The 48590-nt window shown below is 73.0% G+C and carries 24 protein-coding genes and 1 pseudogene; 15 read left to right on the top strand and 10 right to left on the bottom strand.

The window, feature by feature from the left end; genetic code table 11:
• The 3 genes and pseudogenes from ACFV2X_RS45995 to ACFV2X_RS45985 all read left to right on the top strand — a co-directional run.
• Positions 1-3688 (top strand): annotated as a pseudogene (locus ACFV2X_RS45995) (hypothetical protein); the annotation flags it as partial.
• Complete coding sequence (locus tag ACFV2X_RS45990; RefSeq protein WP_385628028.1) at positions 3685-6498, top strand: right-handed parallel beta-helix repeat-containing protein; 2814 nt, start codon at positions 3685-3687, stop codon at positions 6496-6498. The pseudogene ACFV2X_RS45995 and the gene ACFV2X_RS45990, both read left to right, overlap by 4 nt.
• A 50-nt stretch (positions 6499-6548) precedes the next feature.
• Positions 6549-7646 (top strand): adhesin, encoded by a 1098-nt coding sequence (locus ACFV2X_RS45985; protein WP_385628025.1) that lies wholly within the window; start codon positions 6549-6551, stop codon positions 7644-7646.
• Between the two features lie 124 nt (positions 7647-7770).
• Here ACFV2X_RS45985 and fusA read toward each other — a convergent pair whose 3' ends face one another.
• From fusA to ACFV2X_RS45960, 5 genes are all read right to left on the bottom strand, one after another.
• On the bottom strand, positions 7771-9903 hold the full coding sequence (gene fusA, locus ACFV2X_RS45980; protein ID WP_385628023.1) for an elongation factor G: 2133 nt from the start codon (positions 9901-9903) through the stop codon (positions 7771-7773).
• A gap of 358 nt (positions 9904-10261) precedes the next feature.
• Positions 10262-11398 carry a glycine amidinotransferase gene (locus tag ACFV2X_RS45975; protein WP_385628022.1) on the bottom strand — a complete coding sequence of 379 codons (1137 nt, stop codon included), beginning with the start codon at positions 11396-11398 and terminating at the stop codon, positions 10262-10264.
• Between the two features lie 34 nt (positions 11399-11432).
• Positions 11433-17792, bottom strand: coding sequence for an amino acid adenylation domain-containing protein (locus ACFV2X_RS45970; RefSeq protein WP_385628020.1), 6360 nt, complete (start codon positions 17790-17792; stop codon positions 11433-11435).
• Between the two features lie 129 nt (positions 17793-17921).
• The gene (locus ACFV2X_RS45965; protein ID WP_385628017.1) at positions 17922-18881 is read right to left on the bottom strand and encodes a TauD/TfdA family dioxygenase; all 960 of its coding nucleotides are present in this window, start codon (positions 18879-18881) and stop codon (positions 17922-17924) included.
• A gap of 64 nt (positions 18882-18945) precedes the next feature.
• Complete coding sequence (locus tag ACFV2X_RS45960) at positions 18946-19731, bottom strand: thioesterase II family protein (protein WP_385628016.1); 786 nt, start codon at positions 19729-19731, stop codon at positions 18946-18948.
• A 239-nt stretch (positions 19732-19970) separates the two neighbouring features.
• Between ACFV2X_RS45960 and ACFV2X_RS45955 the strand changes: the two genes are divergently transcribed.
• Positions 19971-20987 (top strand): ferritin-like domain-containing protein, encoded by a 1017-nt coding sequence (locus ACFV2X_RS45955; RefSeq protein WP_385628014.1) that lies wholly within the window; start codon positions 19971-19973, stop codon positions 20985-20987.
• Positions 20988-21075: 88 nt separating this feature from the next.
• Here ACFV2X_RS45955 and ACFV2X_RS45950 read toward each other — a convergent pair whose 3' ends face one another.
• On the bottom strand, positions 21076-22725 hold the full coding sequence (locus tag ACFV2X_RS45950; protein ID WP_385628011.1) for an AMP-binding protein: 1650 nt from the start codon (positions 22723-22725) through the stop codon (positions 21076-21078).
• A gap of 304 nt (positions 22726-23029) precedes the next feature.
• Between ACFV2X_RS45950 and ACFV2X_RS45945 the strand changes: the two genes are divergently transcribed.
• The 6 genes from ACFV2X_RS45945 (at position 23030) to ACFV2X_RS45920 (ending at position 38306) form a co-directional block, all read left to right on the top strand.
• Positions 23030-26263, top strand: coding sequence for an amino acid adenylation domain-containing protein (locus tag ACFV2X_RS45945; protein ID WP_385628009.1), 3234 nt, complete (start codon positions 23030-23032; stop codon positions 26261-26263).
• On the top strand, positions 26260-32784 hold the full coding sequence (locus tag ACFV2X_RS45940) for an amino acid adenylation domain-containing protein (RefSeq protein ID WP_385628006.1): 6525 nt from the start codon (positions 26260-26262) through the stop codon (positions 32782-32784). Before ACFV2X_RS45945 ends, ACFV2X_RS45940 begins: the two co-directional genes overlap by 4 nt.
• 173 nt (positions 32785-32957) lie before the next feature.
• A complete protein-coding gene (gene gntD, locus ACFV2X_RS45935) occupies positions 32958-34037 on the top strand; it encodes a guanitoxin biosynthesis L-enduracididine beta-hydroxylase GntD (protein ID WP_385628003.1) in 1080 nt (359 codons plus the stop codon).
• Entirely contained in the window at positions 34024-34860 is an 837-nt protein-coding gene (locus tag ACFV2X_RS45930) for an SDR family NAD(P)-dependent oxidoreductase (protein ID WP_385628001.1), read from the top strand. Before gntD ends, ACFV2X_RS45930 begins: the two co-directional genes overlap by 14 nt.
• 69 nt (positions 34861-34929) lie before the next feature.
• Positions 34930-36561, top strand: coding sequence for a cytochrome P450 (locus ACFV2X_RS45925; RefSeq protein WP_385627999.1), 1632 nt, complete (start codon positions 34930-34932; stop codon positions 36559-36561).
• A complete protein-coding gene (locus tag ACFV2X_RS45920) occupies positions 36558-38306 on the top strand; it encodes an acyl-CoA dehydrogenase family protein (protein ID WP_385627997.1) in 1749 nt (582 codons plus the stop codon). The genes ACFV2X_RS45925 and ACFV2X_RS45920 overlap by 4 nt, the downstream gene beginning before the upstream one ends.
• Positions 38307-38324: 18 nt before the next feature.
• Here ACFV2X_RS45920 and ACFV2X_RS45915 read toward each other — a convergent pair whose 3' ends face one another.
• A complete protein-coding gene (locus ACFV2X_RS45915; protein ID WP_385627994.1) occupies positions 38325-39674 on the bottom strand; it encodes a helix-turn-helix domain-containing protein in 1350 nt (449 codons plus the stop codon).
• A 423-nt stretch (positions 39675-40097) separates the two neighbouring features.
• Between ACFV2X_RS45915 and ACFV2X_RS45910 the strand changes: the two genes are divergently transcribed.
• From ACFV2X_RS45910 to ACFV2X_RS45895, 4 genes are read left to right on the top strand one after another with little or no spacing between them, the layout of a single operon-like run.
• Positions 40098-41498 carry an MFS transporter gene (locus tag ACFV2X_RS45910; RefSeq protein WP_385627993.1) on the top strand — a complete coding sequence of 467 codons (1401 nt, stop codon included), beginning with the start codon at positions 40098-40100 and terminating at the stop codon, positions 41496-41498.
• 30 nt (positions 41499-41528) lie between these two features.
• Entirely contained in the window at positions 41529-42557 is a 1029-nt protein-coding gene (locus tag ACFV2X_RS45905) for a 3-oxoacyl-ACP synthase III family protein (protein ID WP_385627991.1), read from the top strand.
• Between the two features lie 30 nt (positions 42558-42587).
• Positions 42588-42887, top strand: coding sequence for an acyl carrier protein (locus tag ACFV2X_RS45900; RefSeq protein ID WP_385627989.1), 300 nt, complete (start codon positions 42588-42590; stop codon positions 42885-42887).
• Complete coding sequence (locus ACFV2X_RS45895; RefSeq protein ID WP_385627986.1) at positions 42884-44401, top strand: AMP-binding protein; 1518 nt, start codon at positions 42884-42886, stop codon at positions 44399-44401. The genes ACFV2X_RS45900 and ACFV2X_RS45895 overlap by 4 nt, the downstream gene beginning before the upstream one ends.
• Here ACFV2X_RS45895 and ACFV2X_RS45890 read toward each other — a convergent pair.
• Genes ACFV2X_RS45890 through ACFV2X_RS45880 form a run of 3 tightly spaced genes read right to left on the bottom strand, consistent with a single transcriptional unit; the run spans position 44373 to position 47971 of the window.
• Positions 44373-45326, bottom strand: a complete 954-nt coding sequence (locus ACFV2X_RS45890; RefSeq protein ID WP_385627983.1) for an HAAS signaling domain-containing protein — start codon at positions 45324-45326, stop codon at positions 44373-44375. The two genes, ACFV2X_RS45895 and ACFV2X_RS45890, sit on opposite strands and share 29 nt — an antisense overlap.
• Positions 45323-45661: a PadR family transcriptional regulator gene (locus ACFV2X_RS45885; RefSeq protein ID WP_043488197.1), complete on the bottom strand. Its 339-nt coding sequence runs from the start codon at positions 45659-45661 to the stop codon at positions 45323-45325. Before ACFV2X_RS45885 ends, ACFV2X_RS45890 begins: the two co-directional genes overlap by 4 nt.
• Before the next feature lie 33 nt (positions 45662-45694).
• On the bottom strand, positions 45695-47971 hold the full coding sequence (locus ACFV2X_RS45880; RefSeq protein ID WP_385627982.1) for a DUF4118 domain-containing protein: 2277 nt from the start codon (positions 47969-47971) through the stop codon (positions 45695-45697).
• A gap of 400 nt (positions 47972-48371) precedes the next feature.
• On the opposite strand from ACFV2X_RS45880, the gene ACFV2X_RS45875 reads away from it, so the two are divergent.
• Complete coding sequence (locus ACFV2X_RS45875; protein ID WP_385627979.1) at positions 48372-48554, top strand: hypothetical protein; 183 nt, start codon at positions 48372-48374, stop codon at positions 48552-48554.
• Positions 48555-48590: the final 36 nt, after the last annotated feature.

Below are 48590 nucleotides of genomic sequence, written 5' to 3'. Positions count from 1 at the left end.
CGGTACGGGCGTCGGCGCGGCCGTGCCGCCGCCGGGCGGCGTCGTCCGCGCCCCGGAGCCGCTGTCCGCCGCGGCGGCGCATGACCTGGCCATGGACCTGCTGCGCGGCGAGCGCGCCGCGCCACCGCCGCCCTATTCGGCGTCTGCGTCTTCTGCGTCTTCGGCGGGCGGCATCGGCGCGCGGTCGGTGCCGTCGGCCGGCGGAGTGTCCGCGCGCGGTCCGCTCGACGCCGCCGGGAGCGGGGGCGCCAAGGGAGCGGGCGACGCGCTCGACCTCGTCGCGCACCCCGGCCGCCCGCCCGAGACCGCCGCACCGCACACCGAGCTCGCCAAGACGGGCGAGACGGCCGTGCAGCCGCCCCCGCCGTACCGGGAGGCGACGGCCGATATGCCGCCGCCGTACGCCTCGCCGCCCCCGGGCAAGGGCCGGTTCGGCGGGCTGTCCCCCATGGCCGCGATCAACCAGCGAATCCGGGAGACCCACCAGCTCATCATGGGCGGCACCAGCGGCTCCGAGGCCGCCACGCGGCTCAACGCATGGGCGTCGTACGAGCGTGCCCTGTCCGATCTCGGCAAGGCCGAGCGGCAGGTGGAGCTGACCACGCCCCCGCCGGGGCAGAGCGGCTCCCGGGGGCCGTCCGCCGCCCAGCTGGACGCGCTGGACAAGCTCGGCGCGGTCCGCGCGCGCGTCGACGCGGCCGAGTCCCGGCTGGACGGTCTTGGCATCGATCCGCGCGGCACGCGCCGGCAAATGCAGGCCATCACCGTCCAGATGTTCCACGAGCGGGGCGGACTGCCGGGCGGCTCCCGGCACTCGCCCTCCCCGTCCGACACCTCCATGGCCGACACACCGCCGCCGTCCCCGGAGACCCAGACCGCCGACGACGCCTACGACGGCATGGACGATGTCATGGACGACATCTCCGACGCCACGGACCCGGGCACCCCACGCGGCACCGCGCCGGACCAGACCCCCGAGCCGGGCGCGATGGACGTGGACCCGCCCCCGGCCGGCCAGGTGGTCACCGCGCCGACCGGCGGCTCCCACGTCTGGCCCCCGCCCGGCACCGTGCCGGGCGGTGCCACCCCGGCGCACGCCATGGTGAACGACGCCTTCATGCAGCTGACGAACGGCGGCCACGCGGGAATGACGGGCGCGGACTATATGACCTGGGTCCGCGCCATCGAGACCCAGCCGCGCGAGCTCGGCTTCGTGGTCACTGCGATCGTCCGGTTCGACCAGCTCGGCGACGGCCTTCAGGGCTTCCTGAACGGCCTCACCCACCGACTCAACGGCTTCGACGGCCGGATCGGTGTGGTGATCGGGGTCAACGGCTCCCACGCCCAACTGCCCTTGATTCGCCAGGCCATCGCGGACGCCCTCGGCCAGACCACCTTCGGACATCCGCTGGCCCTGGTGGCCACGCCGCTCGGCCCGTACCCGGCCGGCCACTTCATCTACGGCACGGCGCGCAACCTCACCCTCGACAGCCAGGCCACCCGCCACATGGTCCGCTCGATGATGGCCGACAATCTGCATCCGTACCACGCGATCATGGACTTCGACAACTACCCCCACCTGGTCCCCGGCGGCCAACACGTCTTCGAGTACTGGCAGGGCGCGCTGAAGGTCGTGGAGGACGGACACGAGGTGGGCAACCCGCTGCGGCCGCTGATGATGGCGGGCGGCTACCGGGCGCCCGAGCTCCCGCCCGTCGGCAGCGCCGACCGGCTGATCGACGACACCCGGGCCAGGCTCGAGAACCTGACGCTGAAGGAGCGGAAGAACCCCAGGCCCCCGCTGGAGGAGATGCGACTGGAGTTCATCCGCCGGATCGAGCAGGACATGCGGATCCGCGACCGGCTCCGCGGCCTCCACCCGCAGCTGGCGTACGGCCCCGAACCGAACCTCTTCGTGGACGCCGCCGCGACCCTGCTCACCGACGATCTGATCCGGGTGCGGTTCGGTCTCGGCGGCGCCGAGTTCGGCGAGCTGAGCGAACGGCTCAACCGGCTGAACGCCTGGGAGCTCGACCAGTCGCTGCGCATCCCCTCGGGGAACATCGGGCAGCGGGCGCTCGATGAGCTGCGCACCCTGCGCGAGATGCACGCCGCGAACAACACCCTGCCGCACCGGGGCGTGCCGTATCTGACCAGGTTCCGGGAGGCGTCCACCGAGACCGACCTGTCCCGGCTGATGAAGACCTGGTACGACGAGGGCAAGCTGCCGCAGGACCACGCCGGACTCAAGAACCCCCTCGACCGGCTGTTCAGCCGCGACGAGCTCGGCGCGGGCCAGAACAGCCAGGCCGCCCGCGAGGGCATCGAGCTGAAGCCGGTTCGCGACTCCTTCAAACAGACCATCAGGGAAGGCAATTGGAACGACCCCCTGTGGCCGGTCCACCACCCGCCCGGTGAACTGCCCAGCTCCCGGCTCGCCGCCGACCTGTCGGCGGCGCTGGACGACAGCCTGGGCATCGTGGGCAAGAACCGGGTGGGCCTCGCGGTGTCCGCCCGGGTGCCCGGCGACGGGCAGCGGCTGTTCGCGGGCATCGACCCCGAGCAGATGCGGCTTGCCGCGCAGTCCCTCGCGCTCAGCCACGAGGAGGGCTATCTCGCCCGCCACCTGGCCTATTTCAACCGTGAACACCTGGCGCGCGGACAGCTGCCCACGGCGCCCGGCACCTTCTTCCACGCCCTTCAGCAGGCGGCCCAGGCTTCCGGGGACCTCTCGTTGCACCCGCTCCAGATGATGCGCAATTTGGTCGGGCGCGCCTTCCAGGACCTGCGCCAGGGCGGCGCCAACTCGCTCGGCCGGATGCTGGACCAGCTCAACGGCGCCGGCATCGACATCGAGAGGTTCTTCCCACGGCTGGTGAACGGCAGGCTGCACCCGCCGACGGCCGACTTCGCGACGTTCCGCGCCGCAGGAGGCGCCCTCGCCCACGACCCGGCCCGGGGCGTCCTGCTGACCCAGTACGCGGCGGCGCTCGGCCGGGACATCCGGGTCACCGCCGGGGACGGGACCACCTTCACGGTCGAGGCCATCGGGGTCGCGGCCAGAAACCGCCGACCGACCCTCGAACTCACCTGGCGCTCCGGCCCCGACGGCGGCGGCTGGTCGGCGCACGTCCCCGACCAGCCACCCCCGAAGCGCGGGGGCGGCCGGCGCGGTGCCGGGGGCGGACAGGACGGCGGGAACGCACCCACCCCGAAGGGCAAGCGCCCGCGCGGCGCGGACGGGTCCGTCGACGCACCCGGACCGTCCAAGCGCCCCCGACCGACCCAGGACGGCTCCACCGACCCCGCGCCCACGGGCAAGGGGAAGGGCAAGGGCAAGGCACGGGCCACCCGCGCCCCCGCGCAGCCCGCCCCGCCCGTTCCGCAGCTCCCGCAACTTCCGCAGCTCCCGCCGCCCGTGGACCCGGCCGTGCTGACCGCCGCCCACCAGGCCGTCGGGGCTGCCCAGACGGCGCTGCGCCGGGCGACCGAGTGGCGCCAGACCGTCGAGGCGCGCCCCGGCCGGGCGGCCGGGGGAAGTTCCGGGCCGAGCGAGCTCGAACGCGCCCTCGCCGCGGAGCAAGAGGCCTTGGCCAGGCTCCAGGAGGCCCGGAGCAACCTGGACCGGCTTCAGCACCCAGGCCCCGGAAACCCCCGGCCGCCCGGCTCGTTCGGAGGTAGCGCATGACGTCCATCGGCCTCGACGCCCCGGTGCGCCTGGTCTCGGCGCATGGGCACCAGCCCTACGGGACCATCGCCGCGGCGCTGCGGGACGCGGCGGACGGCGACGAGATCCGTATCGCCCCCGGCCGTTACGAGGAGACCGTGCGCATCGCCGGCCAGGTGACGCTGGTGGCGGCGGACCCGGACGGTGGCGACACGCCCGCGCCCGAAGGCCCGTCGCCGGGCGCCGCCGTGACGCTCGTCGCACCCGCGCCCGGCCGGCCCGCCCTGGAGGTGCTGCCCGGCGCTCGGCCGACGCTGCGCGGGGTGACCGTGCGCGGCGCGGCCGCGGACCAGCCCGCCGCCCTGCTCGCGGGCGGCGCCACCCACTGGACGGGCGGCGGGGTGCGGTACGGGCGGCTGGAGGTGCGCGGCGACGCCGCGCTGCGGATGGCCGACGCCGTGCTGTCCGGGGCCGCGCTGGCCGGGGTGCTGCTCCGTACCACCGGCGCCGTCCACCTCACCGGCTGTCTGCTGGCGGACATCGACGGCACGGGTCTTGTGGTCGGCGGCACCACCCGCGTGGAGCTGGTGCACACCGAGATCCGGGGCGCGGCGGGCTCGGGCATACGGGTGCGCGAGGACGCCCGCGCGGTGTTGCGCGGGTGCCTGGTCGACCGCCCGGACCGCAGCGGACTGCTCACCGAGGACCGGGCCGCGGCGCTGCTGACGGACTGCCGGATCCGGGACACCGGGGGTGAGGCGGTCCGCGCGCTGGGCAGTTCACCGCTGCCGGAGCCCGAAACCCTCGCAACCCCCGACTCCGCCGACTCCCCCGACTCCGCCGACGCCACCGGCGGGGTTGTGCTGCGCGGCTGCGAGCTGACCGGCCCGGCGGCCGACGCGATCGGTGTCACCGGCCCCGCGCAGCTCCAGGTCACCGCGTCCGTGCTGCGCGACTGCGCGGGCTCCGGCGTGGCGGCGGGCGACGGCGCCCGGGTGCGGCTGGCCGCCGTCGCGGTCGTACGCACCGGGGCCACGGCGCTGGTCGCCCACGGCTCCGCCGCGCTGACCGCGCGCGAGGTGACCGTACGGGACTCGGCCGCCAACGGGCTGCTGGCCACCGGCACCGCGGCCGTCGACCTCACCGACAGCGAGCTGACCGGCTGCCGCTACAGCGCGGTCCACCTCGGCGAGCGGACAACGACCGCGCTCACCCGGGTGCGGGCGGGCGCCACCCCCGAACACGGGGTGCACGCCGTCGACGAGGCCACCGTGACGCTGACCGACGCCCGCCTCGCCGACTGCGGCATGTCGGGCCTCGACCTGGCAGACGCCGCGCGCGCCGAGGCGTCCGGGCTCGCCGTGACCCGCTGCCTCGCGGGCGTCACGGCCGGGGCGGACGGCGCGCTGCGGCTCACCGACTGCGAGGTGACCGACGCCGAGCGGGCCGGAATCACCCTCGGCCGCGGCGATGCCGAGGTGTCCGGCGGCCGGATCCTGCGGCCGGGCACCGCGGGTCTGGTGTTCACCACGGGCGCCACCCCGCGCGTCACCGACACCGAGATCCGCGAGGCCACCGGCTCAGGACTGGTCGTGGCGGGCGAGGCCGCGCCACGCGTGACCGGCGTACGGATCGTCAGGCCAGGTAAGAACGGCCTGATCCTGGACGGGGGCGCCACCGGGGTCTTCGAAGACCTGGACATCGTCCGGCCCGGCTTCCCGGCGGTGCACCTGGCCGACCGGGCGGCGCCCACGCTGCGCCGGATCCGGGTCCGGGACGCCGCGGAGGACCTGAGCGCCGAGCCCGGGGCCCGGCCGGAGGTGGTGGACTGCGTCTCGATCCGGGTGAAGTCCGCGCGATGGCCCGCGCCGGAGACCCCCGGGGGCGCACCGGGGCCGAAGCCGGCGGGGCCCGGAGCCGGGCAGGCATCCGGGGCCGGGCAGACATCCGGGGCCGAGGGGGCCTCCAGGTCCGAAGGGTCGGCGGAGTCTCCCGCCTCGGAGGAGACCCTGGAGGAGCTGCTGGGCGAACTCGACCGGCTGGTGGGCCTCGCCCGGGTCAAGCAGGACGTCGCGTCGCTGGTCAAGCTGATGCGTACGGTCCAGCGCCGGGAGAGCGCCGGGCTCGCGGCCCCGCCGCTGAGCCGCCATCTGGTGTTCGCGGGCAACCCGGGCACCGGCAAGACCACCGTCGCCCGGCTGTACGGCCGGATCCTGGCCGCCGTGGGGCTGCTGGAGCGCGGCCATCTGGTGGAGGCCGACCGGTCCTCGCTGGTGGGCGAGTACGTCGGCCACACCGGTCCCAAGACCCAGCGGGTGTTCCAGGAGGCCATGGGCGGGGTGCTGTTCATCGACGAGGCGTACTCGCTGGCCCCCGCCCAGGGCGGGGGCGGCAACGACTTCGCGCAGGAGGCCATCGCCACCCTGGTCAAGCTGATGGAGGACCACCGGGACTCGGTGGTGGTCATCGTGGCGGGCTATCCGAACGAGATGGAGCACTTCATCGACTCCAACCCCGGTCTGTCCTCCCGGTTCAACCGCACGCTGATGTTCGAGGACTACGACACCGAGGAGCTGCTGCGCATCGTGGAGCGGCACGCCACCTCGCACCAGTACGATCTGACCGACGCCGCCCGCGCCTCCCTCACCGGCTACTTCGAACTCCTGCCCAGGGACGGCCGGTTCGGCAACGGCCGCTCCGCCCGGCAGGTGTTCCAGGCCATGACGGAGCGGCAGGCATACCGGGTGTCGGAGATCGAAACCCCCTCGGAGAGCGAGCTGATGACGCTCTCGGAACTCGATGTGCCCGAGCTGCCGGAGCCACCGCGGTGACCGCGGCAACACCCCGATCGACGAACAACAGCTCTCAGAAGGAGGCCGCGGTGTCCGAGCCGAGCGGCGAGGAACAGGGCAACACACAGGGCAGGGAGCGGACGGCACAGCGCGGGTTCGCGGACACCTTCGCCCGACGGACCCGGGTGCCGCTGCGCGGTCTGGCGCCGGGCCGCCGGGTGTGGTCCACGGTGGTCGGGCTGCCGGTGACCGCCGGTCTCGCGGTCGGCGCGGTGGTGCTGGTCTCCACGGGCGTGTCCCAGCTGCGATTCGAAGGCGATGACAACACCGCCAGCGCCAAGGCCGTCGCCGCGCAGCACAAGGCCGCGGACAAGGCCAAGGGCACCTCCTCCTCCCAGAAGCCGGACGGCGGGGCCAAGGACGGCGGCGAGGCACCCTCCACCGGCGACAAGGGCGCCCCGGGCGGGACCAACGGCGGTGGCGGCTCCGGCGGTGGCAGTGGCAGCGGCGGCGGAAGCGGCAGTGGCGGCGGCGGTGGTGGCGGCAACGACACGGGGGCGCCGTCCTCCGCCGGGGGCGCCGGTTCCGGCGGGTCGAAGAGTGGCGGCGCCGACACCCCGGCCACGAGCGGCGGCGGCGGCGGAGCGCCCAAATCGGCGGGCAGCAAGGTGATCTACACCGACTACGCCGGGCCGAGCTGCCCGACCCCGCCGAAGGGCGGCTACTACGAGCAGAACCGCTTCACCGACGGCGACGGCGGCTGGTACTCCCTCGGCGGTGGCGGCTATGTGGGCCACGGCTGCAACGGCGTGTTCGCCTCCGTGCCGATGTCCGGCGACCCGGCCAAGGACGCCAACAGCCGGGTGATGTGGTGGTGGGAGCCGGGCACCTCGGCCAAGAGCTGCCAGCTGTCGGTGTACGTCCCCAAGGGCCCCAACGACCGCGATGTCGCCGGCCACCCCACCACGTACCACGTCCTCACCGACCCGTTCGACCGGACCACGAAGTACGACTCCTTCACCATCAACCAGGCCGGCCACCGCGCCCAGTGGGTGAACGCGGGCAGTTTCGCGGTGAAGCAGGGCAAGATCGGCATCAAGCTGCTCGACCGCGGTGACGACTGGTCGGCCGGCTGGAACCTGGCCCATCACGCCGCCGCCCAGATGAAGGTCACCTGCCGGACCTGACCCCGGCTTCAGCCGCCACGCGGCGCCTGCTCGGCCATCGCCTCACTCTCCCCCGGGCCCGCGCTGCGGGGGCGCGGGCCCGGGGCTGGACGGCCCCGCCATCAGGGGCGGGGCCGCCGACGGGCTACCGGGTCGGTGTCCCGGCGGTCGCCGCGTCCGGCGCCGGGGCGTAACCCGCGGGCCGGGTGGTGAAGGTGCCCCGGCCCTGGGTCCGGCTGCGCAGCCGGGTCGCGTAGCCGAACAGCTCGGCCAGCGGCACGGTCGCCGTGATGACCGCCGTGCCCGTCCGCGCGACCGTGCCCGAGACCCGGCCGCGCCGCGCCGCCAGATCGCCGAGCACCGCGCCCACCGCGTCCTCCGGCACCGTGGCCGTGACCTCGGCCACCGGCTCCAGGAGCACCATCGCACCCGCGCGCAGCGCCGCTTGCAGCGCGAGCCGCCCGGCCGTACGGAACGCCATCTCCGAGGAGTCCTTGGAATGCGTGGCCCCGTCGGTCAGGGTGACCCGTACGCCGGTCACCGGGTGGCCGCCGAGTGGCCCCTCGGCCAGGGCGTCCCGGCAGCCGGCCTCGACCGCCCGGACGTACTCCTGCGGCACCCGCCCGCCGACGACGGTCGAGCGGAAGGCGAAGGCCGTGCCCCCGGCGGCCGGTGCGGTGTCGGGCGCGACCTCCAGCGGTTCCGTGTCGAGCACGACATGGGCGAACTGCCCGGCGCCGCCGTCCTGTTTGACATGCCGGTACACCAGCCCGGACACCCCGCGGACGACGGTCTCCCGGTAGGCCACCCGCGGCCGTCCGACGGCCACGTCAAGACCCTGGGCGCGGCGTAGCTTCTCCACCGCCACCTCCAGATGGAGCTCGCCCATCCCCGACAGCACCGTCTGCCCGGTCTCGGAGTCGGTCCTGACCGTGAGCGAGGGATCCTCCTCCGCCAGCCGCGCCAGCGCCGTGGCCAGCCGGTCGGCGTCGGCGCGCCCACGGGCCTCGACCGCCACCGAGACCACCGGGTCGGCGACCGTGGGCGGTTCGAGGAGCAGCGGTGCCGACGGCGCGCACAGCGTGGCCCCGGCGCGGGCGGCCTTCGGCCCGACCACCGCGACGATGTCCCCGGCCACCGCCCGGTCCACCTCCGAGTGCCGGTCGGCCTGGACCCGCAGGATGCGGCCGACCCGCTCGGTGCGTCGCGCGCCCACGTCCAACACCGCCTCTCCCTTGTCGACCGTCCCCGAATACACCCGCAGATACGTCAGCCGCCCGGTGGCGGTCGCCGTCACCTTGAACACCAGCGCCGCGAACGGCCCCTTGGGGTCGGCGGCCCGCTCCTCCACCGCCTCGCCCCGGGTGCCGCGCACCGCCGGTACGTCCAGTGGCGAGGGCAGATACGCCACGGCGGCGTCCAGCAGCGGCTCGATACCGCGGTTGCGGTAGGCCGAACCGCACAGCACCACCACGCCCTCGCCGCCGCGGGTCAGCTCACGCAGCGCGGCGGTCAGGGTCGGTGTGGAGACGGCCGAGTCCGCGCAGAACTCCTCCAGCGCGCCCGGGTGGAGCTCCGCCACCGCCTCCTCCAACAGCCGCCGCCGCCGCAGCGCCTCCTCCCGCAGGGCGTCGGGCACCGGGCCCTCCTCGTACGTGTCCTCGCCCGTGCCGTGGCCGTCGGGCCACACCAGAGCGCGCATCCGCAGCAGATCCACCACCCCGGTGAAACCGTCCTCCGTGCCGATCGGCAACTGGACGACCAGCGGCGCCGGATGCAGCCGCTCCCGGATCGACCCGACCGCCGTGTCCAGATCGGCACCGGCGCGGTCCATCTTGTTCACGAAGGCGATCCGCGGCACGCCGTGCCGGTCGCACTGCCGCCACACCGACTCGCTCTGCGGTTCGACACCCGCGACGGCGTCGAACACCGCGATCGCCCCGTCGAGCACCCGAAGCGAGCGTTCCACCTCGTCCGAGAAGTCGACGTGGCCGGGGGTGTCGATGAGATTGATCCGGTGGCCGTCCCAGCCGCAGCTCACCGCGGCCGCGAAGATGGTGATGCCACGGTCGCGCTCCTGGGAGTCGAAGTCGGTGACGGTGGTGCCGTCGTGGACCTCGCCACGCTTGTGGGTGGTCCCGGTGAGGTACAGGATCCGCTCGGTGACGGTGGTCTTGCCCGCGTCCACATGGGCGAGGATGCCCAGGTTGCGGACCGCGGCAAGCGGGTGAGCAAGCGCGGTGGCGAGATGGTGGTGGCGGTTGAAGTCGGTACGCACGGCCCAGGGCCTTTCAGGTGATCCAGAAAAGGGCGGCGCGATTCCCGGACGACATGGCCTGTGGTCAGGCCAGGCGGAACTCCCAGGGAGCCGTCATACGTTCGTCACGGGCATCCGGAGCCGGCCGCGCAGCCGGCACCGGGCGCCCGAAGACACCAGGATCACCTCGTACCGTGACGGGAAGACGACAACAGGGGTACCAGCGGTGCGGTCACACACGGCCGACTCCCCTCATGCGTCACGGTGCGCGCCCTCATGCGGTGGTGGCGCGCGGTTCGTGGCGAGTGTAGGGAATGCGGTGCGGGCGGGGCACCCGGTTTTTCGTGCCTCGTGTTCCAGCCCGTGTTCCAGCCCTGGGTCAGACCAGGGGCTCGTAGCGGAGGGCGGGGAAGTAGTCCTCGCAGGTGCCCTCGCGGCGCACATCCCAGGTGGCGCAGTGCAGCGAACCCCCGTACTCGAAAACGTGGCGGAACGGCACGGTGAACACCTCGAAGTCGAGCTTGGCGAGCAGGTCCTGGAGCGGCTTCTCCCGCTCCTCGCAGATCACCTTGGTCGGCGACATGCTGAGCACGTTCATCGAAAGCCACTTGGAGGACTGGCAGTACTTGGGCATCTCGTCATTGCCCAGGACGGGTTGCGGGGCGTCGACCAGCTCCCAGTCGTTCGCGAGGAACATCTTCTCCTCGCCTTCGCGCAGCGGCCGCTCGGGGTTGGTGAGGACCAGGCCCGGCCGCAGTGGCACAAAGGTGCAGTCGATGTGCGAGGGGAAGAAGTCCAGCGGGAAGTGGACCGTGTGGACCCGGAAGCCACGCGGCTCCAGATGCCGCCTCAGCCAGCGGATGCCCGCCCGGTTGGTGGTCATCGACTCCTGGACCAGGATGTCGCGCCCCAGCCGGCTCATATCGGCGGCGTCGAAGACCACCTCGTCCTGGCCCACGCAGAACTCGAAGGAATGCATCCGGGCATGCCGCTGCTCCAGCGGCCACTCCCAGAACTCCTCGCGGTACATCCCGTCGCGCATCGACGGCTTGGGCGCGGTCGTCCACTCGACGCGCTGATCGGCGTTCCAGTACTCGTACACCAGCTTGCGGTAGGGCTCGTACTCGAAGTACCGGGCCCGGCGCGACATGGTGGCCTCGATGATCTCGTTGCCCATCGTGATCATCACATCGCGCGGGCAGACCGCGCAGTACTGGTTCTCGACCTCGAAGCCGGGGGTGCGGACAGGGGCCGAGAAGTCATGCGGCTCCGGGCGGCGCACCGTGATGCCCTGGGACTCCAACAGGGCCGCCAGACCGGCCAGTTCCTCGTTGGCCCGCTCGATGGCCTCCTGGGATTTCGGTCCGGTGGGGAACGGTGTGCCGGGGGAGTCGCGTATCGCGGGGCGGCTGCCCGGCTCCGTCGGCTCGAAGCAGGCGTTGTCGGCGGAGCCGACGACGATCTCCTGGAGCGGGTCCCATTCGTTCCATGAATTGACGACCGCCGAATATCGCATATGCGGGTCCACCTGCCTGTTCCGTAAGACGTGGTCAGAGTGCGTCGCCGAGGGACCGCGCGGTGCGGCAGCGGAACACGGTCGCGACATCGACGGTCCGACCCAGCTCCGCTTCGATCCGGCCCGCCAGGCGCAGCGCGGTCAGCGAGTCGCAGCCGAGGGTGAACACATCGTCGTCCGCCCCGACGGGCCCGTGTCCCAGCACCTCGGCGATCAGCTCGCACAGCCGCCGCACCGCGGGTTCGACGGCCGGTGTGGTGACATCGGTGACATCAGAAACATCGGTGAGTAGGTGTCCGGTCGGGGCCGTCAGGGCCGCCGGCAGGTCAGTCAGGAGTTCCCGCAGCCGCGCCACCACCTGTCGGCCGTCCTCGCCGTCGAACAGGTCGGGGCGGTAGCTGACCTCGAGGAGCAGCCGCCGGCCGGGCGCGACCATCAGCTTGAGGGGGTAGTGGTAGGCGTCGTGCCCGGCCACATCCGTCAGCCGCAGACCGTCCTCCGGGCTGGGCAGGGCCTCGGCGGTCGGGAAGTTCTCGAAGACGACGCAGGTGTCGAACAGGGTGCCGAGGCCCGCCGCCCGCTGGATGTCCGTCAGGGCGAGATGGTGGTACGGGAGGAGTTCGGCGTGCTCGTCCTGCAGCCGCGTCAGCAGCTCGGCCACCGGCTCGGCCGCGTCCAGGCGCACCCGTACCGGCACGGTGTTGACGAAGAGCCCCACCATCTCCTCGACCTTGGGGAGCTCGGCCACTCTCCCCGAGACCGTGGCCCCGAAGACGATGTCCCGGTGTCCGGTCCGGCGGTGCAGACACAGCGCCCACGCGGCGCGCAGCAGCGTGTTGAGCGTGACACCGGCTCGGCGCGACGCGTCGAGCAGCGCGGCGGTGTCCGGTTCGGACAGCTCGACGGCGATGCGCTCCGGCAGGACGCGGATCCGCGCGGTGTCCTGGTCCGGGCAGACCAGGGTGGGGCCCGCCAGGCCCGCCAGCGCGCCGCTCCAGGCGGCGTGCGCCTCTTCGCGGTCCTGCGCCGCCAGCCACCGCAGATAGTCGGGGTAGTGTCCGGGGGTCGGCAGACCGGTGTCCTCGCCGTGGTCGAAGAGCGCGAGCAGATCGCGCAGCAGCAGCGAGGTGGTCCAGCCGTCCACCAGCAGATGGTGCATGCTCAGGGCCAGCGTCTGCCGGTCCTCGGCGAGCGTGATCAGGGTGCAGCGGGCCAGCGGCGGTCGGGCCACATCGAAGCGTTGCCGCCGGTCGGCATCGAGCAGCGCCTCCAGTCGCACGTCCCGCTCCCGCGCGTCGAGGCCGGTCAGGTCGTGGGTGTACCAGTCCATCCGGACCTGTTCCGGGATGACCTGCACCGGTTCCCCCGACCGCCGCTGGAGAAAGGCCGCGCGCAGCATCGGGTGGCGGCACAGCAGCGCGTCGCATGCGCTACGGAACCGCTCGGCGTCGAGCCCGCCCCCCACCTCCAGGGTGATCTGCACGTTGTAGACGTCCAGGTCCCCGCTGTCGTACCGGGCGTGGAAGAGCAGCCCCTCCTGCGTCGGGGTGAGCGGCAGCAACTCGGCGACCGGCATGCCGATCCGGGCGCCGAGCCGGGCCGGCTCCCCCTCGTCCCGCTCCCCGGCGTCCTCGACGGGTTGTGCGCGCACGGGCGCGGGCTCGGGGGCCTCCGCGCTCGTTCCGTACGCCACCAGGGCGCGCAGCGCGGCGAACCAGAGCCGGGCCAGCTCACCGACGTCGCCCTCGGTCAGCAGACGAGGGGCCCACAGCCAGTGGGCGGCCAGTCGTGGCCCCGCCGGGCCGTCCCCGACCGCCGCGTTCACCTCGACGACATGCGCCATCGGCATCCGCGGATCGGCTCCGCTCGGCAACGCGTCCGACTCGGGCGCCACACTCCAGTCCTCGTCGGCGGAACCGTCCCGTCGGCCCAGGTAGTTGAAGCCGAGCTGCGGTGCCGGGTAGGCCGCCAGTTCGTCGGCCGTGTCCCGGTTCAGATGGCGCAGCAGGCCGAAGCCGATGCCGCGCCGGGGGATCTCCCGGACCTGGTCCGTGACCCGGCGTACGGCCTCGCCGAGGCGCGCCGGCGCGGGATCGCCGTCCGGGTCCCACTCGCCGAACCCGGCGTCGAGCCGCACCGGATAGAGGGAGGTGAGCCAGCCGACGGTGCCCGACAGATCGATGTCCTCGCCGATGGGTTCACGGCCGTGCCCCTCCACATCCACCAGCACCCCGGTGTCGGCGCCGGGGCGCCGCCAGGCGGCGACGGCGAGCGCCAGGCCGGTGAGCAGCACCTCCCTGGTGTCGCTGGACAGGGCGGCCGGCACGGTGGTGAGCAGCGGCGCGGTCAGATCCTCGGGGAGGGTGAGGGTGAGTTCACCGGCCGTGGCGTGGATGTCCCGGGACGGCGAGAGCCGGGCGTCGGTGAGCGTGATCCCGCCCGTGCGCAGGATCCGCCGCCACAGGGGGAGTTCGTCCAGCACGGTGGGCGTCTTCGCCGCGGCGTACAGCCGGTGGCTCCACTCCCGCAGCGGGACGGGCACCGGGTCCGCCACCGGGGCGGCGGCCGCCGTACGACCCGTACGGCTCCGCCAGGCGGTGTACAGATCGGTCAGCAGGATGTGCCACGAGACCGCGTCGACGGCCAGGTGATGGACGGTGACGAGCAGCCGTCCCGGCCGGTTCGCGCCGCCGTCGAACCAGGTGGCGCGCAGCATCACGCCGTCGCGCGGGGCGAGGGCGTCGGCGTCCTCACCGGCGCAGTCCGAGATCCGGCGGCGGAGGTCGCCCGAGGCCAGCCCGGAGACATCGACCCGCCGGACCGCCGCGCGCAGCCCGCGCGGGTCCACCGGGGCCGGCGCGAGGGAGCCGTCGTCGCGCAGGCGGGCGCGTAGCGCCTGGTGCCGCTCCACCACGGCTCGTACGGCGGTGGCCAGCCGGTCCGTGCCGAGCCCTGGCGCCACCCGCAGCAGCGTCGACTGGTGGAAGGCATCGATCGCGCCACCGTGTTCCAGCAGCCACCGCGTGATCGGCGTGGCGGGGACGATGGCGGCCGCCTCGTCGGGGGCGGGGGAGCCGGTTGTCGGAGCCGGGGTGGGCCGCGCCTCCTGCCGCATGAACGCGGCCAGGGCGTCGGCCGTGCGGTGGGTGAAGACCTGTTTGGGGGTGAACCGCAGCCCCGCCTCGCGCGCCCGCGCCACCAGTTGGATCACGGTGATGGAATCGCCGCCGAGGGAGAAGAAGTCATCCGTGGCCCCGACCTTGTCCGCGCCAAGGACCTGCGCGAAGAGCCCGATGAGCGTGGCCACGGCGTCTTGCTCCGACTCTGCCCTCGGCTCAGCCTCCGGATCCGGTCGGGTCTCCCCGGTCTCCCCGGTCTCCTGCCGTGGTGGTGTTGTCGGCTCCGCCGGATCCGGCTCGGGCAGCGCCGCCCGGTCGACCTTGCCGTTGGGGCTCAGCGGCAGCGCGGGCAGGGTGACGAAGGCCGAGGGGAGCATGTACGCGGGCAGCTTGGCCGCGATCCGTTCGGCCAGCGTGGCCAGTTCGGCATCGCGTCCGGGCGCCGCCACGACGTACGCCACCAGGCGCGGCGCACCGGGGCGGTCCTCCCGCACCGCCGCGGCCACCTGGGCGACGGCGGGGTCGCTGCCGACCACGGCCTCGATCTCGCCCAGTTCGATCCGGTAGCCACGGACCTTGACCTGGTCGTCGGCCCGGCCGCCGTAGACCACGGTGCCGTCGGGCCGCCACCAGGCGATGTCTCCGGTCCGGTACATCCGGCCGCCGGGCGCGCCGAAGGGGTCGGCGACGAAGCGGCCCGCGGTGAGCCCCGGCCGCCCGACATAGCCGCGGGCCAGCACCTCGCCACCGATGTACAGCTCGCCGGGGACGCCCGCCGGGACCGGGCGCAGCCACGGGTCCAGGACATGGATCCGGGCGCCGGGGACGGGACGGCCGATCGGCACCGCACCCCGCGGCAGCGGGTCCCCGGGCTCCAGGCGGTGTTCCACACAACCCACGGTCGCCTCGGTGGGGCCGTACTCGTTCACGACCGTCACGTGTGGGTGGCGGGCCCGCCACGCGGCCAGCGCCTCCCCGGTCAACTGCTCGCCGCCGATGACGAGTTCGCCGCTCGGCGAGTACCACGCGTCGGAGGCGACCAGCACCGGCAGATGGCTGGGCGTGGCCTTGACGAACGCGGGCCCGTCGCCCTCGGCCCCGGGCGGGGCGTCGAAGTCGTCCAGATCGACCACGCGCACCAGACCGCCCGAGGTCAGCGGGCCGAAGATACCGGTGACGGTGAGGTCGAAGGACGGCGGCGAGTGCACCAGCGCCTGTGTGGCCAGGCCCGGGTAGGCGGCGCGGGCGAAGGCCAGGTAGTTGTCGACCGTACGGTGTTCCACCGCCACCCCCTTGGGGCGGCCGGTCGACCCCGAGGTGTAGATGACGTACGCGCAGTCGGCGGGGCGGATCGGCGCACCGCGTTCGGCGTCGTCCACCCCGTGTCCCGGCAGCTCCGCCAGCTCAGCCCGCACGGCGGGGTCGCCGAGCGGGACCGCCTGGACAGGGCCTGGCGCCGGGTGGCCGGTGTCCGCGCAGACGACGGCGGACGGGGCGGCGTCGGCGAGCATGAAGGACACGCGCTCCGGCGGATATCCGGGGTCGACCGGCAGATATCCGGCCCCCGCCTTCAGGGCCCCCAGCAGCGTCACGATCAGATCGACACCGCGCGGCAGCGCCACGGCGACGAGGTCTCCCGGCCGTACGCCGCGCCGCAGCAGGAGCCGGGCCAGCCGGTTGGCGGCCTCGTCGAGCTGCCGGTAGCTGAGGGTGTTCGCCCCTTCGGCCACGGCCGGGGCGTCGGGGGTGCGGCTCACCTGGGCCTCGAAGCGCTGGGGGAGCGTCGCCCGATCGCGACCGTACGCCTCGGGCGACGGCGCCTCCGAGCGGTGGGCCCACGCGCCCAGCACCTGCTCGCGCTCCCGGTCGGTCAGCAGCGGAAGGTGTGCCACGGGGGTGGTGGGGGAGTGGACGAAGGCGTCCAGCAGCAGCCGCAGCCGGGTGCGGATCAGCTCCAGGCGGGCGTCGTCGAACAGACACCGGCGGTAGCTGATGTGCAGGCTCAGCCGGGGGCCGGGGATGGCGACCACGCTCAGCGGGTAGTGGGTCGCGCCGGTGATCTCCTGCTGACCACCGGCCTGGGCGTCCGTCCCGTCCGGCGCATCGGGGGAGTCTTCGGCGAGCGGGGCGATTCGCAGGCCCGGCACGGTGTCCCGCACGGAAGCCCAGTCGAAGGGCGCGTCGCCGAAGCCGGTCGAGGTGTCGTACAGCGTGTCAAGACCGGACAGCCGGCGCACCTCGGTCAGCCCGAGGTGCTGATGCGGAGCCAGCGCGAACTGCTCGTCCTGGACCCGGGCGAACAGGTCGGCCATCGGCTCCGCCGGGTCGATCCGCACCCGGACCGGGAGCGCGTTCATCAGCAGGCCCACCACCGAGTCGGCGCCGGGCAGCTGCGGCGGGCGGCCGTGCACGGTCTGGCCGAACACCACGTCGTCCCGGCCGGTCAGCAGGGACAGCAGCAGCGACCAGACGCCCTGCACCACCGTGTTGAGGGTCAGCCCGTGTTTCCGGGCGGTCGCCGTCAGCGCCTCGGTGGCGTCCTCGGGAAGCGTGACGAGGGTCAGGCCGGGCATCTCCCCGTCGCCCGCCACGGGCGCGCCGGCGGCGACGAGGGTCGGCTCGGACAGCCCCTGGAGGGCCGATCGCCACGCCTCCTCGGCAGCCGGACGGTCCTGCCGGGAGAGCCACCGCAGGAAGTCGGAGAACGGCGTGACCGGCCGAAGCCCCGCCTCGCCCGCGCCGTCGTCTCCCCCCGCCGCCTCCGTTTTCCGGTGGTAGAAGGTGAACAGATCCTCCAGCACCAGCGGCAGTGACCAGCCGTCGAGCAGGATGTGATGGTACGTCAGGACGAGCACGTACTGGCTCTCGGCCAGCCGGACGAGCGCGAACCGCATCAGCGGCGGGGCCGTCATGTCGAAGCGGCGCGACCGCTCCTCCTCGAGGAAGGCCAGCAGCTTCTTCCGGCGTACGGACTCGGGGTCCGCGGAGAGGTCGAGCTCGGTCCACGGTGTCCGTACGGTCCGCCGGATCAGCTGCACCGCCTGCCCGTTCCCCCGCTGGCGGAAACCGGCGCGCAGCACGGCGTGGCGGGCGAGGGTGGCGGCACAGGCCGCGCGCAGCGCCTTCGCCGAGACGTCTCCGAGCAGTTCGAGGGGGGCCTGGATGGTGTAGACGTCCGCAGCCTCGGAGTCGTACAGAGCGTGGAAGAGCATGCCCTCCTGGAGCGGAGTGAGGGGCAGCACGGACTCGATCGGCGACTTGGACACTTCGTTCACGCGACGATGGTGTCGCGCGGCCGATCCGCGGGCCAGGCAGCCGACCGGCAGCTTCCCTGCCCGCCGACGGCCCAGCGGGCGGGCGGCGTTGCCGGTGCGCAGCTCGGCCGCGCAGCTCAGCGGCGCGACTCAGCGGCGCAGGGCGGGCTGTGCCAGGTCGGCCCTGCTGATCAGGTCGGACATGGACACCAGCACCCGGCGCTCCCCGGTGAACGCCTCCCGGCCGTGCGACCAGCGCATGTTGTCGATCACCAGCAGGTCGTGGCGGTGCCAGTCGAAGCGCTGCGCACGGCGCTCGAAGGCCGTACGGACCGCGGCGACCATCTCGTCCGGGATCGGGGTCCCGTCGCCGAACAACACGTCGTTGGGCAGCCCGCCCTCACCGAACAGCGCCACCAGATCCCCTCGCAACCCCTGCGGCAGCGAGGACTGGTGGAACAGCACCAGGTGGTTGAACCACACCCGGCGCCCGGTGCGGGGGTGCGCGACGGTCGCGGGCGCCCGGCGCACCGTACGCAGCCGGTCGTCCTCCAGCCACTCCCACTCCAGGCCGCCCGCCGCGCAGAACCGGGCCACCTCGGCGCGGCTGTCGGTCTGGAACGCCTCGCGCCAGTCGAGGCCGACCCCGCTGCCGTAGTTGCGCACATAGCGCAGCCCTCGCGCCTCCACGGCCCGCACCACCTCGTCCGGGATGTCCTCCAGCACCCGCGCCACATCCGTGATCGGGGTGGCGCCGCCGGTGGCCGCCGGGGTGGCGCAGAAGAAGGCCAGCCGGCCCGGCCAGGCACCGGCGTACGACGACTCGCAGTGCTGTGGGATCACCTCGCGCGCCGGGTACTCGGTGGAGGTGAAGACACCGCCGCCCACCTCGCTGCGCGGCGTGGAGCGCTCGGTGTACTCCAGTGGCTTGAACTCGAGCCCGTCCAGGGCCTGTTGGAAATCCTCGACGTTCTCGGCGCCGGCCCCGCGGATCAGCACGGCCCCGGCCCCGGCGACGGCCTCGTCGATCGCCGTGACCTGCCGGTGCACAAAGGACCCCAGCCGCTCGCCGTCCGCCTCCAACACGATGATGCCGGTCAGCTCGTCCACGCGTCACAACTCCCTGGGAAGGGGCCCGGTGTCGGTGCCCCGGTATCGGTGAGAACACCACCGGTCAGCCGAGCACCGCCGTGACGGCGTCGAGCACGGCCGGAGCACCGGTGAAGAGGTAGTCGTGCCCGCCGGACAGCAGCTGGAGGGTGAACCCGGCCGAGGCACACAACCGCCACCGCTCCAGCTCGGCCCTGCCCACCAGCGGGTCCTGGGCGCCGCCGAAAACGTGCAGCGGGCAGCCCACCGGCACCGGCCCGGGGCTGCGGTACGCCTCGGTGAGCGCGAGGTCGCGCCGTACCGTGCGCAGCGCGTACCGCAGATACGACGGATACTCCCGGAGATCGGGCGGGAAACCGCCGAACCCCTCCAGCCAGGCGAGCAGTTGTCGGTCGTCCCGGTCCGAGATCCGCTTCGGCACCGCGGTGTGCGGCGCCCGGGACGCGGAGACCAGCAGCGCGCGGGGCGCGGGCAGACCACGCCGGACGGCGCGGACGGCGATCTCGTAGCCCAGGAGCGCGCCGAAGCTGTGGCCGAAGAGCGCGTACGACAGGTCGAACTCGCCCGCGATGCCGTCGAGCACCGCGTCGGCCAGCTCCTCCAGGGTGTCCGGTACGGGCTCCCCGGCGCGCACACCACGGCCGGGGAGCTCCACCGTGGCCAGCTCGATGCCGTGGGGCGGGGTGAGCCGCCAGGGGGCGAACGACCCGGCGCTGCCGCCCGCCTGGGGCAGGCAGAACAGCCGCAGCCGGGGGCTGGGCGCGGTCACCCGGCCGACGATCCACGGAGTGTCCACGCCACGCGGTGGGCCGGCGGGGTGGGAGGGTGGCACGGCGGCATGGGTTCGCATCCCGCTCCTTTCGTCGCCCGGCGCTCCTCGGGGCGGTGGCCCTCGCGGCCCGGGGCGGTGGCCCCGGTGGCTCGGGGTCGCTTGGGCCATCGTGGCCCGGTGGCGGCGCCCGGACCAGGCACGGGGACCGGCAACCGGTCTGCCGCGAAGTTGCCCCCGGGCCTGCCTGGCCGGTGGCGGCCGACCCGGTGAGGATCGTGGCGACCGTCCGCCCTTGTTTCCGAGGGGATCGCACTCCCATGACTGCTCCTCCTGACGAGGCAGCCGACTCGCCCTTCTTCGTCCTGGACGCCGTGACGGCGGATCTGATGAAGGTCGAATCCCTCACCCAGGCGTGCCTGAACTGGGACTACGGCAAGCGCGACAGCCGAGTGTGGCGCCTGTACGAGAAGAACAAGGCCGGGCAGTGGAACGCCGCCACCGATATCGACTGGGACCACGACGTCCGGTTCGGGGCCGAGCTGACGGAGGAGAACGGGGCGCGGCTCGCCGGCTTCGTGGTCGGCGAGGGCAGCCCGGTGCCACGCGAACTGCTCACCCAGTTCCGCTGGGAGTACCAGGCATGGATGTGCAGCCAGTTCCTGCACGGCGAGCAGGGCGCGCTGGTGACCACGGCCCGGCTGGTGGAGACCGTGCCCGACATGGACGCCAAGACGTACGCGGCCTCCCAGGTCGCCGACGAGGCGCGGCACGTCGAGGCATTCGCGCGCTACATGGACGAGAAGCTGGGCACCGTCTACCCGGTCAACCCCGGGCTCGGCACACTGCTCCACGATGTGCTCTCGGAGTCCCGGTGGGACATCGTCTACCTCGGTATGCAGGTCGTCATGGAGGGCCTGGCGATCACCGGGCTGCGGCTCGCGAGCAGCGGCTTCGGCGATCCGCTGATCCGGCAGATCACCAAGATGGTGGCGAGTGACGAGGCCCGCCACATCGCGTTCGGCGTCACCTCCCTCACCGGCATGTACGAGCAGGCCACCTCGGCCGAAATGCGCGAGCGCGAGGACTTCCTGCTGGAGTCCATCCGGCTGATGTCCCGCCGCTTCATGCTCCGCGAGGTGTGGGAGCGGATGGAGCTCGACGTGGCCAAGGGGCTGCACTTCGCCCGCACCAACCCGATGATGGCCACCTACCGGCAGCTGCTGTTCCAGCAGGTGATCCATGTGCTAAGGCAGCTGGGCCTGTTGTCGGAGCGGGTGAAGGGGCTGCTGCTCGCGGAGAACCTGGTACGCCCGGAGGCGATGACGAGCCGCTGACCGTGGCCCCGGCTATCGCCCGCGGCCCCGACCCCGGCCACTGCCCGGCGCGCACCAGCGCGCCGGGCAGTCGTATGTCCGGGCCGGGTCAGTCCGCGGTCAGCGGCTGGGTGGCCGCCTCGTACGTGCCGGAGCACACCGCCTGCCAGATGACGCGGCGCCGGGGCTTGCCGCTGGAGGTGACCGCGATCCCGCCCTGGGGCACCTCGACGGACAGCAACGCGGCGTCGCCGAGCCATTCGGACAACACCTCATGGGCGATCCGCCGCCACTCCGGCCGCACCCCCGCGAACACGACCACCCCGGTGGGCGTGGCATCGCGGACCCCGAGGAGGACGGCGACCCGGCGCTCGGGGACGCCGCGCTGATGCAGCAGGGTCTCCAGGCTCTCCGCGAACACCATCTTCCCGCTGACCTTGAGCCCGTCGCCCAGCCGGCCGATCACGAACAGCTGCCCGTCGCGCAGGAACCCCGCGTCTCCGGTGCGCAGCCCCTCCTCGCCGAGGCTGGTCCCGGAGGCGGAGCCGGTGTCGCCGAGATATCCGCTCGCGATCGATACCCCGTTGACCACGATCTCGCCGACCCGCCCGTCGGGGAGCCGTCCCCCGTCCTCGGACACGATCGTCACCGTACGGCCCGGCAGCGGCCGGCCGCAGCCGACCACCGCCGTCCCGGCCAGGGACGAGGCGTCGCCACTGCCCTCGTCAGGTTGCCCCGTCGTCCAGCCCTCGCCAGGGGGCAGACCGGTCACCGCGAGGGTGGCCTCCGCGCTTCCGTACGCCGGGACCAGCGCGCCGCGGTCGAGGCCGTACGGGCCCAGCAGCGCGTGGAAGTCGCTCAGCACCCGCGGGTCGACCCGCTCCGCGCCGATGATCACGGCCCGGAGCGCATCGAAGCGCAGACCCTCCAGATCGGCGGGCCTGACGCGGCGCAGGATGTACGACAGGCCGAAGTTGGGCATGGCCGTCATGACGATGCGCCGCTCGCTGAGGCAGCGCAGATAGCGCAGTGGCGAGCGGATGAAGTCATCGGGCTGGAGCATCCACCCGTCGAAACCGGTGACGACGACGTTCAGCAGAAAGCCGACCAGGCCCATGTCGTGGTGGACCGGCAGCCAGCTGGCCGCGGGGCGGTGCGGGGCGCACCCCAGCCAGGTGCCCATCCCGCCGATGTTGGTGCGCAGCGCCTCCGCTGAGATCCGTACCCCGCGCGAGAAACCGCTCGACCCCGAGGTGAACTGGAGCAGCGCGGTCTCGGGAGGTGGCAGTGGCCGCTCCAGCGGCTCGGTGTCCGCGATGAGTTGGCCGAACGCCACCGGTTCGCCGATGCCCAGGTCGGCGGCGATCTTACGCAGCCGCTCCAGCGACTCGTCGTCGCAGACGACGGCCGCGGGGCGCACGGTCCGCAGCAGATGGGCGGCGTGCACCTCGTACTCGTCGGCCCGCTGGTAGGCGAACGGCGGGGCGATGGCGCACGGTGTCGCACCGGCGGCCAGAGCGCCGAAGAACCCGGCGACGAAGCCCGGGCTCGAGCGCTGCACCAGCGCCACCACCTCGCCACGCCCGACCCCGCCCGCCCGCAGCGCGGCGGCGGTGGTGAGCACCAGTCGGCCCAGGTCGCGGTAGGACCAGAAGTCCCAGCCGTCGTCGTGGTTCGCGTAGTACAGGCCGTGCTCGGTGGACGCCTCGTCCAGCCAGTCGAGCAGGCCCCGGTCCGGGTTTCCCAACGTCCCCGTCACGTCCCGTCCTTTCAGGAGTGCACGGGCCACGCCCGTACATCCTTCGGGGCGCGACCGCATGCCCGGCTGTCGCACAGCATCGCCACGAGGCCACGCGGCCACCAGGCAACCGGCCGGTAACTCGGCCGGGCCCGGGCGGCATTTCGACCAGCAACCGCGATTGCCGGTCGATTGCCTGGAAAGCGGCCGCGCCACCGATGCAGCATCGACCGAGATTGCGAGCCCTTGGTGAGTCCGGCAGTCCGGCAGTCCGGCAGTCCGGCGGAGCGGTCCGTCGAGCGCAGGAGAGAGCGGTTACGACCCGATGACTTCACGCGACACCGAGCTGCTTCCGCTCACCGCCGCCCAGCGGGGCGTGTTCCACGCCCAGCGCCTCCAGCCCGACAACCCGGCCTACAACACGGTGGCCGCCATGGAGCTCCGGGGGCCGGTGGACGGGGAGCTGCTGCGGCGGGCGATCCGCCGGGCGGAGGGGGAGAGCGGCAGCTGGGACGTCGAGCTGGTGGAGCGGCCGGACGGGCTGTACCAGCGGCCGGTCGGGCCCGGATGCTCGACGTGGCGGGAGACCGACCTCAGTGGCGAACCGGATCCGCTCGCCACGGCCCACGCGCTGATCGACTCCGACCGCGCCACCCCGCGCGACCTGTTCCAGGACGCGCTGTCCGGCCATGTCCTCATGCGGATCGGCCCCGACCACCACGTCTGGTACCAGCGCAGCCACCACATCCTGTCCGACGCCTTCGGCTCCGTACTGCACTCGCGCCGGATCGCGGCCCACTACGAGGCCCTGGCCGGCGGGGCGGAGCCGGCGGGCGAGCCGCTGGGCCGCCTGGAGGAGCTGCTGGCGGAGGAGGCGGACTACCGCGCGTCGGACGACTACGCCACGGACCAGGAGTACTGGAACGGGCTCTACGCCGAGCGGCCCGAGGCCGTGTCGCTCGCGCCGGGGGTGCCGACCGGCGCCGCGGGGCGCGCGCTGTCGGTGACGACGGCGCTGTCGGCGGCCGAACTGCGGGCGCTGGGGGCCGCGGGGCGGGACGCCCGCGCCCCGTGGACGGTGGCGATGCTGGCCGCGGTCGCCGCCTATCTGCAGGGCATGACCGGGGCCCGGGACCTCACCGTCGGCGTCCCGGTCACCTCGCGCGTCGGCACCCGGTCGCGCAACGTGCCCGGCATGCTGTCGAACACTCTCCCGCTGCGGCTCACCGCCAGCCCGGCGGCGGGCCGGACCGCGCTGGTCCGGCAGGTCGCGCGGCGGCTCGGCGAACTCCTCACCCACCAGCGTTACCCGTACGACGAACTCCGCCGCGACCTGCGGCTCCTGGGCACCGACGAGCAGCTTTTCGGCGTGCTGGTGAACATCGTGCCGACGGGCTCCGAGACCGCGTTCACCGGGCTCGAGGCCCGCCTCACCGCGCTGTCCGGCGGTCCGGTCACCGACCTCAACATCACCTGTCACCCCGGGCCCGACGGGCAGGGCGCGCGCGTCGAGTTCGAGGCCAACCCCGACCGGTACACCGCGGCCGGACTGGCCGCGCACCAGGCCCGGTTCACCGAATTCCTCGCCCGGTTCCTCGCCGCCCCGCCGGACCTCCCGCTCGCCCGCGTGGACGTCCTGACGGCCGCCGAGCGCGCCCAGGCGCTGGCCGTCGGCCGGCCGCCGGGGCCGGCGCGGGACATCGCGCCACGGACCTTCCCGGAGCTGTTCGAGGAGCAGGTCCGCCGGACACCGGACGCACCCGCGGTGCTCACCCCCGAGGGCGCCCTCGGCTACGCCGAGCTGAACTCCCGCGCCAACCGCCTCGCCAGGGCCCTGGTCGCACGCGGCGCCGGCCCCGAGCGCCTGGTGGCCGTCGCCCTGCCACGCGGTATCGCGGCGCTGACGGCCGTGATCGCGGTGATGAAGGCGGGCGCCGCGTACCTCCCCGTCGACCTCGGCTATCCGCGGGCGCGGATCACCGCCATGCTCGACGACACCGAGCCGCTGCTCCTGCTGACCACCTCGGCGGCCGACGACACCACAACAGCCCCCAACGTGCCGCGGCTGTACCTGGACGAGGGCCCCGGCGGCCAGTCGGCAGGACCACCGGACACCGACGCCGACCTCGACGCCGACACCGACCTCGACGACCGCGACCGCCGGGCTCCGCTGCGGCCGGGCCACCCGGCGTATGTCATCTACACCTCCGGTTCGACCGGCCGTCCCAAAGGCGTCCTCGTCACCCATACGGGCCTGGCCGCCCTGCTGCGCCACCAACAGAACCAACTCCGACTGACCCCCGACACCCGGGTGCTGCAGTTCGCGTCGCCGAGCTTCGACGCCTCGGTGTGGGAGCTGTGCGTCGCGCTGCTCACCGGCGCCGCCGCGGTGGTCGCCCCGCCCGAACGGCTGGTGCCCGGGCCGCCGCTGGCCGCGCTCGTGGCCGAGCTGGGGGTCGACTGTCTGCTGCTCGCCCCCTCGGCGCTCTCCGCCATGCCACCGGACAGCCTGCCCCGGGGCATCAACCTGGTCGTCGGCGCCGAGGCATGCTCGCCGGAGCTGGTCGCCCGCTGGTCCCCGGGGCGGCACATGGTCAACGCGTACGGCCCCACCGAGGCGACCGTCATCGCCACCCAGACCGGGGCGTTGTCCGGCCGTACCGTCCCGCCCATGGGGCACTCGGTCCCCGGCGGCCGGATCCGGCTGCTCGACTCCGCGCTACGGCCGGTGCCACCCGGTGTCGCGGGCGAGGTGTATCTGAGCGGCGACGGGCTCGCCCGCGGCTACCTCGGCCGCCCCAAGGTCACCGCCGAGCGGTTCGTCGCCGACCCGTTCGGCCGGCCCGGCGCGCGGATGTACCGGACCGGCGACCTGGCCCGGTGGACGGTGGACGGCGAACTGGCTTACCTCGGCCGCGCCGACAGTCAGGTCAAACTGCGCGGCCATCGCATCGAGCCGGGCGAGGTCGAGGCCGTCCTCGCACAGGCGCCCGGGGTCGGCGCGTCCGTCGCGGTCGTCCGCGAGGACCGGCCGGGGATCCGGCACCTGGTCGCGTACGCCGTCGCCGCCGCGGACACCGACCCCGGCGAGTTGCGCGAGTTCGTGGCGCGCCGGCTGCCGGCGTATATGGTCCCGGCCGTCGTGGTGGTGGTCGACACCCTGCCGCTCACGCCGAACGGCAAGCTGGACCATGCGGCGCTGCCCGCCCCGCGGTTCCAGGCCACGAGCGCGTACCGTGCCCCGACGGGCGAGCGGGAGCGGGTGCTGCACGAGGTGTTCACCGATGTGCTCGGCGGGGAGCGGATCGGCGTGGACGACAGCTTCTTCGACCTCGGCGGCGACTCGGTCGTCGCCATGCAGCTCGCGGCCCGCGCCCATGCGGCGGGGCTCGCCGTCACCAGCAACGACGTCTTCCGCCACAAGACCATCGCCCGGCTCGCCGAAGTGGCCCAGGACACCGTCCCCGAACCCGGGACACCGCGGGACGCCGGGCGCCTGCTGCACCTCGACGCGGAAGAACTCGACGAGCTCGAAGCCCAGTGGGAGACAACACGGTGAAACAGACATCCCTGGAAGCGGTGCTGCCGCTCTCGCCGTTGCAGCAGGGCATCCTCTTCCACGCCCTCTTCGACGAAGGGGAGACCGCTCACTTCGGCGAAAGGGACACCGAGCGAGGGCCCGCCGGGCCGGTTGACTTCTACACCGTGCAGACCCCCCTGGAGCTGGTCGGGCCGCTCGACACCGAGGCGCTGCGCCGCTCCTGCCTCGCCCTGCCGGCCCGCCACGCCAGCCTGCGCGCCGGGTTTCTGCGGCGCCGCTCGGGCGAGGCCGTCCAGGCCATCGCCCGCGCGGTCGAGCCACCGTGGGAGGAGGCCGACCTCTCCGGCCACGGCGCCGAGGAGTGCCGGGCGCGGCTCGCCCGGCTGCTGGCCGAGGACCGCGCCCGGCGCTTCGAGATGACGAAGCCACCGCTGCTGCGCTTCACCCTGGTGCGGCTGGCATCCGACCGCCATGTCCTCGTGCTCACCAACCACCACATCCTGCTGGACGGCTGGTCGCTGCCCCTGGTCCTCGCCGACCTGTTCCGTATCTACCGGGACGGCGGCACCGCCGAACGGCTGGAGGCCGCCCCGTCATTCGGCGAATACCTCGGCTGGCTCTCCGAACAGGACCACGCCGAGGCCGAGCGCGCCTGGCAGACCGCGCTGTCCGGGCTCGACGGCGCGACGCTGGTGGGCGGCGGAGCGGGCACCGGCACCTCCGACCGCGGCCAGCAGCGCGTCGTCGCGGAGCTGCCCGAGGCCGATACGGCACGGCTCACGGACGTGGCCCGCTCGCGCGACCTCACCACCAACACCATGGTCCAGGGCGCGTGGGCGCTGCTGCTGACGGCGCTCACCGGGCGGCGGGACGTCGTCCACGGCAACACCGTCGCCGGGCGCCCGCCCCAGCTCCCGGGCAGCGAGCGCATGGTGGGCCTGATGATGAACACGGTGCCCGCCCGGGTACGGGTCGACCCGGCCGAGCCCGTGGCGGACCTGCTGGCCCGTATCCAGCGCGAGCAGGCGGCCCTGACCAGACATGAGTACCTGGGCCTCGCCGATATCCAGCGCGCCGTCGGCGCCACCGAACTCTTCGACACCACCGTCGCCTTCGAGAACGTCCCCGTCGACGAAGCCGTCCAGGGGTCCTCGGTGGCGGGGCTCACCGTCACCCTGCTGCGGGACGCCGTCGAGGACGCCTTCGAGGGCACCCACTATCCGCTGAGCCTGGCCGTCCACCCCGGCGCCCGGCTCCGCTTCGAACTCAACTACCGCGAGGACGTCTTCAACGGCGAGGCGGCGGCCGAGGTGCTGCGACGCCTGTGCGCCCTGATCCGGGACATCGCCGACCGGCCCGAGGCTCCGGCCGGGCGGCTGCCGCGGTGCTCCGACGCCGAGCGACGGCGGATCCTGGGCGCGGCGAGCGGCCGGACGGTGGCCTACCCGGACCAGACCCTGCCCGAGCTGTTCGAGGCGCAGGCCCGTGCGACCCCGTACGCGGTCGCCGTCACCGACGCCACCTCCAGCCTGACCTTCGAGAGGCTGGACGCCGACGCCACCCGGCTCGCCCGGCTGCTCGTGGCCCACGGCGCCGGCCCGGACCGCCTCGTGGGCGTCGCGCTGCCCCGTACCGCGGCCGCCGTGACGGCGATCTGGGCGGTGTGGAAGTCGGGGGCCGGATATCTGCCGCTCGACACCGAACACCCCCCGGAGCGGATCGCGGCGATCTGCGCCGAGGCCGGACCGGCCCTCGTGCTGGCCACCGCCGAGACCGCGCACGCCGTACCTGAAGGCGTGGCGACGCTGCGGGTCGACGAGGCCGCGCCGCCCGAAGCCACGGACCTGGACACCGCTGGGAGCTTCGGTGCGCCGCTGCCCGGCCACCTGGCGTATGTGATCTACACCTCCGGCTCCACCGGACGGCCCAAGGGGGTCGCCGTCGAGCACCGCAACCTGGCCAATATGTTCCACAGCCACCGGGCGAACTTCTTCGACCCGGAGCGGACACGGGCGGGCGGCCGGCCGCTGCGGGCGGCGCTCACCAACTCCCTCGGCTTCGACGCCTCCTTCAGCCAGCTGCTGTGGATGGTCGCCGGACATGAACTGCACATCGTCGACGACACCGTGCGCAAGGACGCCCTGGCGCTGGTCGACCGTGCCGTGGCGGCGGAGGTCGACGTCCTCGACACCACGCCGTCCGTCGCCCGCCAGATGCTGGCCGCCGGCATGTTCCAGGCGTCGGGGGAGCGGCACCGGGTGAGTGTTCTGGCGCTCGGTGGCGAGGAGGTCGCGGACGACCTCTGGGCCGAACTGCACGCGGTGCCGGGCCTGTCGGTCCACAACCTCTACGGCCCCGCCGAGTGCACCGTCGACGCGATGCTCTGGCACGGCGAGGGTCGGCCCGCCATCGGCCACCCCGCCGACAACGCCCGGGTGTATGTGCTCGACCCGTTCCTGCGGCCGGTGCCGGACGGGGCGGTCGGCGAGCTGTACATCGCCGGTGCCGGGGTCTCCCGGGGCTACCTGGGACGCCCGGGTCCGACGGCGGAGCGTTTCGTGGCCGATGTGTTCGGCCCGCCGGGCGCCCGGATGTATCGCACCGGTGACCTGGGGCGCCGCGCTCCGGACGGGGCCGTGGAGTACTGCGGACGAGCGGACTCCCAGGTCAAGATACGCGGCCACCGCGTGGAACTGGGCGAGATCGAAGCCGCGCTGGCGGCGGAGCCCTCGGTGGCGCGGGCGGTGGCGGCGGTGTCCACCGATCCGTCGGGTGTGCGGCGCGTCGTGGGTTACGTAAGCCCCTCGCCCGGTGCCCGGCCCGACCCCGTCTCGCTGCGCGACGCGGTGGCGCGCCGGCTGCCGGCGTATATGGTCCCGGCGGTCGTGATGGTGGTCGACGCCGTGCCGCTCACGCCGAACGGCAAGGTGGACCGGGCGGCGCTGCCCGCGCCGAGCTTCCAGGCCACGGGCGAGTACCGCGCCCCCTCCACCGAGCGGGAGCGGGCGCTGCACGAGGTGTTCGCCGATGTGCTCGGCCGCCCCCGGATCGGCGTGGACGACAGCTTCTTCGACCTCGGCGGCGACTCCATCATCGCCATGCAGCTGGCGGCCCGCGCCCACCGGGCCCAACTGGCCATCACCACCAAGGACATCTTCCTCCACCCGACCATCGCCCGGCTCGCCGAAGTGGCCCAGGACACCGGCGTACGGGACGAACCGCGAGGTCAGGACCGTGCGCCCGCGGGCCCGCTGGTCACCCTCTCCGACGCCGAGCGGGCGGAACTCGCCCAGGACGGGCGGCGGATCGCCGAGGTACTGCCGCTGACGCCACTCCAGCAGGGCATGCACTTCCACGCGGTGCTCGCCGCCGACGGCGTCGACGTGTACACGGCCCAGGCCCCCGTACGGCTGACCGGCCCGCTGATGCCCGGCGCGCTGCGCGAGGCCGTCGGGGCAGCCGTCGCCCGCCACAGCGCCCTGCGGGTCTCCTTCACCCTGCTGAGCTCCGGCCGTCTGGTCCAGGTGGTGCACGAGGAGATGAGCGTGCCCTGGCGGGAGGCCGACCTCTCGGGGCTCGCCGAGAACGAGCGCCGCCACCGCCTCGCCGAGCTGATCGACGAGGACCGGCTGCGCCGTTTCGACCTCGCCGAGCCGCCACTGTTGCGGGCCACCCTGGTCCGGCTCGCGGCCGACGACCACCTGCTGCTGGTGTCGTACCACCACGGGCTGCTGGACGGATGGTCGCTGCCGCTCTTCTTCCGCGACCTGTTCGCCCTCTACGCGGGCGGGGCCGCCGCGGCGGCCCCGCCGCCCGTGCAGTTCGCCGACTTCCTGCGCTGGCTCGCCGCCCAGGACGCGGAGCTGGCGGCGCGGGCCTGGGGCGAGGAACTGGCCGGCCTGGACGAGCCGACCCTCGTCGCCCCCGACGCCGAGGCCGCCTCCGCCACCGTGCCCCATCTGGTGACCGAACTCCTCGACCCCGAGCGGACCACCGCGCTGGCCACCGCGGCACGGCGCGCGGGCCTGACCCTCAACACCGTGGTCCAGGGCGCCTGGGCGGTGTCGCTCGGCCAGCTGCTGGGTCGCGACGACATCGTGTTCGGCGCGACCTGCGCCGGACGCCCGCCGGAGCTGCCGGGCTCCGAGGACATCGTCGGCCTGCTCATGAACACCGTGGCGGTCCGGGTGCGGCTCGACCCGGCACGGCCACTCGTCCAGCTCCTGGCCGACCTCCAGCGCCGACAGGCCGAGCTGGGCCCGTACCAGCACCTGGGCCTCGCCGAACTGCAGCGGACCCTGGGCCTCGGGGAACTCTTCGACACCGTCGTCGGGTTCGAGAACACCCCCGTCGACGGCGAAGCCGTCCAGAAGCACATCCCCGGCCTGCGGATCTCCGTCGACGACCGGCCCGTGCCCGGCGCCACCCACTATCCGCTCAGCCTGGTCGTGGTGCCGGACAAGCGCCTGAGCCTCGAACTCAGCTACCGCGCCGACCTGTTCACCGCCGAGGCATCCCAGGCCCTGCTGACCCGGGTGGGCAAGGTCCTCGACGCCTTCGTGGCCGACCCGGCGGCGCCGCTGGGCCGTATCGACCTGCTCACGGCGGGGGAGCACAAGCGGTTCCGCGCCGCCGCCGACGGCCCGTCGCACCCCGTCGCGCGGACGTTCCCCGAGCTCTTCGAGGAGCGGGTACGGGCCCGGCCCGAGGCCGTCGCGGTGTACGAAGGGCCAGTGGCCGTCAGCTACGCCGATCTCAACGCGCGGGCCAACCGGCTGGCCCGGGCGCTGGTGGCCCAGGGCATCGGCCCCGAGGACACCGTCGCGGTCGCCATCCCCAAGTCGGTCCGTTCCGTGCTCGCCGTCGTCGCCGTACTCAAGGCGGGTGCCGCCTATCTGCCGCTGGACCTCGGATACCCGCCGGAGCGGCTGCGCCAGGTCGTCGCCGATGCTCGGCCCGCCCTCGTCCTGACCACCGCCGAGGCAGCCGGGCCGATGGCAGAGGCGGGCGCCGGGCGGACCCTGTGCCTGGACGGTACGGACGCGCAACTGTGCGGTATCGACGAGGAGTTGACCGGTGGGCTGTCGGGCGAGGACCTGACCGACGCCGACCGCGTGGCGCCACTGCGGCCTGAGAACACCGCGTATCTCATCTACACCTCCGGGTCGACCGGCCGCCCCAAGGGTGTACTGGTGCCCCACCGCGGCCTCGCCGCCCTGGTCGCCCAGCAGCGCACCGGTCTGGCCCTGCGCGCGGACGAGCGGGTGCTGCTGTTCGCCTCGCCGAGCTTCGACGCCTCGGTGTGGGAGCTGACGACCGCCCTGCTGACCGGGGCGAGCGCGGTCGTCGCGCCCGCCGACCAACTGCTGCCGGGCCTGGCCCTGGCGGCCACCGTGGCCCGGCACGGCGTGACCACGTTGCTGCTCCCGCCGTCCTCGCTCGCCGTGCTGCCCGAGGACGGTCTGCCGCCGGGTGTCACCCTCGTCGTGGGCGGTGAGGCATGCCCGCCCGAGCTGGTCGAACGCTGGTCGTCCGGGCGCCGCATGGTCAACGCCTACGGGCCGACCGAGGCGACCGTCATGGCGACGATGAGCCGCCCGCTGGCGGGCCGGACCAGGCCGCCGCTCGGCCACCCGGTCGCGGGGGCGCGGGTCCATCTGCTGGACGGTGCGCTGCGGCCGGTGCCGGTGGGGGCGCCGGGTGAGCTGTATCTGGCGGGCGAGGGGCTGGCGCGCGGCTACTTGGGCCGGGCCCGGCTCACCGCGGAGCGGTTCGTGGCCGACCCGTACGGCCCGGCCGGGTCGCGGATGTACCGCACCGGCGATCTGGCGCGCCGTACGCCGCACGGCGCCCTGGAGTATCTGGGCCGGGCGGACCAGCAGGTCAAGGTGCGTGGCTTCCGGATCGAGCCCGGCGAGATCGAGACGGTGCTGGCCGACGACCCCGCGGTCGCCCAGGCGGTCGTGGTCGCCCGCGAGGACCCGGCCGGCAGGCGGCTGGTGGCGTACGTGTCTCCGGCCGCCGACGCCCGGCCGGATCCGGCGGCCCTGCGCGGCCGGGTCGCCGCCGCCCTGCCGGACCATATGGTGCCCGCGGCCGTCGTCGTCCTGGACCGGCTGCCGGTCACGCCGAGCGGGAAGCTCGACCGGGCGGCCCTGCCCGCGCCCGACTTCTCCGGCACCCCCGCCTCCCGGGCGCCCCGTACCGCCGTCGAGGAGCGGCTGTGCGCGCTGTTCGCGCAGGCCCTCAAGGTCGAGCGAGTCGGTATCGACGACAGTTTCTTCGACCTCGGCGGCGACTCGATCAGCTCGGTCAAGCTCGTCACCCTGGCCCATGCGGACGGCCTGGACATGGCGCCACGCGATGTGTTCACCCATAAGACGGTGGCCGCGCTCGCCGACGCGGTGAAGGAACTCGCTCCGGACACCGGCACGAACACCGGCATGGCCACCGACGCGGACGAACCGGAAGAGCCGCTGATCACCCTGGACCAGCACGAACTCGACGCCTTCGCCGAGGACTGGCAGGAGCCGGTCTGACCGTCGGCGACGGCCGGACACTTCCATCGCACGACCACTGGGCCAATACGGCCGGGACCCTGCTCGGCCGGCCCCGTGAGGCACCACCACGCGGCCCGGCAGCGGTGCGCGGGCCGCACAGGACCGAACGACGGACGACCCGAGCGGTCACGACCCGGTGGAGGACCATCGACATGACAAGCACGTATCCCGCTGCCCGCGCCCTCCGCCCGGGAACGGCCGACCCGGTCCCCGGCAGCCCCGACACCCCTCTCGAGTACCACCTCGACGCCCGCGAGGCCGCCGAGCTGCGGTCCGTCGCGGCACGGTTCGCTGACACCCAACCTGCCCCCGACCAGCCGGAGTTCTACGACGGCGACCACGCCGCCGAGGAGCTGCTGCCCGCCGGGCTGCGCGGCTTCCTCCTCTCCTACCGCCGCACCGAGAGCACCGCCGCGTGCCTGGTGCGCGGCTTCCCGGTGGACGACGACCGGCTCGGCCCCACCCCCGGCCACTGGCGCGAGGCCATCGGTGGCCGGGCGGCCAGGGCACAGGAGCTGTGGCTGGCGATGTGCGGTCTCGCGCTGGGCGATCCGTTCGGCTGGGTGACCCTCCAGGAGGGCCGCATCATCCAGAACATCCTGCCGATCCGCGGCGACGAGCGGCGCCAGAGCGGCTACGGCAGCGAGAGTCTGCTGGAGTTCCACACCGAGGACGGTTTCCACCCCAACCGCTGCGACTATCTACTGCTGTTCGGCCTGCGCAACCGGGACCGGGTGCCGACCGTCGTGTCCTCCGTCCGCGACGTCCGGCTGAGCGATCACGACCGTACGGTGCTCGCCGAGGAGCGCTTCCACATCCTGCCGGACACCGAACACATCCGGCAGCTGGAGGCGTCCGCGCCCCGCCACCCCGCGCTGCCCAGGCTGTACGCCATGACGGACCGGCCGGTACCCACCGCGGTGCTGTTCGGCGACCGGCTCAATCCGTATCTGCGCATCGACCGCCCCTTCATGCGTGTGGGCCCTGGGGACACCGAGGCGGCGGCCGCGCTGGACCGGCTCATGGACGAATTGCGGCGCGTCCAACGGGAGATCGCGGTGGGCCCCGGCTCGCTGCTGATCGTGGACAACTACCGCGCCGTGCACGGCCGCCGCGCCTTCACCCCGCGGTACGACGGGACCGACCGCTGGCTGAAGAAGCTGACCGTCAGCCGCAATCTACGGCGCAACCTCAGCGGATACGCCCTGGAGCACCCCCGTGTCATCGTCTGAACCCGGCCCCGACACCACCCTGCCGACTCCCGAGGAAAGGCAGCCACACCCCATGCGCACCGTCATCGTGTCCGGCGCGTCCAGCGGAATCGGCCACGCCACCGCCGAGAGGTTCGCCCGCGGCGGCGACTACGTGATCAACCTCGACCGCCGGCCGCCCGCCCCCGGCACGGTGGACGGCCCCCGCGAGGGCGGGGGCCAGGTCCGCTGGGTCGAGCTGGACGTCGCCGACTGGTCGGGCGTCCGCGCCGTGGTCGACCAGGTGCACGCCGAGCGGGGCCGGATCGACGTCGTCATCGCCAACGCCGGCATCAGCGTCCGGCACGGCATCCTCGACCTCACCGAGGAGGAGGCGCGGCGCACCCTGGACGTCAATCTGATGGGTGTTCTCGCGCTGTGGCGCCACGCCGTCCCGCATATGCTGCGCCGCGGCGAGGGCGTCCTGCTCGCCACCGCGTCCGTCAACGGCTCCCGTGGCTATCCGCTGTACGCGGACTACAACGCCAGCAAGGCGGGGGTGGCCTCGCTGTGCCAGACCTTCGCCATCGAGCTGGCCCCCCTCATCAGGACCGCCTGTGTGGCGCCGGGCGCCGTACTGACCCCCATGCAGCGCGCCGAGTACACCGACGCCATGCTCGACGAGGTCAACGAGCGCATCCCGGCCCGCCGCCACGCCCTCCCCGAGGAGATCGCGGACGTGTTCCACTTTCTGGCCTCCCCACAGGCATCGTTCGTATCGGGCCAGCAGTTCGTGGTGGACGGGGCCGAGACCGCGGGGGCGACCACCGCGTTCTTCCCCGGCCCGACCAAGCCCCTGGGCTGAGCGCCCCCATACGCCGTACCGCAGCGTCCCGCGCCCCAGCGCCCCGCCACCACGCCTAAGGAAACCGCCATGGACACCCGCCGGGCTCCCGCCCCACAACCGCTCGACCAGCTTGATCTGGCCGATCCGCTGCTGCACGCCCACCACGACCTGGGACCGCTGTGGCGTCGGCTGCGCGCCGAGGCCCCCGTGCACTGGCAGCCCGAGACCGCGCGGGGCCCCGGGTTCTGGGCGGTGAGCGGCTACGCCGATGTGGTCTCGGTGCTCAACGACAGCGAGACCTTCACCTCCGAACGCGGCAACGTGCTCGACACCCTGCTGGCGGGCGGCGATTCGGCGGCCGGGCAGATGCTCGCCGTCACCGACGGCAGACCGCATCAGGCGCTGCGCAGCGCCCTGCTGAAGCCGTTCTCGCCGCGCTCCCTCGAGGTGGTGGTCGACAGCGTGAGGCGCGGCACGCACGCGCTCGTCGAGGAGGCGGTGGAGCGGGGCGAGGTGGACTTCGCCGCCGATGTGGCCGCGCATATCCCGCTGGCCGCCATCTGCGATCTGCTCGGTGTCCCGGCCACCGAGCGGCAGCACATCATCGACCTCACCTCCGGCGCGCTGTCCTCGGCTGACGGCGCGCCCACCGAGGAGGCCACCTGGGCGTCCCGGAACGGCCTGTTGCTCTACTTCTCGGAGCTGGCCGCACAGCGCCGCGCCAAACCGTACGACGACGTGGTCAGCCTCCTGGTGACCAAGGAGATCGACGGCCGGCCGCTGACCCATGAGGAGATCGTCTTCAACTGCTACAGCATCATCATGGGCGGCCATGAGACGACCCGCTTCGCGATGGTCGGCGGCCTGCGGGCGCTGATGGAGCACGAGGACCAGTGGCAGGCCCTCAAGTCCGGCCGGGTCGCCACCGCCTCGGCCGTCGAGGAGGTGCTGCGCTGGACCACCCCGGCCCTGCACAGCGGCCGGACCGCGACCCGGGACGTCCTCCTCGACGACCGGTTCGTCGAGGCGGGGGACATCGTGGTCACCTGGCTGGCCTCCGCCAACCGCGACGAGCGGGTCTTCGAGCGGCCGGACGAGTTCGACCTGTCCCGCACCCCCAACAAACACCTGTCGTTCGCGCACGGCTCGCACTTCTGCCTCGGCGCCTTCCTGGCCCGCGCCGAGCTGACGGCCCTGCTGGAGAGCTTGCGGGAGCTGGTCGAGGCGGCCGAGCCCGCGGGCCCGCCGCGGTATGTGTACTCCAACTTCCTGAGCGGCATGTCGGCGCTGCCGGTGTCCCTCACGCCGAGTTGCCGTGTGCTTGCCGGGCCAGTTGCCTGGGAGGGGCCCGCGGCTGGGCTTACCGTCGGAAACATGACTCACACTCCTGCCGCCGTCGGCGCCGAAGCCGTCTCCGCCGTGGTGTGCGGCATGGTCCGGCTGGTCGCCCCGCGCAAACTCGACCAGGTCGAGCTCGACCACCGGCTCGTCGGCGACCTCGGCTTCCACTCCCTCGTACTCGCGGAACTCGGCTACAACCTGGAGGATCTGTACGGCCTCCGGGCGCTGACCCCGGAGGAGACCATGAAACTGGAGCGCGTCAAGGACGTGATCGAGTTCGTCTCCACCGAAGTGGCGAGCGGCCGGGCGCAGCTTCCCGACGAGGAGGAGCTGTCCGACCTCTTCGCCCGCTACGGCGCCGACGCCCCCACGGCATGACCGGCGAGGTGTCCGACCGCCCCTCGTACGCGCTGGCCGCGGACTTCGAGCGGGTGCTCGGCGACCCGGCGGCGGGCGGCGGTCCGTTCAGCCACGCGGAGACGGTCGAGCACGAGGAGCTGGGCGCGCTGCCCCCCGGGGCGGTGGACCTGGTCCGCTCCTGGGGGTTCAGCCGGTATCTGGTGCCCGAGCACTTCGGCGGCGGGCTGCGCAACCTGGAGCAGCTGGTGCTGCTGACCCGTACGCTCTCGCGCCGTAATCTGACCGTCGCGGTGATGTTCGGCTCGGCGCTGCTCGGCGTCAACCCGGTGTGGCTGTGGGGCGACGAGGAGCAGCGGGCCCTGGTGGCGCGGGGCGTCCTCGACGGGGATCTGGCGTGTTTCGCGGTGTCCGAACCGGACCACGGCAGCGATCTGGGGACCAACGAGACGACGGCGTCGCCGGACGGTGACGGATATGTCCTCACCGGGGAGAAGTGGCCGGTGGGCAATGCCACCCGGGGCCGTTTCCTCAGCGTCTACGCGGCCGTCGAGGGCGTCGGCCCGTCCCTGCTGCTGGTCGACAAGCGGCAACTCACTGCCGGGAGTTGGGACAACCACCCCTTCGTCCGGACGGTGGGCCTGCGCGGCCACGATCTGAGCGGGATCACCTTCCGGGACACCGAGGTACCGGCCGGCGCGCTGCTCGGCCGCCCCGGCGCGGGCCTGGCCCAGATCCTTCAGGTGCTGCAGATCACCCGCACCGCCATCGGCGCGCTGTCGCTGGGCACCATGGACTCGGTGCTGCGGATCGCGCTGCGCCACGCGCGCGAGCGGGTGCTGTACGGGCAGGAGATCTACCGCATCCCCGTCATCCGGCGGCACTTGGTGCACGCGCATCTCGACCTGCTGATTGCCGAGTGCACCACGCTGCCGGTGGCACGCGCGCTGTCGGTCGCCCCGTCCCGGCTCAGCCTGTGGTCCTCCGTGGTCAAGTACCTCGTACCGACGCTGGGCGAGGAGGTCGTGCAGGAGGCCGCCCGGGTCCTGGGGGCCCGCGGCTATCTGCGCGAGGGCGTGGCCTCCGGTGTCTTCCAGAAGCTCCAGCGCGACCACGCGATCGCGAGCGTCTTCGAGGGCACCACCCATGTCAACCTCCATGGCATCGCCTCGCAGCTGCCCACCGTGGCCCAGGTGGCCGACCGCCCCGCGCCCGGCCAGGACGGGGTGCTGCGGCAGCTCTTCGACTGGTCCGAGGAGGCCCCGGTGTGGCACCCCTCGGGCCGGGCGCTGCGGCTGACCAACGCCACCGAGGACGAGATCACCCGGGGGTGGGGCCCGGCGGTGGCCGAGGCGCGCCTGATCGCGGAGCGCGAGCTGCCGGTGTCCGAGGCCGATGCGCTGCTGAAGGTCCTTGACGCGCTGTCGGCCCGCCGGGCGGCCTTCTATACGCGGATCGCCGCCGAGTCGCTCGACGCGGCGACGACCGAGGGGCAGGACCGGGCCGCGGAGCACTGCGTCCACCACGCGGCCGCCTCATGCCTGTACACCTGGCTGTACTCCTTCGCGGGGGAGCGGGCCTCGGCCGGGGGTACGGGATGGCTGGTCCTCGTACTGCAACGGCTGCTCGCCCGGCTCGACCCCTCGGCCGGTCTTGAGGAGAGCCTGCTGCCCTGGCTGGAGGAGCTGATGTTCGGCTGCCTCGACGGCCCGGAGTACTTCTCGCTCCGGGCCGTCAAGGCAGCCGCCGGAACGGCGGAAGGCTGAGCGGGGGCCGGCCGCCGCTCAGGCGGCGGTGTTCTGGGAGTGGCGTGCCAGCTGTGTCACGACATGCCGCACCAGGGCATGGATGCGATAGGTGTACTGCCGCTCCCGGTGGGTCTGGACCAGCGAGGCGTCCGCGAGCTCGGCCAGCAGATGGGCCACCCGCACCATCTCGGGGCGGCGGCTCGGTTGGGCGGTCAGCACATCGTCGAGCGAGAAGCCGTCGGGCAGGGCGACCAAGTCGTGCAGCAGTTCACGGTGCGGCGCGGGGAGCAGATCGTAGCTCCATCGCACGCTGTCGGACAGTGTGCGATGCGCGCTCAGGCCCCCCGTATCGGCCTGGCCGAGCAGATGGAAGAGCGTGTCTTCCTGGAGGAGAGAGGTCAGCGGGAGCGATCGGAGCCGCTGTGCGGCGATCTCGATGGCCAGCGGCACCCCGTCCAGGAGCTGGCACAACGTGGTGACCAGCGGGAGGTGATGGGCGAGATCCAAGGTCGGCAGGGCGGCCTGCACCCGGCGCAGCAGGAGCTCCACCGCGCTCGGCACGGGCATGTCACGGCCCTTGGGGCCGTCCACGCGCAGCGGTTCGACCTCCCAGGTCTCGGCCGCGCTGGCGGCCAGGGCGCGGCGCGAGGTCACCAGCAGATGGAGCCCGGGATGCTCGTCGAGCAACTGCCGCGCGGCGCGGGCCGTCTGCTGCGCGACATGTTCGGCGCCGTCGAGCACCAGCAGCCGTCGGCCGCCGCGCCCGCCCGCGAGAGAATGTCCGGTTACGCCGGTGAACTCCCGTGTGACGCGCGTCAACTCGGCACGTGCGTGCGCCGGGTCGAGATGTTCGGGCGGGCAGTCGCGCAACTCGACGACGGCGACTCCACCGCGGAACAGCGGGCGCAGCCGGGACGCCGCCGCGAGGGCCAGCCGTGTCTTGCCCACCCCGCCAGGACCGGTGAGGACGACCAGCCGGCTGCGCTGGGCGGAGGCCAGGACGTGGCGCATATCGAGCTGTCTGCCCACTAACGGATCGCCGAGCGGCCGGGGGCCGTGCCACGGCGAGGGCTCCGACGAGCGGCCGCGGTGCGCCTCCGGGCGCTGTTCGGGCAGCGCCGCCATGTCGTCCGCGCCCCAGGGCGCCGTTTCCGGTGGCGCCGCGGGCGCCGCGCCCAAGGCGCTGAGCAGCAGGGCCACCGAGGTTCTGCGCGGGTTGGTGTTGGAGCCCGTCTCCAGATTACGAATCGTCCGCACGCTCACCCCGGAGCGCTCGGAGAGCTCTTCTTGGGTCCAGCCGGAGATTCGGCGTTGGCTGAGCAGAAAGTCGCGCAACTGATGAATGTCGGTCCCGTCGAACGACATGAATTCATTTGGAATCACCATGGAGTGAATCCCCCTTGCTTCCCCGCTTGTGCATGCTCCAGAACCCGAAAAGTCATGTGCACGCAATGACAATGTCCCCGTAGAACAGCAAGAAGACCGAGGTATGACGGTGTGGCAAGAACCGGACCCTACTCGACAACTCGGCCGAGTGGGAGTGGTAGTCTTGACATGAAAGCGCCAAGTGTCCACTAGTTGACAACTCCGCCAATGCGGCCCGAAGTGGACATCCCGACATTGCGCGCTCTTGAAACATTCTTTCTTCGTCACATGACCGCTCCCCTCGGTGAGCGGCAAATCTCCCCGTGAATTGCCGGTGCACTGCCTGGCCCGGGTCAACGCGCATCGACCAGCATGCTGCGCGGGATCCACGGGGGCCCGGAGCCCCAACGGGCGAGACGGCGAAGGAACAGGGGGGCGCAGTCGATGGCGCGGTCACGTCCCGAGGAGTCCGAGGAGTCCGAGGAGTCCGAGGAGTCCGGGGAGGCACAGGGCGCTCAAGGGAAGCGACCGTCGCTCTGGCGCAACCGCGACTACCTGTACTGGTGGTCCGGAAACGGTCTGTCCACCCTGGGCACCAGCGTCTCCACGCTCGCCTTCCCGCTGCTCATCCTCTACGCCACCGGGTCCGCGACCCAGGCCGGCACCATCACCGTGCTGCATATGCTCGGCAAACTCGGCACCCTCGCGGTGGGCGGAGCGCTCGCGGACCGCGTGTCACGCCGCGCCATCCTGTGCCTGGTCCCCCTGGTCGAGGCGGTGTCGATGGCCGCCGTCGCCCTGCTGGTGTACCGGGGCGACCCGCCGGTCCTGGGGCTCGACGCGCTGGCGCTGGTCAGCGGGTTGGCCGCCGGGCTGAAGGTCGGCGTCTCGACACCGGTGCTGCGCCGGATCGTCCCCAAGGAGCAGATCGCCACCGCGACGGCGCAGGGCATGGGCCGCGACATGGTCGTACAACTCGTCGGCGCCCCCCTCGGCGGGTTGCTGTACTCGATGGCCCGCTGGATCCCGTTCCTCTTCGACGCCGTCTCCTTCGTCTTCATCACCCTGAGCTCGCTGTTCATCCGCCGCCCCCTCGGCCCGGACCGGTACGCCGACGGTGAGCGGCGGACCGGTTTGGCCGAGGACATGAGGGACGGCCTGCGGCTCATCAGACGCAGCGACTATCTCGTGTTCACCCTCGCGTGGGGAGCCCTGCTCAACACCGTGGCGCAAGGGCTCACCCTGCTGTTCGTCGTGCTGGTGCGGCACCGCGGTGGCGGGCCGACCGCGGTCGGCGTCGCGACCTCGCTCGCGGTCGTCGGCGGTGTCATCGGGGCCGTCGCCGGACCGTGGCTGATGCGCAGACTGGGCGCGCGGCGGGTGCTGCTGCTCTCCTCCTGGGTGTTCGTGGCCTCCTTCGCCGTGGTGGCGCTGGTGCCCGAGCCGTGGCAGATCGGGTTGGTCCTGATGGCCGGCATGATCAGCATGGTGCCGATGAACGTGGTCATCGAGTCGTACGAGGTCCGGCTGGTCCCGGACGCGTATCTGGGCAGAGTCGCCGCGACCAGCCAGTTCTTCTTCCAGGCACTGCAGTGGATCGGCCCGCTGGCGGCCGGTGTCCTCGCCGACACCCTGGGGGTGGAGGCGGCCGTGCTGACCCTGGCCGTGGCCATGGCCCTGCTGGCACTCGCCCTGCACACCGCCCGGCGCCAACTGAGCGTCCTGGACGTCCCGCTGGCCGAGGTGGTCGAACTTCCGGCCCCGCCCCCGGCGGCGGGCCGTCCGTCCGAAACCGAACCCGAACCCGTTCCCCCGCACGCCGGGGGCTCGACCCTGAAGCGGTGAACACCGACCGTGGGAGCGAAGGGACAACACGTGGCCACTTCAGTGGAGATGGGCATCGTCGCGATGGGCACGTCCTTCGGTGAGCAGCGCGGTGTGCCCGAGACGGCCGGTGCGTATGTGCCCGACCCCGAGGCCGTCGGCGCCCTGGGGTACTGGACCTACCACCGGGTGGCCGACGGCGTCACGGCCACCGACCTCGCCGCCGAGGCGGCCCGCGAGGCGCTGGCGAACGCGGACCTCGACATCGTCGACATCGATCTGATCGTCGTCGGCCACTCCGATGTCCCCGAGTATCTGGGCTGGGACTCCTCGGCGGCCGTGGCCCGGGCGTTGGGCGCGTACGGCACGCCCACCGTGCTGTGCACCCAGGTCTGCGCCGCCTGGTCGGTGGCGCTGGACCACGCGGCCGGTGCGATGGCGCTCTCGGCCGACACCGACACCGTACTGGTGGTCCTGGTCAACGCGGCCAGTGAGGCGCACACCAACAGGATGGACTTCAACGGGGCCATCGCCAGTGACGGCGCCGTCGCCGCGGTGCTGCGGCGCGGACACCCACGCCTGCGGCGGCTCTCCTCAGCCCACTTCACCAACCCCGAGTACGCGGACTTCTTCCGCATCGAGTTCGGCGGTTCCGCCGCTCCCGTGCCGCCCGCGGGCCGCGACAATCTGCATGCGGATCCGATGGTCGGGATCTTCCGCCACTTCGACCGTGACCCAGGGCGCTTCCAGGCGTTCATGAAGGAGATCAGCGGGCGGATCGCGGACGTGGTCGACCAGGCCCTCTCGCGCGCCGGCAAGGACCGGACCCAACTGGCCCGGCTCATCTACCTCAACGACAACCAGCAGGCGATCCGCGAGGCCGCCGACGCCGTCGGCCTCCCCATCGAGCGCACGAACGCCGAACTCGCCCGTGAGCTGGGCCATATGGGCGCCGCCGACCAGCTGATCTGTCTGCGGCGCCATATCGAGGACGGCGAGGTGGCGCCGGGGGATCTGGTGGCACTGGTGGGTGTCGCAGCGCCGGGCATGCACTGGTTCTGCACGCTCATCGAAGTGTGAGGACGTCAGGAACCAGTGGAGGGAAACAGCATGTCCGCGCAGCCCCACCCCGCACCGCCGGCCACTCCCGTCGTCTCCGAGGACGACATCGCGGCCTTCGTCGTCGAGCGGTTTCTGCCCGGCGTCGACGCGGCCGAGCTCGATGCGGAGTACGACCTGCTGGCCACCGCCGTGATCGACAGCCTCGGTGTGCTGCGGATCGCCGAATGGCTGGCCGACCGCTATCGCGTCGTCGTCCCCGACACGGAGCTGACCAGCAGAAACTTCCGCTCGGTGAGCGCCATCCGGACCACGGCCGAGCGCGCGGCGGCCGGAGAGGGACACGTATGACGGACACGTTCGTCACGAGGTTCGCCCAGCACGCGGCCACCCGGCCCGCCGCGCCCGCGCTCATCTGGGAGGACCGCGCGATCGGCTACGCCGAGCTGTACGCCATGGCCTGCCGGGCCCGCGCCCAGGTCGAGACCGCGGCCCCGGACGCCTCCCGCCCGGTGGGCCTGCGGATGCGTAAATCCCCCGAGGCGGTGGCCCTGGTGCTGGGCGCCCTGATGGCCGGCCGCCGCATCCTGCTGCCGTCCCATGAACTGCCCGACACTCCGGCGAAGGAGCTGTACGAGCAGGCGGGATGCGGCGTCGTACTCGGCCTGGCCGCCGGTCCGCTGATCGACCGGGTGGTGGACCCGCACACGGTGTCCGGGAGCGTCGGAGGGCCGCCGCCGACACCGGTCGCTGACGACGCCATCGGCTTCATGCTCACCACCTCCGGCTCGACCGGCCTCCCGAAGATCGTCCCGCTGTCGTTCGGGGCGGTCACCCGGTTCACCGCATGGGGTGCCGAGACCTTCGGGATCACGCCGGGCACGGCCGTACTCAACTACGCGCCGCTCAACTTCGATCTGTGTCTGCTGGATGTCTGGACCACCCTGGCGTACGGCGGCACGGTCGTCCTGGTCGACCCCGACCGGGGCGCCTCGGCCGGCTATCTGCGCGATCTGGTCGTCGACCACCGCGTCTCGCTCATCCAGGGCGTACCGCTGCTGTTCCAGCTGCTCGTGGAGGCGGCGGCCGGCGAAGAGCCGCTGACCGAGCCCGAACACCTCGTCTTCGCCGGTGACAGCATGCCCGCACGGGTGCTGGCCGGGCTCTTCGCGGTCTTCCCCAAGGCCCGCTGGTACAACAACTACGGCTGCACCGAGACGAACAACAGCTTTCTCCACGAGGTGGACCGCGCCCGCCCGGTCCGCACCCCGCTGCCGATCGGCCGCCCGCTGCCAGGTGTCAGCTGGCTGGTCGTCGGCGGGAACGGGCGCGCGCTGACCGGCCCCGGACAGGGCGAGCTGCTGGTCAACACGCCCTTCCAGACCACCGGTTACGCGAATGTGCCGAGCGAGGAGAAGTTCGGCCCGCACCCGGACGGCGTCCCCGGCCTCGTCTACTACCACAGCGGCGATATCGCCACCCGGCACGAGGACGGCTCCCTCAGCATCCTCGGGCGCACCGACTTCATGGTGAAGGTACGGGGCTTCCAGGTGAGCACCCAGCAGGTCGAGGGCATCCTGCTGGACCACCCGGCGGTCGTCGAGGCCGCCGTCGTCGCGATCCCCGATCCGGTGGCCGGACACCGTCTGCACGCCCGGCTGCGCCTCGCCGAGCCGGGCTCGGTGGGGGTGCTGGCCCTGCGGCAGCACTGCGCGGAGCGTACGGTGCGGGCGGCCATCCCCGGCGTGATCGAGACGGTGGCGGACCCGCTGCCCAGGACCTCCACCGGCAAGATCGACCGGAACCGGATCAGGGAATCCCTGGCCGGGGCGAGCGTCACCCACGCGCCGCGCGGAAGCTCTTGAACACCGCGCTCACGCCCAGGGCGAGCACGATGAGCGCCGTACCGGCATAGGCCTGGTCCGTTGACGACCACAGGGTCTCGGCGTCATCGAGGAAGTCCGGGTTGAAGACGGACTTCTCGTTGAACACCCAGGCCAGCGGAAGCGTGAACATCGCCTGGGCCACGGCGTTCCCAGCGGCCAGGGGGACGGTCCAGCCGCGCGCGGCCACCCGGGCCAGCTGGATCACCACAAGCCCGGCGAGCCCGGCGAGCATCGGCCAGACCCAGCCCGACCACAGCTGCGGATCCAGCACCTCGATCCGCTTGCCGTCGCCGCCCGCGCCGTCCACCCGGTAGGGATCGGCGGTGTGCTGCCAGATGATCAGCCCGAACAGCAGCCCATACCACACCGCCACCGCGCAGGCCGCCACGCCGCCCTTGTCCGGCTGCCGGACCTCGGGCAGGTCGTCGGGTGTCCACGTGGTGGCATCGACCACGTCCTTGCGGTGCCGGACCCGCTCCATCACGCCGAACACCACGGTGAGCACCGCGATCATCTGGCAGCCGAGCGTGAACAAGGTGCCGATGCCGGAGCCTATGGCCGAGCCGAGGTTGTCGTCGTCCAGCACGTCCAGCACGACGAGGCCGAAGGTGACCGCCGGCAGTAACGTGCACAGCAGGGTGACGAGCAGTCGGATATACGTCGGATAGAGGTCGGGGCCGATCAGCGCGAGCGGCCGCTCCGTATAACGAGCGGCGTACCGGACCGGATCGCCCAGCTCGCTCAGCACCTCGCGCTCCGCCACCCGCGGGTCGGCCGAGCCGCGCCCCTCGACGGTGTCGGCGATGGTGGCGCGCAGCTCCTCGGCGATATCGTCCCGCTGCTCGGCCGGGAGCCGCCGGACCACCTCGTGCACATATCGCTCAGTGAGCACGCTCGTACTCATCCGCTCTCCTTGGTAAGTCGTGAAATCGACGAGACAAGGTCCTGCCACTCGCGCACCAGACCGGTGCGGACCCGGGAGCCGTCGGGGCTGACCTGGTAGAACTTCCGTGGCCTGGACTCGTCGGTGTTCCACTCGCTGGTCAGCAGGCCCTGCTTCTCCAGCCGGCGCAGCAGGGGGTACAAGGTGTTGCCGTCGACGGTAACCCCCGCGTCGTTCAGCGTCTCCAGGAGCGCATAGCCGTAACTCGGCTTGCGGAGCAGCGCCAGGCAGGCCAGTACGACCGTCCCGCGGCGAAGCTCCTGAGCCTGGGCAAGGGTCAGTTCTTCTACGGACACACGTCACACGATACTGTGTGGCACACACTAATGTCACCCCTCGGGGTCGGGGCGATATGCCACGGTCGGGAGCGTGATCGTCACCGAGGCCGCCCCACCGCCGGTGGTGTGTTCCACGGTGCCGCCCATGGCCTCGGTGAGGTCGCGGGACAGCCGCAGCGACGGGCTCTCGCGCTCGCCGTCCACCGCCGCACCGGTGGTGTCGCCCGTGATCCGGACCGTCAGCCGGTCCGACAGCGCCTCGGCCGTGAGGGTCGGCGGGGCGTCGGGCGGGCTGTGGCGCAGGGCGTCGGCCACCAGCGTGGCCAGCACCCGGGCGAGGAGGGCGGCGTCGGCGATGACATCGGGCAGCCGTTCCGGCAGCCGCAGCGAGATGGAGTGGCCGCCGGGGCCGAGGTCGTCGAGGGCAGCGGTCAGCGCCTCGTCCAGATCGACCGGGCGCAGATAGAGCGCTCCGGCACGCGGTCGTACCTGCTCGTCGAGGTCCGTCCCCGCGCCGCGCCGGGCGAGTCCGCCCCGGGTGTGTGCGACGCCGATCTGCGCCGCACACGCGGTGAGGATGCGGCGGTCGTCGCCGCTCAGGCCCCGGCCGCGGGCGGCCAGGGTGAGACGGTCGTCGATGGGCGCCTCCACATCCGCGTCGTACGGTCGCTCAGGTGGCCGGACACCGGTGCTGGCGACGACGTACCAGCGGGGTTCCGGGCCGTGGTCCGTATCGCGTTCCAGCAGGCTGACCGCGGTGAGGGAGAAGTTCTCCCGCACCTGTTCCAGCAGGGTCGGCAGGGGTTCCCCGCGCATCATGGCCGCCGCCATCCGGCTCAGCGCCCGGGCCTCGGCCGTCGCGCGCACGGCCTGGTGCGTACGGCGGGCGGCCGTCCCCGCCACGGTGCCCACCAGCCACGCGGCGGCGAGGAACACGACCAGCCCGACGACGTCGACGCCCCGTTCGACCTTGAAGGAGTGCGGCGGCGGGGTGAAGTAGTAGTCGGCGAGCAGACCCGCCGCGACCGCGGTGAGCAGCGCGGGGGGACGTCCGCCGACGAGCCCGGCCAGCACGACGGCGAGCATGTAGAGCACCAGGGCGCCGGACAGGCCGACGCCGGTGCGCAGCCCGGTGAGTACGAGCGTCAGCAGGGGCAGCAGCAGCGCGGCTCCCGCGAGCGCGGACCAGTACCGCACCGGTCCGGTGCCGCCGTGGCCGGGCCGGGGCAGCCGGGGCGCGGAGGCGCCCGCCGCCGCCTCGTGGGTGACGATATGGACGTCGATGGGGCCCGAGTCATGGATGGTCCGCTGTCCCACACCCGCGTGCAGCAGCAAGGAGAACCTGCCGCGCCGGCTGGCGCCGAGCACGACCTGGGTGATGTTCTCGGCCTCCGCGAACTGCAGCAGCGCCTCGGGGATGTCCTCGCCGGTCATCTGGTGGTAGCTGCCGCCCAGCGACTCCACCAGGGAGCGCTGGCCGGACAGCGCGGCCGGGTCGCCCCGCGCGAGCCCGTCGCCGGGCACGACATGGAGGGCCAGCAGCTCACTGCCGGGCGTACGGGCGGTGATCCGGGCGGCGCGGCGGATCAGCGTCTCGCCCTCCGGGCCGCCGGTCAGGCCCACCAGAATGCGCTCCCGGGTCTCCCACGGGGCGGTGATGCCGTGTTCGGCGCGATAGCGCTGCAGACCCTCCTCGACCCGGTCGGCCAGCCACAGCAGGGCCAGCTCGCGCAGCGCGGTGAGGTTGCCGACCCGGAAGTAGTGGGTCAGGGCCGCCTCGATACGGTCCGGGGGATAGACGTCGCCGTGCACAAGCCGCCGGCGCAGCGTCTCGGGCAGCAGATCCACCAGCTCGATCTGGTCGGCGCGGCGCGCCACCTCGTCGGGAAGGGTCTCGTGCTGGGTGACACCGGTGATCTGGCGGACCACGTCGTTCAGGGACTCCAGGTGCTGGACGTTGAGCGTGGTGACGACGTCGATGCCCGCCTCCAGCAGCTCCTCGACGTCCTGCCACCGCTTGGCGTTGCGCGACCCCGGCACATTGGTGTGCGCCAACTCGTCGACCAGCGCGACCTGCGGGCGGCGGGCCAGCACCGCGTCGAGGTCCATCTCCGTGAAGGACACCCCGCGGTGGACCAGGGTGTGGCGGGGGATGGTCTCCAGCCCCTCCGCCAGCGCCGCGGTCGGGCGCCGCCCGTGCGGTTCGACCAGGCCGATGACCACCTCGGTGCCCAGGGAGCGCAGCCGCTGGCCCTCTTGGAGCATGGCGTACGTCTTGCCGACCCCGGGGGCCGCCCCGAGGTAGATCCGCAACCGTCCACGGGCCATCGGCGGACTCCTGTACCAGGTGGAGGCGCGGCGCGACACGATCACGCGCTCCGCACTTCCATGGTGCGCTCGCGGAAACCGCCCGGCCGCCGCTCGCCGGCCCCGTACGTAGGCGTACGCCCCGACCCCGGGGCCGGGCGGCACAAGCTCACCGCGAACGGCGCGGCCCTGGGGCTCGACCGGATCCCCGAGCCGCCCGCCCGGGCCCGCTCCCTGGTCGTCGTCCCCGTCTCCGGGCTGACACCGGCGCGGTCATCTGCCGGCTGCGCTTCCGGCCGCCCGCCGCGGGCTGAGGGGCGCGCGCCTCACGGCACACTCACTCGATCGGTCCGATTTGCGGCAAGACACGCCGACGTCCCAGGACCAGGCGCCACCGGCGCGCTAACAAGGGGCGTCGGCGGTGGCATCCGGCGCTTGGGCGAGGGCGCCGGTCACTGCCGACAACCGCCCACCCCGCCGGGGGAGCGGTCCCCTCACGACCTGCCGGGGTGCTGCCCATATGCCGGATCTGCTGTTCATCGCGGTCACCGTCGTGGTGTTCGCCGTCATCGGCCTGGTGGCGAAAGGGGCCGGGCGACTGTGAGCGTCGCACGCGCGGCCGCCGGTCCGCACACGACCG

It is taken from the genome of Streptomyces sp. NPDC059679 (genome assembly GCF_042734105.1).
In the GTDB taxonomy this organism is placed as follows: Bacteria; Actinomycetota; Actinomycetes; order Streptomycetales; family Streptomycetaceae; genus Streptomyces.
Note: the sequence above shows the minus strand (reverse complement) of the source record. Positions and strands in the feature narration are given on the sequence as shown.

Coding starts and splice junctions, on each gene's coding strand:
- ACFV2X_RS45990 (WP_385628028.1), top strand. CDS start 3,685: ATGACGTCCATCGGCCTCGACGCCCCGGTGCGCCTGGTCTCGGCGCAT.
- ACFV2X_RS45975 (WP_385628022.1), bottom strand. CDS start 11,398: ATGCGATATTCGGCGGTCGTCAATTCATGGAACGAATGGGACCCGCTC.
- ACFV2X_RS45960 (WP_385628016.1), bottom strand. CDS start 19,731: ATGCGAACCCATGCCGCCGTGCCACCCTCCCACCCCGCCGGCCCACCG.
- ACFV2X_RS45955 (WP_385628014.1), top strand. CDS start 19,971: ATGACTGCTCCTCCTGACGAGGCAGCCGACTCGCCCTTCTTCGTCCTG.
- ACFV2X_RS45945 (WP_385628009.1), top strand. CDS start 23,030: ATGACTTCACGCGACACCGAGCTGCTTCCGCTCACCGCCGCCCAGCGG.
- gntD (WP_385628003.1), top strand. CDS start 32,958: ATGACAAGCACGTATCCCGCTGCCCGCGCCCTCCGCCCGGGAACGGCC.
- ACFV2X_RS45925 (WP_385627999.1), top strand. CDS start 34,930: ATGGACACCCGCCGGGCTCCCGCCCCACAACCGCTCGACCAGCTTGAT.
- ACFV2X_RS45920 (WP_385627997.1), top strand. CDS start 36,558: ATGACCGGCGAGGTGTCCGACCGCCCCTCGTACGCGCTGGCCGCGGAC.
- ACFV2X_RS45915 (WP_385627994.1), bottom strand. CDS start 39,674: ATGGTGATTCCAAATGAATTCATGTCGTTCGACGGGACCGACATTCAT.
- ACFV2X_RS45910 (WP_385627993.1), top strand. CDS start 40,098: ATGGCGCGGTCACGTCCCGAGGAGTCCGAGGAGTCCGAGGAGTCCGAG.
- ACFV2X_RS45900 (WP_385627989.1), top strand. CDS start 42,588: ATGTCCGCGCAGCCCCACCCCGCACCGCCGGCCACTCCCGTCGTCTCC.
- ACFV2X_RS45895 (WP_385627986.1), top strand. CDS start 42,884: ATGACGGACACGTTCGTCACGAGGTTCGCCCAGCACGCGGCCACCCGG.
- ACFV2X_RS45890 (WP_385627983.1), bottom strand. CDS start 45,326: ATGAGTACGAGCGTGCTCACTGAGCGATATGTGCACGAGGTGGTCCGG.
- ACFV2X_RS45880 (WP_385627982.1), bottom strand. CDS start 47,971: ATGGCCCGTGGACGGTTGCGGATCTACCTCGGGGCGGCCCCCGGGGTC.